General features: G+C 40.9%; 50 protein-coding genes, 1 tRNA gene, 1 other RNA gene and 2 pseudogenes (2 of these 54 only partly in view). 6 read left to right on the top strand and 48 right to left on the bottom strand.

Annotated elements, in window-relative coordinates; translation table 11 throughout:
• The 6 genes and pseudogenes from J9317_RS17420 to J9317_RS21065 form a co-directional block, all read right to left on the bottom strand.
• Positions 1–1,378: the 5' portion of an ATP-dependent nuclease gene (locus J9317_RS17420; RefSeq protein WP_249292225.1), read on the bottom strand. 605 nt of this gene lie to the left of the window's left edge; the window shows 1,378 of its 1,983 coding nt (coding positions 1–1,378); the start codon lies at positions 1,376–1,378; its stop codon lies beyond the left edge, outside the window.
• A gap of 685 nt (positions 1,379–2,063) precedes the next feature.
• Positions 2,064–3,425 carry a TniQ family protein gene (locus tag J9317_RS17425; RefSeq protein ID WP_211560944.1) on the bottom strand — a complete coding sequence of 454 codons (1,362 nt, stop codon included), beginning with the start codon at positions 3,423–3,425 and terminating at the stop codon, positions 2,064–2,066.
• 40 nt (positions 3,426–3,465) lie between these two features.
• Positions 3,466–4,599 carry an ATP-binding protein gene (locus J9317_RS17430; RefSeq protein WP_211560946.1) on the bottom strand — a complete coding sequence of 378 codons (1,134 nt, stop codon included), beginning with the start codon at positions 4,597–4,599 and terminating at the stop codon, positions 3,466–3,468.
• On the bottom strand, positions 4,600–7,242 hold the full coding sequence (locus J9317_RS17435; RefSeq protein ID WP_211560949.1) for a TnsA endonuclease N-terminal domain-containing protein: 2,643 nt from the start codon (positions 7,240–7,242) through the stop codon (positions 4,600–4,602).
• A gap of 72 nt (positions 7,243–7,314) precedes the next feature.
• Complete coding sequence (locus tag J9317_RS17440) at positions 7,315–8,625, bottom strand: TniQ family protein (RefSeq protein WP_211560951.1); 1,311 nt, start codon at positions 8,623–8,625, stop codon at positions 7,315–7,317.
• Between the two features lie 812 nt (positions 8,626–9,437).
• Positions 9,438–9,794 (bottom strand): annotated as a pseudogene (locus tag J9317_RS21065) (YfbU family protein).
• 30 nt (positions 9,795–9,824) lie between these two features.
• On the opposite strand from J9317_RS21065, the gene J9317_RS21070 reads away from it, so the two are divergent.
• Positions 9,825–9,950 carry a M48 metallopeptidase family protein gene (locus tag J9317_RS21070; protein ID WP_431190711.1) on the top strand — a complete coding sequence of 42 codons (126 nt, stop codon included), beginning with the start codon at positions 9,825–9,827 and terminating at the stop codon, positions 9,948–9,950.
• 126 nt (positions 9,951–10,076) lie between these two features.
• On the opposite strand, the gene J9317_RS17460 is transcribed toward J9317_RS21070, so the two are convergent.
• The 8 genes from J9317_RS17460 to J9317_RS21075 form a co-directional block, all read right to left on the bottom strand.
• Positions 10,077–11,204, bottom strand: coding sequence for a nuclease-related domain-containing protein (locus J9317_RS17460; protein ID WP_211560960.1), 1,128 nt, complete (start codon positions 11,202–11,204; stop codon positions 10,077–10,079).
• A gap of 391 nt (positions 11,205–11,595) precedes the next feature.
• Entirely contained in the window at positions 11,596–12,282 is a 687-nt protein-coding gene (locus J9317_RS17465; RefSeq protein WP_211560962.1) for a hypothetical protein, read from the bottom strand.
• A gap of 274 nt (positions 12,283–12,556) precedes the next feature.
• Positions 12,557–13,192 carry a hypothetical protein gene (locus J9317_RS17470; RefSeq protein WP_211560964.1) on the bottom strand — a complete coding sequence of 212 codons (636 nt, stop codon included), beginning with the start codon at positions 13,190–13,192 and terminating at the stop codon, positions 12,557–12,559.
• 181 nt (positions 13,193–13,373) lie between these two features.
• Positions 13,374–13,934 carry a recombinase family protein gene (locus J9317_RS17475; RefSeq protein WP_211560966.1) on the bottom strand — a complete coding sequence of 187 codons (561 nt, stop codon included), beginning with the start codon at positions 13,932–13,934 and terminating at the stop codon, positions 13,374–13,376.
• A gap of 128 nt (positions 13,935–14,062) precedes the next feature.
• Complete coding sequence (locus J9317_RS17480) at positions 14,063–15,337, bottom strand: restriction endonuclease subunit S (RefSeq protein ID WP_211560974.1); 1,275 nt, start codon at positions 15,335–15,337, stop codon at positions 14,063–14,065.
• Positions 15,324–16,982, bottom strand: coding sequence for an HsdM family class I SAM-dependent methyltransferase (locus J9317_RS17485; protein WP_211560981.1), 1,659 nt, complete (start codon positions 16,980–16,982; stop codon positions 15,324–15,326). Before J9317_RS17485 ends, J9317_RS17480 begins: the two co-directional genes overlap by 14 nt.
• 17 nt (positions 16,983–16,999) lie before the next feature.
• Positions 17,000–20,017, bottom strand: a complete 3,018-nt coding sequence (locus tag J9317_RS17490) for a type I restriction endonuclease subunit R (protein WP_211560983.1) — start codon at positions 20,015–20,017, stop codon at positions 17,000–17,002.
• A 72-nt stretch (positions 20,018–20,089) separates the two neighbouring features.
• On the bottom strand, positions 20,090–20,221 hold the full coding sequence (locus J9317_RS21075; RefSeq protein WP_431190694.1) for a helix-turn-helix domain-containing protein: 132 nt from the start codon (positions 20,219–20,221) through the stop codon (positions 20,090–20,092).
• A gap of 694 nt (positions 20,222–20,915) precedes the next feature.
• Between J9317_RS21075 and J9317_RS21080 the strand changes: the two are divergent.
• Both J9317_RS21080 and J9317_RS17495 read left to right on the top strand, forming a co-directional pair.
• Positions 20,916–21,185: pseudogene (locus tag J9317_RS21080) on the top strand (XF1762 family protein); the annotation flags it as partial.
• A 209-nt stretch (positions 21,186–21,394) separates the two neighbouring features.
• A complete protein-coding gene (locus J9317_RS17495; protein WP_211560985.1) occupies positions 21,395–22,408 on the top strand; it encodes a YHYH domain-containing protein in 1,014 nt (337 codons plus the stop codon).
• A 555-nt stretch (positions 22,409–22,963) separates the two neighbouring features.
• On the opposite strand, the gene ssrA is transcribed toward J9317_RS17495, so the two are convergent.
• The 5 genes from ssrA to secG all read right to left on the bottom strand — a co-directional run bounded on the left by ssrA (position 22,964) and on the right by secG (position 27,944).
• Positions 22,964–23,328: a transfer-messenger RNA gene (gene ssrA, locus J9317_RS17500) on the bottom strand.
• Positions 23,329–23,603: 275 nt separating this feature from the next.
• Positions 23,604–24,071 (bottom strand): SsrA-binding protein SmpB, encoded by a 468-nt coding sequence (gene smpB / locus J9317_RS17505; protein ID WP_211560987.1) that lies wholly within the window; start codon positions 24,069–24,071, stop codon positions 23,604–23,606.
• A 90-nt stretch (positions 24,072–24,161) separates the two neighbouring features.
• Positions 24,162–26,465 carry a ribonuclease R gene (rnr, locus tag J9317_RS17510; protein WP_431190712.1) on the bottom strand — a complete coding sequence of 768 codons (2,304 nt, stop codon included), beginning with the start codon at positions 26,463–26,465 and terminating at the stop codon, positions 24,162–24,164.
• 69 nt (positions 26,466–26,534) lie between these two features.
• Complete coding sequence (locus J9317_RS17515) at positions 26,535–27,275, bottom strand: alpha/beta hydrolase (protein ID WP_211560991.1); 741 nt, start codon at positions 27,273–27,275, stop codon at positions 26,535–26,537.
• Positions 27,276–27,710: 435 nt separating this feature from the next.
• On the bottom strand, positions 27,711–27,944 hold the full coding sequence (secG, locus tag J9317_RS17520; protein ID WP_035404534.1) for a preprotein translocase subunit SecG: 234 nt from the start codon (positions 27,942–27,944) through the stop codon (positions 27,711–27,713).
• A 326-nt stretch (positions 27,945–28,270) separates the two neighbouring features.
• Between secG and J9317_RS17525 the strand changes: the two genes are divergently transcribed.
• A complete protein-coding gene (locus tag J9317_RS17525) occupies positions 28,271–29,284 on the top strand; it encodes a S66 family peptidase (RefSeq protein WP_211560993.1) in 1,014 nt (337 codons plus the stop codon).
• Between the two features lie 51 nt (positions 29,285–29,335).
• On the opposite strand, the gene eno is transcribed toward J9317_RS17525, so the two are convergent.
• From eno to rpoN, 8 genes are all read right to left on the bottom strand, one after another.
• Complete coding sequence (gene eno / locus J9317_RS17530; RefSeq protein WP_211560995.1) at positions 29,336–30,631, bottom strand: phosphopyruvate hydratase; 1,296 nt, start codon at positions 30,629–30,631, stop codon at positions 29,336–29,338.
• Between the two features lie 29 nt (positions 30,632–30,660).
• The gene (gene gpmI / locus J9317_RS17535) at positions 30,661–32,190 is read right to left on the bottom strand and encodes a 2,3-bisphosphoglycerate-independent phosphoglycerate mutase (RefSeq protein WP_211560997.1); all 1,530 of its coding nucleotides are present in this window, start codon (positions 32,188–32,190) and stop codon (positions 30,661–30,663) included.
• A complete protein-coding gene (tpiA, locus tag J9317_RS17540) occupies positions 32,183–32,944 on the bottom strand; it encodes a triose-phosphate isomerase (protein WP_211560999.1) in 762 nt (253 codons plus the stop codon). Before tpiA ends, gpmI begins: the two co-directional genes overlap by 8 nt.
• 582 nt (positions 32,945–33,526) lie before the next feature.
• Positions 33,527–34,711 (bottom strand): phosphoglycerate kinase, encoded by a 1,185-nt coding sequence (locus tag J9317_RS17545; RefSeq protein ID WP_211561001.1) that lies wholly within the window; start codon positions 34,709–34,711, stop codon positions 33,527–33,529.
• A gap of 180 nt (positions 34,712–34,891) precedes the next feature.
• Positions 34,892–35,899, bottom strand: coding sequence for a type I glyceraldehyde-3-phosphate dehydrogenase (gap, locus tag J9317_RS17550; protein WP_211561003.1), 1,008 nt, complete (start codon positions 35,897–35,899; stop codon positions 34,892–34,894).
• 51 nt (positions 35,900–35,950) lie between these two features.
• The gene (locus J9317_RS17555) at positions 35,951–36,967 is read right to left on the bottom strand and encodes a sugar-binding transcriptional regulator (protein ID WP_211561005.1); all 1,017 of its coding nucleotides are present in this window, start codon (positions 36,965–36,967) and stop codon (positions 35,951–35,953) included.
• Between the two features lie 120 nt (positions 36,968–37,087).
• Entirely contained in the window at positions 37,088–37,339 is a 252-nt protein-coding gene (locus J9317_RS17560; protein ID WP_211561007.1) for a glutaredoxin family protein, read from the bottom strand.
• On the bottom strand, positions 37,332–38,660 hold the full coding sequence (gene rpoN / locus J9317_RS17565) for an RNA polymerase factor sigma-54 (protein ID WP_211561014.1): 1,329 nt from the start codon (positions 38,658–38,660) through the stop codon (positions 37,332–37,334). The genes J9317_RS17560 and rpoN overlap by 8 nt, the downstream gene beginning before the upstream one ends.
• 73 nt (positions 38,661–38,733) lie before the next feature.
• Between rpoN and yvfG the strand changes: the two genes are divergently transcribed.
• Positions 38,734–38,955, top strand: coding sequence for a protein YvfG (gene yvfG / locus J9317_RS17570; protein WP_211561016.1), 222 nt, complete (start codon positions 38,734–38,736; stop codon positions 38,953–38,955).
• 386 nt (positions 38,956–39,341) lie between these two features.
• Here the strand turns inward: yvfG and J9317_RS17575 are convergent.
• A tRNA-Arg gene (locus J9317_RS17575) sits at positions 39,342–39,420 on the bottom strand.
• Positions 39,421–39,587: 167 nt separating this feature from the next.
• Entirely contained in the window at positions 39,588–39,845 is a 258-nt protein-coding gene (locus J9317_RS17580) for a DUF2164 domain-containing protein (protein ID WP_035404561.1), read from the bottom strand.
• Positions 39,846–40,180: 335 nt separating this feature from the next.
• Between J9317_RS17580 and clpP the strand changes: the two genes are divergently transcribed.
• Positions 40,181–40,783: an ATP-dependent Clp endopeptidase proteolytic subunit ClpP gene (clpP, locus tag J9317_RS17585; RefSeq protein WP_211561018.1), complete on the top strand. Its 603-nt coding sequence runs from the start codon at positions 40,181–40,183 to the stop codon at positions 40,781–40,783.
• Positions 40,784–40,978: 195 nt separating this feature from the next.
• Here clpP and J9317_RS17590 read toward each other — a convergent pair whose 3' ends face one another.
• The 19 genes from J9317_RS17590 to ppaX form a co-directional block, all read right to left on the bottom strand.
• Positions 40,979–42,550 (bottom strand): IS1182 family transposase, encoded by a 1,572-nt coding sequence (locus tag J9317_RS17590; RefSeq protein WP_211561020.1) that lies wholly within the window; start codon positions 42,548–42,550, stop codon positions 40,979–40,981.
• Positions 42,551–42,717: 167 nt separating this feature from the next.
• A complete protein-coding gene (locus tag J9317_RS17595; protein WP_211561022.1) occupies positions 42,718–42,975 on the bottom strand; it encodes an HPr family phosphocarrier protein in 258 nt (85 codons plus the stop codon).
• 84 nt (positions 42,976–43,059) lie between these two features.
• Positions 43,060–44,010 (bottom strand): DNA-binding protein WhiA, encoded by a 951-nt coding sequence (whiA, locus tag J9317_RS17600; protein ID WP_211561038.1) that lies wholly within the window; start codon positions 44,008–44,010, stop codon positions 43,060–43,062.
• A gap of 39 nt (positions 44,011–44,049) precedes the next feature.
• On the bottom strand, positions 44,050–45,009 hold the full coding sequence (locus J9317_RS17605; protein ID WP_211562482.1) for a gluconeogenesis factor YvcK family protein: 960 nt from the start codon (positions 45,007–45,009) through the stop codon (positions 44,050–44,052).
• Entirely contained in the window at positions 45,006–45,926 is a 921-nt protein-coding gene (gene rapZ, locus J9317_RS17610) for an RNase adapter RapZ (RefSeq protein ID WP_211561040.1), read from the bottom strand. The genes J9317_RS17605 and rapZ overlap by 4 nt, the downstream gene beginning before the upstream one ends.
• 46 nt (positions 45,927–45,972) lie before the next feature.
• Complete coding sequence (locus tag J9317_RS17615) at positions 45,973–46,431, bottom strand: 8-oxo-dGTP diphosphatase (protein WP_211561042.1); 459 nt, start codon at positions 46,429–46,431, stop codon at positions 45,973–45,975.
• Positions 46,432–46,889: 458 nt separating this feature from the next.
• Entirely contained in the window at positions 46,890–47,840 is a 951-nt protein-coding gene (gene trxB / locus J9317_RS17620) for a thioredoxin-disulfide reductase (protein ID WP_211561045.1), read from the bottom strand.
• Positions 47,841–48,126: 286 nt separating this feature from the next.
• On the bottom strand, positions 48,127–49,563 hold the full coding sequence (locus J9317_RS17625; protein WP_211561047.1) for a tetratricopeptide repeat protein: 1,437 nt from the start codon (positions 49,561–49,563) through the stop codon (positions 48,127–48,129).
• A 188-nt stretch (positions 49,564–49,751) separates the two neighbouring features.
• Positions 49,752–50,363, bottom strand: coding sequence for a bifunctional phosphoribosyl-AMP cyclohydrolase/phosphoribosyl-ATP diphosphatase HisIE (hisIE, locus tag J9317_RS17630; protein WP_211561049.1), 612 nt, complete (start codon positions 50,361–50,363; stop codon positions 49,752–49,754).
• Complete coding sequence (gene hisF / locus J9317_RS17635; RefSeq protein ID WP_211561051.1) at positions 50,360–51,118, bottom strand: imidazole glycerol phosphate synthase subunit HisF; 759 nt, start codon at positions 51,116–51,118, stop codon at positions 50,360–50,362. Before hisF ends, hisIE begins: the two co-directional genes overlap by 4 nt.
• On the bottom strand, positions 51,115–51,846 hold the full coding sequence (gene hisA, locus J9317_RS17640) for a 1-(5-phosphoribosyl)-5-[(5-phosphoribosylamino)methylideneamino]imidazole-4-carboxamide isomerase (protein WP_211561052.1): 732 nt from the start codon (positions 51,844–51,846) through the stop codon (positions 51,115–51,117). Before hisA ends, hisF begins: the two co-directional genes overlap by 4 nt.
• Complete coding sequence (gene hisH, locus J9317_RS17645) at positions 51,843–52,475, bottom strand: imidazole glycerol phosphate synthase subunit HisH (protein ID WP_211561053.1); 633 nt, start codon at positions 52,473–52,475, stop codon at positions 51,843–51,845. The genes hisA and hisH overlap by 4 nt, the downstream gene beginning before the upstream one ends.
• A complete protein-coding gene (gene hisB / locus J9317_RS17650; protein WP_211561054.1) occupies positions 52,476–53,063 on the bottom strand; it encodes an imidazoleglycerol-phosphate dehydratase HisB in 588 nt (195 codons plus the stop codon).
• Between the two features lie 3 nt (positions 53,064–53,066).
• Positions 53,067–54,290: a histidinol dehydrogenase gene (gene hisD, locus J9317_RS17655; RefSeq protein ID WP_347880566.1), complete on the bottom strand. Its 1,224-nt coding sequence runs from the start codon at positions 54,288–54,290 to the stop codon at positions 53,067–53,069.
• Complete coding sequence (gene hisG / locus J9317_RS17660; protein ID WP_211561060.1) at positions 54,280–54,912, bottom strand: ATP phosphoribosyltransferase; 633 nt, start codon at positions 54,910–54,912, stop codon at positions 54,280–54,282. The genes hisD and hisG overlap by 11 nt, the downstream gene beginning before the upstream one ends.
• A complete protein-coding gene (locus J9317_RS17665; protein ID WP_211561062.1) occupies positions 54,905–56,077 on the bottom strand; it encodes an ATP phosphoribosyltransferase regulatory subunit in 1,173 nt (390 codons plus the stop codon). The genes hisG and J9317_RS17665 overlap by 8 nt, the downstream gene beginning before the upstream one ends.
• Before the next feature lie 215 nt (positions 56,078–56,292).
• Positions 56,293–56,643 carry a hypothetical protein gene (locus J9317_RS17670; protein ID WP_211561064.1) on the bottom strand — a complete coding sequence of 117 codons (351 nt, stop codon included), beginning with the start codon at positions 56,641–56,643 and terminating at the stop codon, positions 56,293–56,295.
• Between the two features lie 59 nt (positions 56,644–56,702).
• Complete coding sequence (locus tag J9317_RS17675) at positions 56,703–57,233, bottom strand: acyltransferase (RefSeq protein ID WP_211561066.1); 531 nt, start codon at positions 57,231–57,233, stop codon at positions 56,703–56,705.
• Positions 57,230–57,671 carry the 3' portion of a pyrophosphatase PpaX gene (gene ppaX / locus J9317_RS17680; RefSeq protein ID WP_211561068.1) on the bottom strand. Its footprint extends 206 nt past the window's final position, so only the last 442 of its 648 coding nucleotides appear in the window; the start codon falls outside the window, past its right edge; it ends in the stop codon at positions 57,230–57,232. The genes J9317_RS17675 and ppaX overlap by 4 nt, the downstream gene beginning before the upstream one ends.

Consider the following 57,671-nt stretch of genomic DNA (forward strand, 5'->3'; position numbering starts at 1 on the left):
TAATAGCAGGTAAGTCCATATCTTCCAACCATAAGTCAGATCTAGAAAACAATTTTATATATCGCTCAAAAGAAGTTCCTTGAACATTAACAAGCGATATTCCATGTTTATGCAATGGATATCCTATCAAGTTCGCAATTGCCGGTAATAAAAGCATCTCAGAATCACCTTCAACAAATATTACTCCTTTGGCGAAAAACAAATTGCTCTTTGTTGAATCTAGGAATCTTTCAATAAACCCATAATCTGCTTTGTCCAACTTTGTATAAATTTCATCCAAAGGATAAGCTGTTTTATCATGCATTAAAATAACAAATTTAGGATCAATGGATGCTACAAGATTGGGACTATGTGATGTTAAGATGAATTGGTTTCGATTATTTCGCCTATCAAGCTCTTCTTCCAAATACTTAATAAGTCTTATTTGTGCTTGGGTATGCAGGTGTGCCTCTATCTCTTCAATTAAAGTAATATTTGGACCAATGAGTAGTTGATCTTCCTCCAAATTATTCAATAGAAGTAACTCCGCAGCAATAAAAAGTAAATTCAAGTTACCCAAACCCAAATTGATATCCTCATTTTCAAGACTTAATTTTCTTAAAATAGAGGTTAAGTCAGTCCTTGATACAGTAAATCTTGATTTTGATTTACTTTTATCATGGATATCATAGAAATCACTTAGTAAAGTTTCTATATCACCAACTAAAGAGTGGCTATCAGCATACTCTTCCCTAAAATATGATTCAATTTGATTGTTGGCTTCTTTCATAACAGTTACTAACTGATGTTCATTGCTATCCTTAGAAGAGTCAACATTATTAAATGCAGGATGGGCTTTCAATATATAGGCTAGTCTTGAACGAATTCCTGGTTTCAATTCTGTTTGAGCATCACGCATTGGTTTTAAGTATGTTGTTTTAAGTAGATTTTTAGCTGAAGCGTCTAGTCTATACTCGAAATTTTTATCTCCCGCTTGAACTTTTCTATCGATATATTCCTTTCCATTTTCGTTTTTCCTTCTATCTGCGCTAAGACAAACTCTCAATTGGTAATGTTTATCTTCATCGAAAGATAACCATTCAAGAAACGTTCCTGCTTCTCGGTCAGATAAGTCAGTAAAAATACCTTCTATATAAAAAGAATCACTGTACATATCCTTGTCGTAACAATAAAAGTCCTCTTGGTTAATTTTTTCAAAGTCATCACTTACGCTTCCTAGTAAGTATCTAATCGCATCAGTTATCGCTGTCTTACCAGCATCATTTTCGCCTACTAATACATTAAAATTTGAATTAAAAAACACTGTGATTCCTGGGTTACCATCCTCTTTCATGCCAAACTGCCTGAAATTTGTAAGACTTATACTCTTTAAATACATATTTAACAACCCCCCATAATATTTTGCAACTGTAATTGTCGTACGCATTCAGCGCTAATTATTTCTATTTATTTCCAATCTACCATATTCCTGGACTTCCGAATAGCTTATAAACAAGAATTTCCATAAAAAAATACACCTTTTAAGTATAGGTGTAGAAAGGAGGTGCAGGTGTTGAAATGCTCTAATCTAACTCTTTAATTTTATCAGGATACCAGTTCCTATTTATCGATATTACTAATTCTTCAAAAAGCTGCAAACGGTAACTTTTTAGCTCCTCTTCTTTAAAAACTAATTCATTGTTTATTCGAGGAATTGATGGATAGTGTCCTTCTTTATTCAATTTAATAATTAGTGCCCTTAATTTTTTCTTATTCCTATCTAGGTCATTTTACTTACTTACAATTAAGCTCCTTTGTCTGAGTCCGCTAATTAATAGTGGAAAAGTCTTGTTATCGACAATATTCTTATATTTCTTGTATCTTCGCCACTGTTATAAATTAGATATTAACACACTTGTTCGCGCCTCATTATAAGTAACTACAACCATAGAACTAATAGCCTTGATATAAGGACAGCGAAGTATAGTTGTAGTAATGATATCAGTATTAATGATATCAGTATTAATGAAATCAGTTAGAACTTTCATAAAAACAAAATTTCTACGTTTAGTTAACTAATAATACTAATTTTTTTTCATCTTAATCCCAAGTTCCTTCAAAGAATTTTCCCACACATCCCTATACTCCTTTTCAAATCCCGTTATAACAAAAGGAAGTTCTCTCATAACTTTTTTCAAGCCCGGATATTGGTTAGAACTATGCATTTCATTTACAATTTTTCTAATCAGTTCAAATCTCTCCACCTTTATTCTGTCCCTATTTTTCTTTCTTATTGACACATTTAATTCTTTCATTTCTAGGTAGATCTCTGGAAAATACTTTTCAACAGAAACATAACTAATTCCTAAAACTTTTTTTAACTGCCTAAACACTATCAGTTCATTACTTTTTTTACACGATTCAAAAAAGTGTTTCACTTTGTTTTTCATTTTTAAAATCTCACTTGCAGCCTTCTTTTTCCCTATTTTATTTAAACTCGTTAAGCTAAATTCTTCTATTTCACCTACAATATTTTGAGTTAATAAATCTCCTATAGTAGTGTTACTTGCTAAAGAAAGTTTAAGTATAGTTTCTAGTTTAATATGTGAATGCGAATTTTTTATAAATCCCGTAAATGATTTCCTGGAAATCCCCACTCTATCTTTAATTGTTTTTTCTTTCGGTGCAGGAAGCATATCATAGATTTTCCTGCAATTATTTATCAGACAGTCATTAGCTACTAGACTAACTTCAGTTGGTACAACTAACATCTCTCCAATCAAACTTTCTGCCACATGTTTTTTCTGATTTTTAACTTCCCTATTTATTACTTGACCTAGCCATAGATTACAACATTGACAATATCCTATAGTAGATTTAAACTTGATAAATTTTTGAAACGAATTACAAAATGGACATGTATGATGCAACTCTGTTTTATGAATAGTACAACAATTAACATGACAAATATTCCAAATTAACATTTCGTAAATATTGCTATTATTTATTCTCATATCCTCAAGACAATAACCACACCAGTACTTGTTTTGTTTTATAGAACCTTTAGTATCTAACCATACACCATGGGGAACAAGTGTTAAATGTTTGAGGTCACTTCTACTGGTAAGATTATTTAAAATATCTATATTCATTGAAGCTGTTTGAGTATTCCCTAATAAACATGCGCCATCGTGAAAATTTTGGACATAATTTTGAGCGTAAATCCCAGAGTAATAGAGTTTTTTCTTCAATATAGGCAACAATATACCCTTTATAAAGTCTCCTGTTGTTATACAATGTGCGCTAGAAATTCTCATAAGGTAGCTAGTTAAACCTTCCACGAATGGGGTGCCTATTCCTATTGGTTCTAAGTTATACAATGTAGATCTATTAGAAGTGCTCGTATTATACACATGGTCGTTATACAAAGGGTCTACCTCTATCACTCTTCACTAACCTCCTCTTTAAGATTTATTCAAAGTTCAGTTAGTTACTTTCATCAATTCCAATTTTATCTCTTTTTGGATTCCTTTTCCCAACAGTTATTTTTTTTGTTTTTTCCCCTTTGTCGTTCTCATTGAGGCCTACATTGTATTTATGACCTTCTTTTTGAGACATACCTAATAGGTTTTGCAGTACTTCAATTTTCCCTTCATTGTCTTTAAACTCGTTTTCCCCATTAATAGCTTCTTCAGCAATTTTGTAGGCTTTTGATGGTGCGGGGGCATACTTCTCAATGATGTCTAGGTTTATACCATTTCCACTTTCTTTTATGGCCTCTAAAAAACATTTATCTATCCATTCTTTTAAAATCCCGACACAACCAACCGATCTTTCATAGAAAAATTCCCAATGATTCAATAGACAACCTTCTTTTTCCTCGAATGGTAATAACGATTGGAAAGTATATACTATACCCTTAAATGCCATGAGATCTTTTTCAATTTTAATATCATATCTAGGGAAATGAATTTCAGATATCCTCCTACTCAGCTGTCCATTCATATCAAAAAATGCATTTAACTCATACGTCCCAAATAAAACAAATATGGAACCGGTAATATTCGCCATGGATTTTATAAAATCCATTTGATCTTGTATTCGCCTTCCGCTTCCCATTTTTAATAAATGTTGAGCTTCATCTAACAATATTACTTTTGTTTTTCTATATCTAATTGCATTTTCTAGTGACTTCCTAAGTTCTGGAGAGGTTGTGGGTTTATAATTAGATATCTTACCTCTATAAGAATTACTTTGATCAACTTTATTACCAATTAAAGGCTCATTAAATTCTATTAGTATTCTTTGATAAAAGTCTTTCCAGTTGAACTTACCGTTATCAGGAGAAGGTAATTCTAGCGATACTACCGGGATCATTCCCCGATCTACTTTCATGTTATCATTACTCAAAAATAATAATTGGCTTTTAACCTTTGCATAAAGTGTAGACTTTCCTACTCCAGTGGGTCCAAATACGATGAATACTTTTCCTTCTTTTGAAGTCTCAATCTTTTCCATTAAATCAGTGTATACATGATTTAAAATTGGATGATTGATGTTTCGGATGATAAATTGTTCTTTTATTTTATTTTCGTGGTTAAATTCAATATCATCTTTCATTTAAAACTCCTCAAACAATTCCAGATTTTTAAATACTTCATTATTATTGCTTAAAGTTTCATTAATAGGATATGGAGGATGGGATTTAAACTGGGGTTCAGGTGCCACGTGATCATAATTATTATTTGTTACTTTTTTTAATTCATTAGCTTTTGATTGTAACATCTCAAATTGAATATTATCTTCCATATTATTTATAAAAGCTGCGATTTTACTTGCATTGATTGAATAATTTTTCGAATTATCTTTTTTAATTTTCCTTAATTCAGTTGTAATAAATCTAATCTCTTTTTCTGAGAGGTCTTTAAATATAGAATAGTACTCAGAAATACACTTTACCCATTTTTTATTAACATATGCATATGCAATTCCCATATTAAATGGGTCATATCTTACTTTCACTTTAGTTTTTACTAATTCTGGATTTTTAAATACATCATTCCAATAATAGAGATAGTTTATTTTGACTCCAGTATTTGTGTGAATAACTACTTCTCCGTTTTTTGTAGATGGTAACGTTAAAATTTCAAATAACGGATCATACGGAATATATTCATGATCTCTTTTACCACTTAATTCAATGCCTAATTTAAAAACTTCTGAAGGGGACAAACCTAATGAAGGATGTTCCAATGAATCGTATACTTCGTGGAAGAAATGGTTTAATGCTTTATGTAAATCCGGCAATGTCCATATAGCGAGGTTTTTTGGGTTTACTTTTTTGGTAACCTGCCTTACATTTTTCATGTTTTTTGTGTTTCCTTGAAGATTATGGATTAATGAAGTATTAGTTGTACCGAACATCCTTTCTAAAACTGACCCATACCTAGGTTGTGCAGATGGCCTTCTCTTTATTTCTTTTTCATACATAGCAAGTAATGTTTCAAAATAAACACTATGGAACTCCTTACCATTATCAACTACGATTTGCTGAGGTAATCGGTTATGTATTCTGACACATTCTCTGAAAACCATTAAACATGACCTATAACTGGGCTCTTCAAAAGACAGAAAAAAAGCTAGTACTTTGCGTGAATAAGCATCCGAGAGAAGAGTTAAATATGGTCTTCCTAAATTTTTCCCACTATGGGAATGTACAAGTTCAATATCCAACTCTGTATGGTCTAGATGAGCTATGTTAAAAGGAAAATCTCCATGTCTCGGTGTAGTAAATTCCAACTCCCAATAAAAGGATTTTTCTTGATAGGCAGCCTTATCTCCCTTTCTTTTTCTTATTTGCTGAACTCTAGGACGTAATTTTATATATTTACAAAACGTTTGTAAACTAGGAGCTAATAGGCCTTTTTCTTCACAAACCAATTTAAACTCCCCCCATACTACCGACCTATTTTTCTCAGTACTTGTTTCATACCTGTTTTCTATGAAGTCTTCCATTAATTCTTTAACTTGACTAGATAATCTCTCTGTTCTATTACCCTTATTTTTGTCATTTGGAAGTAAACCTACATATCCATTCCCCACTAACTTTTCTGCTTTTCTATATTTAGAAACCCAATCTCGGACTAGTCTTTTGCTTGGCTTTTCTTTCTCTTTGAATGTTCCATTAATATATTCCCTAACGTAAACTAACCTGTAATTAGCCACTTGATAATCAGATTCACTAGCAGCTATAATAATTTCCATTAAGTCGCTTTCTATCTCTTTAGATCTCTGGTCACTTGATATTCGACCTTTTTGGATTTGTTTTTTAATCAAATCCTTCGGAAGTTCATTATATTTACCATCCTCTGTCATTAGCATTATAGTCGATTTGCCAACATTAATAATTTTCCAATTTATTGAATCCCAAATAATACTGTTTCCTACTTCGAGAGAGATTTTATTGACTTTAGGCAAGTCATTTTTACAGTCGATGATATTTTTATGCATTGTAGCATGCTCTTTATCTAAATAAACAAAAACTTTATTCGCTTCAGGTAAAACTTCTTCATTTAAATTTACATAAATAGACTGTTTAATGATTGATGTATAGATACTGTCAGCATTTATCTGTCCTTTTAATGTTTTAATTAATTCATTTAAGGAAATACCAGGCTCATTAGTAACTATTTCTCTTATTAGTAGTACATCATCTCCAGGTACACAAAGAAAATCAATTTTTCGTAAGTAACTATCTAAGAATGTATAATTTCTATGGAGTTTCCAATTGATCTTTTCACTTGTACATACAGTAAAATTAAGACCAAACTGTTTAGCAAATTCTTCTCCAGGAGGGCACCGCCAAACCCCCTTTTCATCTTTAATATATTTCCACGGCTGTTTAGAAGAAAGGTATTGCAAGTCCCCTTCATTTTTCCATTCTTCCCACCCTGCACTACTTTTTCGAATTACAAAGAAATCTGGAGTGTACAAGACCCCTCTTCTCTTCCCACTATTGTCTACGAAATTAAGTTTTATTTGATTTGGTTGATCATAGTATTCAAGCACTTCTGTATCGTTTTCCATCATTAATATAGCAGGACCTTCAACCTTACCGCTCTCCCATTGAATGTAGACTCCCATTTTTTTGCTTGGATATTTTCCAGTAAGACTAACATTTCCACCTCCCACATTTCGGGAAGGCTGCATAAGCCTAATGTTGTTATTAATAAAATCTTGAGTTTTTTTTTCAATATTATTCATCTCACACCACATCTTAAATGAGGACATTTCCAAATTTATCACCATCCTTTCTACGCTATTTATTCTAATTCATTATTTCTGAATATTCAAACATTTTAAGTAAATCTTTCTTTCAAATTCTCCTCGTAAAAGTTGATTAGAATTCAGAAATAGCTCTATATTTCTTCTTGTAATAGGCACTTCTTTTTGAACAAGTTCAACAATTACTTCTTTGATTACCTTTTCTAGTCGTATACGATTGGCTTGCTTTTTTTGATTTATATGTGAACTATATCTTGCAGAAATTTGTTTGCATATAAATGGCATTTTATTATAAAGTAACCTCTTATTTATCCCTATTTTTTTTGATGACTCTTCCATAGAGATGGGTTGTTCTAACTCTAAGTACGCTTCTAAGATTATTTCAAGCTGACTGTAATTAAGCTCTCTCCTTTTCAAAGTAACATCTTGCGGATTCTTCACCTTCGGAACCACTGATAAATTTCCGCTATAAAAAAAATCTTTAAATGAGATTCCAAAGAGGTAGCATAATTCAAGTAGTTTGAGTAGTTGAGGGATAGACTTTCCTGTTTTCCATTCATGGATAGTAACCTTTGGAAAACCCAAATCCTTTTGTCTGTATCCCTTTTTTATATATTCATCAATCAAAGAAACTAGCTTTTCTTTAATAACTTCTCTTTTTAAAACGGGATAAGTATGAGCACCACTAATAAACCCCCCTAAACTTTCAGTATAAAAAGATTCCTCTTCTTTCTTATTTCTTTTAAAACCAGGGTATGAATCAATTTGTGTTAAATTGTTCTTGCAATATGGACAAAATCCGTTAACTAAACTCCTATGTAGTATTGGAATTTCTTTACTGCAGCTAGGACATTTATTAACTAAATATATATTGTGTTCTGTGCAACAAGATACTGGTTCTAAATACCATAGAAGTGGATAATAGAAAGTATGGTACTTATTTTGAAAGTCATTTAAACAAAATGGACACCAATATAAGTTTTTATTAAACAACCCTTTATTAGAAATTACGCCCCTCCATTTATAAAGAGTCGAATCAATTAAGTCACTATTGGAAGTTAATTTTTCTAATACTTTTACCATATTATAGGCATTTGAATTAACTCCATTTAAACTGTGAGCATTGTCAAAAAATCGATTTCCGCCAAATTTTATACTTCTATTAATATAGTCCTTGTTAAGTGCTGGAGCTAAAATGCAATTAAATAATTTACCAAAACTTAAACAATGAGCCTCAGCCATCCTAACTAAATAGCTAGTTAGACTTTCCGAATATTTAGAACCCTTACCAATTAGTTCTAAATTGTAAAGTGAGGTCCGACTTTTTTGATTACCTATATTATCTATTGAGTTTATATTCATTTTAAAACCTCATTAAATTACCTTTTATGATTATTATGTCCAAATCCTTAAGAATTATGTCTATATTTAAATTATCAATAGAAAGTTGCCGTCTTAATTTGTTTATATACAATATATAAAAAATTTATAACAGTCTTTTTACTCTTAAATAAAATTTTGTACTTCTTCTATTATCCATTACGGATCATTTCACCAATGTTTTACAGGCCAATACTATTGTTTACGCAAAGGAGGCAGGGCTTCTTTACGTTAAATAAAGTAGTTTTTCTTTCAAATTATAATAATGGTTTTAGGTAGGAGTGATGAACACAGCCCTCAATGGCTTGAACGGGCGCCTTCAGCAAGCTCTTCGTGGCGGCATTGTCCTTCCTGCTTTGTCGCTCGGATTGTAACTACAGAAGTGGGAGCAAATTTTATTAAGAGCGGTGGCTAGTTACATGTGTTTTCAACTCAATTGGCTTACAGACTTCTAATCGCTGAGCTTAGAAGAAGCGGGAGGATGCTACATGATCTTAAGCAATGTCTATTCTTGCCTTGAAAAAAATCATCAGAATAAAAAATTAATGATGCCATGTCCAGTTCATGGGCAAATAGAGTGTTTATCGGAAGATTATTAAGGTGCAGTGTATGACGAACTTAATCATGTTTTACAAAAGTTGAACTTAAATGCTATGAGTGTTTGAAAGAAAAAGGGTTACAAGCACAAAGTGTGGAGATACGTGAAAGATACATTTTTGTTATGGTAATATCTATAATCTCTCACTGATTATTCCTCCAAAATAAAAAAGCATCCGAAGACGCTTTAAATTTCATTAAAGTACTGGGTGTCTAGTTAATAATTTTTTTAATTCTTCAAAAGACATTTCATATTTATTCTCGAAAGAATTCCAAGTCTTCAACATCTCCAAGTATTTAGGAATCATTCGCCTATGACTATTGAAATCTCTAAATTCTGTACTTTCCTTAAGTTCCTGGAATCTACCTAAATCCTTTATTTAATACCTTGTATAAACTAAGTAAGTTGTTTCATTATTCCCATCAAAACCTGGGAATTCGACTTTTGTATAACTCAAATTCCCTTTGTCCTCTAAACTTTCAAATTTAAATAAAATTTGACAATACATATCTAAAACATCTAATAAGACATTGATTATGACGATCAGAAACAGCGCTGGGGGAGCTGCACACCGGCAGGATCCATTTTCTTTAACTGGCTCATTTTCTTAGCCCCTGTCTCTATGATTGAGTACGTGTTGGCGAATGAACTCACCCATTTGATACATATGTATCATTCAAAGTATTCTGGGAGTCGATGGCCATGTTGAGGCCCGGTTATGAAAATCGAGAAGATTGGCTACGCACGAATGGGGCTACGCTTAACGTTTAAAGGTAGCAAAGTTTGCTGATTTTCTGCTTCTCATGCTTATATTGGAAATTTATTGGAATTTCTATTACTTTACATTATGAATAACAATTTCATTTTTTCCTTTGTAAGAATCAAATTCACCAGTAAATACATAAGTATTACCTTTATTTATATAAGGGGTTTCTATTCCTTTAAAAATCACCCCATCAATTGTCCGTTCTCCATCTGTAAGAATTAAAAACTTGGTTCCACTGTTTTTATCGTATGAAAACTGGTTTACTGTAGCTTCTAACTTTATACGGTCACCTATCTCTGCATTATCTTTTATAGCTTTAAGAGAAGAGTATGATGCATTATTGCTTTCTCCTTTTACCCATTTACTGAAAAAAAATATTCCCGTTGCCAAAATAAGAACAACCGATATAAGTAATCCATACGTAACGGATTTCTTTAACTTCCTTATTGGTTTCTCTTGATTCTGAAACTTCTTATACTCATTTTGAACTCGCATGCTCTTTATATTCTCTTCTATAGAATCTAACTTCTTATCAAAAAACTCTAAAACTTCATCGATCTTTATTTCGTTTGTAATCGAAATATTATCAATTACTTCGTGAAGAACATCTTTTGAGAATATTATAGAATTACTGTTTAACGGATATTTTACCGCTTTCTCAAGTATAGTATTTATTTCATTGTTTATTTGATCTAAAAAAATGTGGTGTTTAAAATAATTCTCCTTATTCGATTTTTCCCATCCAATCATTTTCCCTTCAATTTCCTTCTTAGTAAAGCCGAAGTGAAGGACGGTAAAGCCAATCATTTTATACGGATCTGATAGCGTCGGAATTTTCAAGGATTTTATGTATCCATTAAATTCATCTATATGTTTCTTCACTTGATTTAAGGGATTTTGCTGGGTGTTTATGATTTTAAGTGCTCCGTTAGAATAGACCTCACGAATGTTCTGTATGCTCCAATTCTTTACCTCTACTAATCTAAATCCATATTTCGGAGAAATGATTAAAAAATCAGGATCATACTTTCCAATGGATGGATGAGCTATGACAAATGTATCGTCAGGCAAATATTGAGAAAGTAAATTTCCTACTTTTAGTTCTCCTTCTAATCCTTTTATATCACGTCTTCTATTGTTACCCCTTGATTCTTCTAAAGCTTTTTCTAGTGGTTCCTTTCCTATAAACACTGCCATTTCTTATTCTCTCCTTATAATCAGGAATAATTATCTTCACGCCTCAAGTATTTTCCAGTGAAATTATACCATGCCTTATAGTCTATCAAATGAAGTAAATGCAAATTTAGCTGACCTAAACAAAAAAAACCAGAAATCATAACAGATTTCTGGTTGAGTTCTATCTATTTTAATTAATACGAGTTGTAAAATGCAACATAAAAAACCCTAGAACTGTTGATATTACTCAACTTCTAGGGTTTTTATATTTAAACTTGCTTTGTTGAAAAGTGTATTATCCCTCAACAACTTGGGGGAGGTTTTGGGGAATAAATTTAAAAATTTAAGTGGACAGACGCTAAAAATAATAAAGAGCCATTCATTAAATCAAGGTTGATTATTTATTCATATCTTAATCTGAAAGCAATCCTGTTAAGAAAGTAACACCGCCACGAACAATCATATTCCTTATTTCTTCTCCTGTTAGGCATAGCCAGTAGCTTTCCATTTTATTTTCAATTAATTGCGGGTCATCTCCAATTACATATGTGGAGTTCTTGAAGGCTTCCTTAAAATTAGGCTTTAACGCATACCCCATATAATCATCTTCTCTAAACACACACATCCAATAAATCCCTTCATGAGCAACCATATTACGAATACCATTAAAGAGATCTGCTATATTAATTATATTAAGTGGTTGTCCATCCATTGCGTGGATCCCCGTTTTTAGCCTATCCTGGTCTTCTGAGTTAATGTAGTTAGAAAAAAAATCCCTAATAATTTTGAATTTATCAGTGATTGCTTTTTGATTAGTTGCCTTGTAGAGCGCTTCGATGGTCATAATCCAATACTGAACTTGAATACCGTCTAGTTTCGTGGATTGATTCAGTTTAAAAACATTGTCTGCCATTGATATTCCTCGTACTAGTTGATGCATAGCTCGTTTACTAACCAAGTCATGATGTTCACATAAGTAGATAAATTCCTCAGCCTCTTTCATGGTTTTAAAAAAGGGTTTAAAGAATGAAATATATACCGAGAAATTACACTTGAATGATTCAGCACTTAATCGTTTTCTTATGTCTTCGGGAATCATTTTTATCTCCTTTCAAAAAAGAATATCCATAGGTTCCTTTTGCCACAAACATTTCAAGAATTGTCTTACTTAAAGAGGATTCGTACAAATGCTCCATCTCCTTTCCAAATTGCTCGATTTAGCTGATGAACTTGTAGCGAATTCTACTTCGGATAAGCACCTAATAAAAGGCCGGGTACTGGAGATGTGGGTGTTTATCGAAGGTTAAATTATTAATTACATATAGGAAACACTCGACTATATAAGCCCTGGCCAAATTGGCGCAGGGCTGTTTTCACTTTACATATCTAAGTATTTCAACGGCTGCCTTAAAACGTTTATCTGGGTCGCTGGAGTGTAAAGCTTCATCCAAAACCTCCAGGGCTTTGTTTATAATGTCTTCCGGCACCTCACGCGGTATTAGCTGAGAAGGATGTTTTAGATCTGACTGAGAATATATTAGGGCTTCTAATTCCGCATCTTCTAACGGATATTTAAAGCGCGTCACTGTACCTCGGTGCCGGAGCAGTTCTTGAAGCTTAGAATTCAATTCATCGAACTTCACAACCGTGAGCGGCTTAAATTTCCGTTGGTGACACATTCCATCCTCGTTGTTATCGAATTCCTCAACGTACTCATATGCGCCAACTTCTACAATATGAACGTTATCTAGGTGACCATGGAATAGAGCGACAGCGCCCTCTTGCATGGTATCAACAAAAGCCCAAATGTTACCCAAGTCAACGCTGATAGTTCGCGGATTATCGTAGGTGTGGCCATAAGCTTTCTGTAGACGTATCCGGATTTCTTCTTTGGATACTCCTGCTAGGTTTCCTATGCGAGGCCACCCTATAGCGATGAAATTCCCTTGAATAAACTCATTTAACCTTACTGTACCATGGGGACGGGTTTTGATTTGAAAGATGTTCAATTCTAATCCTCCTTTTGCCTCACGCAACGTGACGCTTATTTAATTTTATAATACAACACTGTTTTATCGCTGTCAATCCCTGAGGTACGCTGACGCACATGCTATATACCGGTTTTTTAGCAAATAATAATGTTAAAACCCGGAAATTTGGTTAGGATGCACAGCAAAAAAAGAAGCTACCCTACTGGTCAGCCCCTATTTTACGCTTCGCTCTTATCATGGTACTCTTAGAAATTCCCGTAAGATCCTGTACCTGTTTATACGAATACTCCCCCAACAAAGATAGAGCGTGGTCTATTTGCTTCCTCGTATACTTTGCGGGTCTACCTTCGCGGAAGTCCTCACGCTGCCGAGCTATCGCCTTTCCCTCTTGAGTTCTCTCTACAATCAAGTCCCGTTCGAACTCCGCCAACCCCGACATGATTGTAAAAATAAGGCGTCCGGTAGGCGTGTTCTCAATCAGCCCCATATTTAATACATGTACCTTTACGTCGCGATGAAATAGGTCCTTGACGATCGTTAGTGCCTCAGAAGTAGACCTAGCGAAACGGTCCAGCTTTGATACCACAAGAGTATCGCCTCCCTTTAACTTGGACAGCAGCTCTTGAAACTGCGGACGATTCACCTTGGTTCCCGTGAACTTCTCCGAATATATTTTCTCACAGCTTTCAGATTTTAGCGTGTTCAATTGCATCTGCAAATCTTGGCCGACTGTCGATACCCTCGCATATCCATATTTCACAAAACCGCTCCCTTTTATCACTTTTTGACACTAAGTTATGACAGCGGCATATACCTTGATATTATTACAACAGGAAAATAGTATAAATACTCTCAAGTTTTTACACTATAAAACCTCTAACCATATGGCTAAAGGCTTGGCACCAAACAAGAATTTAATGTAACTTGCCCGTTCATGAGCATTGGCAAGAGCCATTCACGAAAATTAGTTAGCTCATCTATCTCTTTTGCAATTGAAGTGATTTTATTATAAATAGGCTCTACTAAGTCATAATATTTTTCTAATGTCTGTTCATCCGGTACAACAAATATTGTCTCATCAACGACTGTCTTGTTTATGTGAGGCTGTTGTGCGCCTGTACGTAAACTCATATAACGATTGACTTGAGACAACATGAATGGATATAAAAATGCTGTTTTAAATTTTGAAGTGGGTATTATAGCGACTACAGATTGATTAAAGCAAGCATCTATTTCCAATATAGAAGGACGTATATATCGGGTTATAGATAACAGGACCGCCCCAGCTTTAACAAACGAAGTAGTAGAATTATTTATTCCAGACTCTGTAATTGATTTCTCAGATTTTATTATCGGTGATGTGGCGATTTCTCCAGAACTAAGCCAAGGAATATTACCATTCCAATATTTAGAAACTTTTGTGTCAGGTGTTCCGCCTAGCAAAGTAATAAATTCGTTACTAATTAAAGAATCTTCCCAATCTTTTGGTATCTCACGTTTCAGCCGACTATTCCATACCATTTCTCCACCAGATGAGTGATAAGGTTTACCTTCAACATTAGGAAAATCAAATTGTACAAACCAATAATCATATATAGTTTTAGCCATCTGTTCCAACTCAGCAATAATCCTTTTATTAAGGCGGATTTTTTTCTCCATGCTATATAATAAATCTCCAATACGTACCTGCTCGTCATAATCAGGCAAATACAAGTTTAAAAAAGAAAAAATGTCCTCATTGAAGCTTGCCCTAGTTGTAATAAAGGCATTATTAGTTACCGTTTTTCTAAACAAGTAGCTACGCAAATAAAACGCAAGGTACTTGTAATATACTATCCCTTCTGTTTTAGGGCGCAAACGCTTTGTAAATCCACTGTATGTGGCCGTGGGATAATCTTTTAGGGCTACACAACTCATTGCAAGTTCATTAATCGTTTCACTGGTGCGGGTAACTAGAATATCCCCTTCCTTTATGGAATAGGTATTTTGTTCTTTTTCCGTTGTATTCATTAAATCCGGTAAAACATCTGGTAAAAAATAATTATTGAAAACTGTACTAAACGAAACAAAAGGGCTTCCATGTCCAGCTTGTTCTTTTTTAGTACTAATTCCTGAACTCATATCATATAAATCAGAGAATGCATATTTTTTAATATTTTTCATAAAGCAAACCTTCTAATCCCTTTTTAATCTCGACTTCCAACTCCCGACCTTCAGCAAACAAACTCTCCAGCCTTTTTGTAAAACCAGACATTTTTTCTGTAAATTCCTCATGTTTCATTTCTACGTATTCAATTTTCACATCAAAATATTGTCCTGCAGAAAAAGACAACTTCTTTGACTCAATATCCAGATAATCCACTACTACACAGAAATCATCTACTGGTTTAGCAGAGTTGAATGTGTCGATAATGTCATTTATCTCTTCAGGTCTTAGGACTGTTTTTTGATTTTTACCATCCCCTTTGACTTTTCTTCCCTTTTTCGAAGCATCCATTAAAACAACCTTGCCATCGTTGTTCTCTTTGTCAATGAAGAGAATAGAAACATTTGTGCTTGTTGTTGCAAAGATGTTGGAAGGCATGGAAATTACACCACGCAGCATTCTTTCTTTCACAAGATGTTCACGGATTTTCTTTTGAATACCGGTTCCAGCGGTTAAAAAACCAGTCGGTACAACAATTGCCGCTTTGCCCTTTTCATCAAGAGAATATATTATGTGTTGTAAAAACATTAGATATATCGCCATGCCGCTCTTGTCTTTATTGGGTACATTTGGTACACCTACCCAAAATCGTTCTTTATATTTTTCTCCTGTAAGTGTGTCTCTATTGTCGCTGAAATCCATATTAAATGGAGGATTTGAAACAATGTAATTATATTTCATAAGTCCGTTTTTCTGACGGTTCAGATGGCGTGGATATAGTAGTGTATCGTCATGTACTACATTACCGAGTGAATGAACAAGGTTATTTAATATTAGATTCAGGCGTAGGAATTCATTGGATTTTTGAGAAATATCCTGGGTGTAAATGGTACAGTTATCTTCCCCGATTTCATGCGCAAGCGAAAGAACCAAAGTTCCAGTACCAGCAGCCGGATCGTAAACAGTCACATTCTGTGCGCCATCCGGTACCATGATACGGGCAATTATGTTGGCTATGACATGAGGTGTGTAATATTCTGCGTACTTACCAAAATCTTTATTGTAGTCCTTTATAAGGTATTCAAACACAACGGCAAAGAAATCATATTTCTGTGCAAATGCTTCCTCAAAACTAAAGCCAACTATTTTGTCAATCAAGGCGCGGCAGAAGTCGGATTTTTTATTGATTTCAATTATATACTGCGAGGGGGAGTCAAACAGACGGATCTTCTCCTCTCCACCAGTTTTAACCGAAAATACCCCAATATTAGAATTAGCAATATCGATGAGAGTATCATCGAACAATTCATAAAATTGATAAGGCTTACCATCAGATCTCTTCATCTCATCATCATACTTTCGGTTAAAAAGGTATGAAATGAAATGTTCCTTCTTTAACCGGGCAATAGTAGGTGGTAGGCTGGCAAGCAGCATCATGTAATCCATATCCCGCATTTGGCTTAAATGCTGTTCAAGTTCACCAATGGTAGTAAAACTATTTAGCTGTGTATCTGCCAGTTTTACCTCGTACAAAAATTTGTCATTTAAAAACTTGTACAAAAAAACTTCTGTAATTATCTTATATTCACTACTGGCATTACCAAGGCCATAGTTTGCACAAACAGTCTTAAGGTCATCAATCATTTTTTTGGTTTTTGCCATTATATCCTGAGTGTTTATCAAGCTGTCCAGTTCCTCTCAATAAAATATTCCTGTGCGATGCAGTTATCAATAAATGTTATCTGTTCCAGATTGACCGACACATTCTGCTCTTTGCAAGCATTAATGATAAACGGCTGTAATGACAGAATGAAAAAAGGTTCGTTGTCTAATAAGTTCTGATTATGGGCAATCTTTTCATCTGCTTTTTCTTTTATTTTCATAAGGATTTTATGTGTTACCATATCATTAGCTAAGCTTGATGAAGACGCCATTACTCGCTTGTGGGTGCGCATATACTTGTTATCGCCGTTGTATTTTGCACTGAGCATACGGTCAGCGTGGTTTTTACGCTCTGCACGTTTTCGTAAGCCATCTAGTTTAGCAGTAAGTTCTTTCATCTCATCGGCGGTAAGTTCCTCGATGTTTTTCTTTTTAAATACACGCTTTAATTCATCCAGCAGATCGATATATTCTGGATCTTTAGGGTCAAGGCTACGTTCTACGATTTCCTTTCGAGTCTTTTCTAGAGAGTCACGAAAAGTATCAGCAATAACCAGTTCTTCATCCTTTATTTTTCGGAACTGGAAATCAATCTGATCCATAGCGGTATTCAGTACTGAGGACACATCATCGACACTTTCAAGCTGCTGTTTAAAGTTAATGGTTGCAATACGATTATTAACCTCTGCTAGAAGCTTCAATGCTTTTTCAACGTCGAAACGGATGTAAAGATCATCAAATCCATACAGCTTTATAAGATTATTAAGTAGTTTATAATTTTCCAGTGCACGGCGTAAATTCAATAATTGCTCTTTATCATCAATCTGGTTAATCTGATTAATAAATTCTACAACGTTATTTGTGTTATACAGGAAAAGTTGATTCTTAACATCTTCAAGGTCAGTTTCGATTTCTTCCCGGCTCTTAAAGATGTCGCTGTAATTTTGTACCTCATCACCTAGCTCGGCTTCCAGTTCCTCAAAATAGGCTTTATTGGTCTTATCAAACTCATTCTTAATATTTGCAAAATCAACAACGAATCCATATTGGAAGTCTTTATACGGACGATTTACACGAGTAAGCGTCTGCAGGAGATTATGAGCCTTAATCATGCGGCACAGATATTGCTTTTTTAGACGAGGAGCGTCAAAACCAGTCAATAGCATATTGTAAACTACAAGAATATCGATTTTTGCTTTTTTGAAATCGTCCTGAATATCTCGGCGGTCTTGCTTTGTGCCTTCATCATGCAACACCAAAGCATAGGAAAATTCCGTCTGCTTTTGCAGTTCCTCAGTAACAGCACGAGCTTGTTCTGATGAATCACACACTACCATAGCACCAATGGTATCATCCCCAAGCGAAATACGACTATTATGAAAATCCTTTAAAATGTATTCCACCATGGCGGATACGAACTTTGGATGCGCGTACATATCCTTTTTTGATATAGACCCCTTCATAACTTCTAGTTCTTTCAAGGTGTCCTGCATCATTGTACGGTATGTGGTTTCGATTTCCTCACGTATCAATTTGAGGGTGTAACCGTCTGCAATGGATTGGTTATAGTAGTATTTGTGTATATAATTTCCAAAAATATTTTTTGTGTTGAATCCGTCTCCAATTAGTGGAGTACCAGTGAGAGCAATCATTACCGCATTACGGTCTGAGGCCATTAAATTGGCGAGGAAGGAACCTTGCGGATTGTAACTGCGGTGTGCTTCATCCATGAAATAAACTCGCTGAATATTTACATTGTAATCAGCTGACTGTACAACCGTGTCATTGGAGAATTTCTGGATATTAACCAGATTAATAGTGATTTTGCCGGATTTGTTGCTTTCTCCGACAGCACTAATATTATTTTTGAATTCTTCTTTGGAATCAACTATTTCAACAAGGAGTCCACGGGCTTCGAACTCATTCTTGGCCTGTGTTGCAAGGTCAAGGCGGTCAACGATAAAGTAGAACTTCGCAATCTGGTTATTCCGCTGATAATAGTCCTTTAAAAATTTCACATTGGAATAAGCCAGTGCAGTTTTGCCGCTTCCCTGCGTATGCCAAATTACTCCTTTTTTCACACCTTTCGCAAGGCTATCACGAATTGCAAAAGTAGCGAAAATCTGCGGATAACGCATGATGTGCTTCTCTATGTGTTTGATGCCATTTTTGTCTGTAGTTTCTTTATAGCATATGCCGTACTTCATAAAGAACAGAAGTCGTTCCCTACTATAAAGGGATGTAATAATTCTGTTTGTAGGTGAATCTGGGTTCATAGAGGATTGATATTCTGGTGTACCCTTGATTGCAATCAGATTGGTATCCTTCAAAATAAAATCCTCAACACCTTTATCAAGCGGCTGTATGCCTCTGTGCAGTTCTTCAGACCGCTGTTCACGAAATTTACTGAAGAACATCTTTCCATAATTACTAGATGCATAGAAAGCACCCTGTATCGGAGCAATGACTGTATCGTCGTATTCATTATTATTTGAAAACACAGTGAACTGTGTCAGATTTACAAATCTTCTATATATCGGATTGGCAAACCGGCGTGTCATTCGATCGCGTTCTACTAGTATGCCTTCTCGGTTATTCTGCCGTTTAACTTCTACAAAAGAAAGCGGCATACCGTTGAGAAGAACAATAATATCGGGGCGGAAATTACCGTCATTGTTTACATAAGGCAGTTCCGTCACAATCGTGTAATTATTTTTATCAGCTTCTGTGAAATCAATTAGACGAATCCCATCAAAGCCATCTTGGAGAATCGAGAAAAAGGCTCTTCCATGGTCATCATTACTCAGCTTAACTTTGAGCTCCTCAACAATCTTTCTAACATCGGAAATAGTATAGTCTGTGTTATTTATCTGATTTATAGCATTACGAAATAAGTCAAAGAAAATATTTGTATCAGCGTCATAGGCAACACCACTGTCTTTGCCTTTGAGAGACATGTAGGAATAACCCATTCTTGTAAAATGCGCAAGAGCAGGTATTTTTACTCTTGAATCTTCCGGTCTTCCCATAGCCATTCCTCCAAAGTGATTTATGCGTTTTCATCTCTCACATATTCCATGATGTCCCCGAAGTCAACATTGACGGTTTTACATATTTCCCCAAAAAGCAAGTGATACGTCCTCATCCCGGCGAAGATATGTCATAGTATTAGGGGCAATGTCCGCTGCTTTCCTTAAATTCGCCTTCCTCATTTTCTTGTATATCAATAATTTCCACATTCTTTGATACAGCCCTTTTCAAACCTTCCATCACACTAACTGAATATAAATTCCTAATTTAATATTGTAGCACAATGTTTTTTTTTTCACTAGATTGTATGCAAATTGTTGCGAAGGACTGGTAGTACCTTGAAACGGTTCTTCATATCAACATTTTTATGCAGCATAATTCCCGCCCAAAACCGGTTCATATCCATTATATCAGCAATAAACTGTATATCTAATTGTTCATTTCTCTCAAAAAGTAGTCCATCATCTCAATAAAGATTTACAAATCTTAAGAATTATTAACAATTATTAGAAATTATAAGATGACAATAGTTCAATATCCCCCTTCTATATACTCATTCTGCTGGACTGCTTTCTATGTTTTTATGTAACAAATACTGGGTATATTAGAACCTACAGAAACTAATGTTTATTGCGGTGTAAAGTCTAATTACCTTATCATCTTGAGGACAAAACTCTTTAAAATGAACAAATCGGTTAGTATATAAACTTCGATGCATTGATGCACATATCAGATCGATAGAGTTTTTAATTGTAAAACAAAAAAGAATTTAAAACTTTGTTTCATAGGCATCACACTGCACCTGCCGGGCATAAGCTATCTATTGCTATCACGGATGGAGATATAGTGGTAGGGGTTGTGATGGCTGGCCGTCCTGTATCCCACTATTAAGATGATGGATTTACACTTGATATAACCAGGTGTTGCGTAAAAGAGGCATATAAAAACGGAGTTAGCAAACTGTGCTCTGCAGCCTGTACAGCTGCTAAAGGTCTTGGATATAATCGAGTGATTACTTATACCCTCGCTGAAGAGAGTGGATCCTCGATGAAGGCTTCCAACTTTGAAATAGTCAGAACTACCAAAGGGGGCTCTTGGAATTCTAATTCCAGAAAAAGAGTAGATAAGCATACTACCGGCCCTAAGTATCTATGGGTGAGAAATATCAGCTAATTACCTACGAAAGAGGAGAATTCTAAAGTAGAGAAAACATGATACGAGAAATATATATAAAACGTCTAAAACCCTTATTTTGGGGATTAGACGTTTTTTTACTTCAAGGTGCCAGACATACACGCACATGTGTATAAATGTGAATATTCGCCGATATAAAAGATGATAAGTTTGACTGTAATGAACTGAAGTAAAGCTGGAGGAAAAGTATGAAATTTAGAGCGCATATATTGATTTTATTTAGCTTATTTTTAATATCCTATAGTTCAACTGACGTAAGTGCTCACAGTGGTAGGACTAACTCTTCTGGATGTCATAATAATCGTTCTACCGGTGGGTATCATTGCCATGGTGGCTACGGAGATACAACTTCAAATGGAAGAAGTACAGTAGAGTCTTATAAAGATAGTGACCTTAACGGGGTAAATGATTCTTATCAGGACCTACAGGAAATTGGTATTAATATAGAGAACATGGGCTTTAAAGATGGAGAGCAAGATGCTGAATATGGTTCCTTCCAAGAAAATCCAAAAACTCCCGGAGAATTAAGCAATGCAGAATATGGATGGTACAAAGAGGGGTACAAAAAAGGGTACAAAACTAAAATAGATGGTATAGCGTATGAACAAGGATACCAAAAAGGACTTGGTTTTAAGAGTACAATCACACCTGAGAAATTTGCCATTACATCAAAGGCGAAAGCCAAATTTAACAGTGGATATTTAAAAGGGCAGACAGAAAAATGGATATATACTGCTAAACTAGCAGCATCTGAATCTAAGCCGCTATCCTTACCAAAAGACCTGCCAAAAGATGTAACCAATTTGGCTAAAGACGCATACGAAAAAAGTCTTTCAAATATAAAGAAAGAAGAAGAAGCTTATCAAGAAGGGTTATCTTCTGCTCGAAAAGAGGAAGATTACTCAGTTCCCACCAAATACGAAGGGCTTTCAGCTCTCTATTATCAAAAAGGGTATTACACTATCTTTAATCAACTAATAAATATTAAGAATACAGCTCTAAAAGAAGGGTGGTCAGGGGAAAAATATAAAGTACCAAGTGCAGCAGAAGAATATAATTTACAATACATCTATCAAAAATATTATGAAGAGGGTAAAAGAAAAAAGATTATAGATAAAATTTACAAAGTTGGAATGATATTTTTAATTTTAGCATGCATTCTTTTTATTGTTTTCATCACTTACAAAATCAGGAAAAAATAAAGCAGAAAAATGCTTTAAAGTAATATATTATGCAAAACAAAAGCCATGTAGTTTACGCTACATGGCTCCCCGTACGATAGCTTCTCACACTCAACACCAAAAACTAAATAAAGAGAAGATTAACATCTTCAAAGAAATAGTATCAAATTCCCAAAAAATATCAATTTAGTCCTGGAAATAGAAAAACCATACATAGAACTTCTATGTATAAACTTTGATCTTATATTAGAGACTATTTTAAAAGTGCATTTTATAGCGTACTTTTAGGCACACTTATATACCTAAACTTTATCTAAACAAAAAGCATGATTGGTTAATTGACCAATCATGCTTTTTCCTAATTATTAAAATTTAAGTATATTTTTTCCGAAGTTTTTTGAATCATAAAAATGCCTACTCAGCAATATTATGATTCAAGTCTCAGAACCGTTTCTAGAATCGAGAAATGGTATTTAAAGCATATAAATGTCACTGTTTTTTTAAAGCATAATCATGTAAAAAGACCTTTTTACGATTTAAGGTACACTATGTATTTTTACCACCAAAATATGTATTTGGTGGAGACGGTGGGAGTCGAACCCACGTCCAGAAATATCGGCACTTAAGCGTCTACGAGCGTAGCTGGGATATTCGCATTTCGCTGCGCCGTATGCCTACCAGCAGGCGTCAGGGCAGCTAGTCTGATTGTTCTCTTCCTTCTCCCTCAGACGGCGAGATCCGGCGTAGCCCACTTAGAGTGAGTCCCTTACCCTACCACATGGGCGATGGAGGGAGGAACCGCTATAAACTGTTGTTACGCAGCTACAGCGAGGTTGTTGTTAGTTTTGCCAGTTATTATTGGCGTTGGCGTTATTAACGAGCTCGCCGACTCGGCTCGCAACCTAAGCTCGAACTACCCCTGTCGAATCCGTAACGTCCCCATATAAGAGTAAAAGCGATTAAGCTTTCATCCCAATAGGAATACGGGAAAGTCTGTTCAGGTCCTGGTTGAAGTCTGGCCGTCACAGAACAGGTGATAAGATAAGCTGTTGCTTATTCAGTTATCATCAGTACATGTTCTATTATAACAAATATCCTGCATAAAGCAATTGTAAAATAATGTTTATCTTCTGCTTCTGCGGAAGACGAATACGGCGCTCAGGATTAGCACAGCCGCTATTCCAAAGTATACGATGGACACAAAATCACACTCTCATTAGTCTTTTTGGCGGTCGCGGAAGGCACGCTCGATATCTCGTTTTGCTTCTTTCTTTTTCAAATCTTCCCGCTTATCATATTTCTTTTTCCCTTTTCCGAGTCCGACTAAAACCTTTGCGAAACCATTTTTCAAATAAATTTTCAATGGAACGAGCGCATAGCCGTCTTCTTTTGTAAGGCCAATCAGTTTGCTGATCTCGCTTTTATGGAGCAGCAGCTTCCTCGTTCTAAGCGGATCATGATTGTAGCGGTTCCCCTGCTCATACGGACTAACGTGCATGTTGTGGACATACAGCTCGCCTGCTTGAATTCTGGCAAAGGAATCTTTTAAATTGACTCTTCCTGCACGGATGGCTTTAATTTCTGTTCCCTGAAGCACAATACCGGCTTCGTATGTTTCTTCTATAAAATAATCGTGGTTGGCTTTTTTGTTCTGCGCCAGCACTTTTCCTGTTCCTTTTGGCATGTGAAACCCCTCTCAAGCATCAATATTCTCTCTATTTTACCACGGCTGAAATCAAGCGGGAAGGGCGATGCCCGGCACCGCCCCTACCCGTTATCGCTTCTTTTTCTTCCGTTTTGCCTTTGGCGCATTATCAAACGTCTTTTTCTTTTTCTTCTTAGGTCCGCGGGTTGACCAGCCATCTTCTGCTGATCCGCTTCTTTCACGGGGGCCGGAGCCTCTTTCTCTTTCTTTCGTTGTTTTCTTGCGCCCCTGACCGGCACTGATGGACTTGGGAGCATCCTTGACCGGACGTCTTCTGGTTCCCTTCATGCCGACAATTTCGAAGTCAATGGCACGCTCATCCTTATTCACATTGACTACACGAACGGTTATTTCATCCCCGATGCGGTAAACGTTAGCTGTACGTTCCCCAATCATTGCATAGGTGCGTTCATCATAGCGGTAATAATCATCGGTCATATAGCTGACATGAACAAGTCCTTCAATTGTGTTCGGCAGCTCAATGAACATTCCGAAGTTTGTTACGGAACTGATAATTCCATCGTACTCTTCGCCGATTTTATCCAGCATGTATTCCGATTTTTTCAGGTCATCGGTTTCACGCTCAGCTTCTACAGCCCTGCGTTCCATATTGGAAGCCTGCTCAGCAATAACCGGGAGCTTTTCCGCCCATTTTTGCTTCGTATCTTCTCCTGTTTTGCCCTCAATTAGATAAGTACGAATTAAACGGTGAACAATTAAATCCGGGTAACGGCGAATCGGTGAAGTGAAATGAGTATAGAACTCGGTTGACAATCCGAAGTGGCCAAGGCTCTCAGGATCATACTTTGCCTGTTTCATTGATCGAAGCATAACGGTAGAAACAACCATCTCTTCCGGCTGTCCTTTCACTTCTTCAAGAATCTGCTGAAGGGCGCGCGGATGAATTTCGTTTCCAGTTCCCTTCACGCTGTAACCGAAATTCGTGATGAATTCCAGGAAGCGCTGCAGCTTGCCTTCATTGGGATCCTCATGAATACGGTATATGAACGGGACTTTCATCCAGTGGAAGTGCTCTGCTACTGTTTCATTGGCAAGAAGCATAAACTCTTCAATCAGACGTTCAGCAACACCGCGTTCGCGAAGCTCGACATCGTAAGGCTTTCCTTCCTTATCTACGAGAACTTTTGCCTCTTTAAAATCAAAATCAATGGCGCCGCGGTTCATACGCTTTGTTCTTAAAACTTGAGCAAGCTCTGCCATTTTTTCGAACATCGGCACAAGCGGTTCATACTTTCCTCGAACCTTTTCGTCCCCTTCAAGAATGCTGTTTACGTCGCTGTATGTCATTCGTTCCGTCGTCTTAATTACACTTTGGAAAATTTCATGATGAACGACGTCACCGTTTTCATCCACTTCCATATCACATGAAAGAGTGAGCCGGTCTACTTTTGGATTTAAGGAGCACAGACCGTTGGAAAGTCTATGAGGAATCATTGGGATAACCCGATCGACTAAGTAAACACTCGTTCCGCGATCCAGCGCCTCAACATCGATTGGTGAATTCTCTGTAACATAATGGCTGACATCTGCAATATGAACACCCAATTTGTAGTGGCCGTTTTCAAGCTTCGTCACAGTTACCGCATCATCCAAATCTTTTGCATCTGCACCATCTATCGTAACGATGGTTTCGTTTCTAAGGTCACGGCGGCCTTTGTAGTCCGCTTCATCAATTTCATCAGGAACATCATTCGCCTGCTTGAGAACATCCGGCGAGAAGCCTCCTGGAAGTCCGTGCTTATGAATGACGGAAAGAATATCAACCCCGGGGTCATTTTTGTGCCCGAGAATTTGAATAACCTCCCCTTCAGCACTCATCCGGCCCTCTGGATACGTAGTGATCTTTACGACTACCTTATGGCCCTCTACAGCTCCGTTTGAAGCATCTTTTGGAATGAAAATATCATTGGCGATCTTTTTATCATCGGCAATCACAAAGCCGAAATTCCTGCTCTCCGTATAAGTCCCTACGACCTCTTTCATGCCGCGGTCTAAAATCCGGATGATCGTACCTTCTTTTCTGGCGCCTGATGAACTTGAGCTCACACGCACAAGCACCGTGTCGCCGTGCATAGCATTGCCAAGTTCATTTGGCGGGATAAATATGTCATCATCTGCCGGGTCTTCAGTTACAGCAAAGGCAAAGCCCTTGGCATGACCGGACAATTTCGCCTTCACTAAGTTCATCTTTTCAGGCAGGCCATAACGATTGCTCCGCGTGCGGACAACAAGGCCCTGCTCTTCCATATGTACAAGAGCTTTGACAAAATCTCTGAAAACATCCGCTTCCCCTACTCCAAATGCATCCTCCAGCTCCTGGATTGTAAGCGGCTTGTATGCTTCATCCCGCATAAATGACAGCAGGCGGTCAACGTGTTTCTGTATATCCTGGTTCAACTAAATCCCTCCTTTGTTTGTGGCTTACCAGTCCAGCTTTTCCAGAAACTCATATACATCCTGGTGGACCTGATCTTTTTCTTTATCAAGGGTAATAACGTGTCCGGAATTTTCATACCACTTTAGCTGCTTTACATCCGATTCCACTTCATCATGAATAATGTTTGCACTATCTGTATTAATCATGTGATCATGGCGTGCCTGAACAACGAAGGCCGGCGAGTAAATCATATCGACGTTCTTGCGGACATCGGCTATCAGCTCCTGCAAGCCTTTTAAGGTGCCCATAGGAGTTTTCTCGAACTCTTTCATCTCTTCCTCTATTTGATCAGGCTTTTTCTCTTCGAATTTTTTATAGTTGCGTGCATACTCCAAAACACCCTGATACATGACTTCCTCACTCTTTATGTACATAGGTGCACACATGGTCACGATACCCTTTACTGGTACAGTGTAACCCAGTTTCAAGGAAAATACCCCGCCCAGCGATAAACCTCCGACCGCAATTTGTTCATAGCCCTTTTCCTTAAGGAATTCATACCCTTCCATAACGTCCTTCCACCAGTCTTCCGGTCCTGTATGAACCAGCTCTTCCGGCGGCACGCCATGGCCCTTATATTGAGGAGCATGGCACGTATAGCCCCGCTCATTCAAGTATCTTCCAAGCATTCTGACATCTGCCGTATTTCCTGTAAACCCATGCAGAAGCAAGACTGCTTTTTCTCCGCCTTCAAAGAAAAAAGGCTTAGGCATCACTTTTCTCATAGCTAAATCTCCTTCTTTACTCGTTGTCTATTTCATGCTAAGACCCTATATGTATTCTCCCTTAACTCCCTCTTTTCTATTTAAACAAACGTTTGGGGAAAAGAAAAGCGCAGGGCGTTCTCGAGGAGGATGTTCTGCAGAGTGCTCTATGTTTTCAGGGGTGAAGTCTTATTGCTGATGGATCAATTTGAATATGCCGCTGCCGAAAAAGAGCTTACATTTAAAAAAGGTCCAGATTTTACTTGTATGAAGTTCTGAAAGCTGGTTCCAGCGATATTTCGGCGATTTCTTCATTATATCGGCGAAAACAAGGGGGAAATCGATTTTTCGGGAGATTTCGACAGTTATTTTGCAGGAGGTCACACTTTGATTGCGGGGAACGGCAAGCTGGCGGGAAAATTAAAAAGAGGCCTGCACTCAGACCTCTTCCGCATCTTATAGGTTAAAGTAGGAAATTGCAATGGTAAGAACAAAGAAAACTACAGATAAAACCACAGTAATCCGGTGAAGAATCAAGTCAAGACCGCGGGCTTTTTGCTTTCCGAAAAGCTGCTCCGCTCCGCCTGAGATTGCTCCGGATAAACCAGTGCTTTTACTGGATTGCAATAATACTACTGTAATAAGTGCAAGGCATGTAATAATCAACAGAACAATTAACAAGGTATGCATGTACTACACCTCCTGAAACGCGTTTGCATTGGTTTAAATGTACCATATGGAGGGGGTTAAAACAATAGTGCTTACCTGCTTGCGGCAATTTTTTCTAAAACCCAAGTGCTTACGGTTAAATGCTTGCGTGCAGTAATCATTTACCGGTAAATCTGTGTCCATTACGGGCGTTCGTTTGTCGATTACGGGCAAAAACGTGTCGATTACGGGCGTTCGTTTGTCGATTACGGGCAAAAACGTGTCGATTACGGGCAGTACGACCAAATGCGACAACATTTTCCTGTCCCAATCCAGTAAAATAGCAATAACCAAGGAGGCAGATGCCAATGATACGATATCCTCATTTAACAAAAGCAGCTGCCATAGGGGTAACCGCTCCCTCATCCGGAGTACCTGAGGAGCTGCATGACTTAGTCAGACTTGCTTCAAGCCGCTTGGAAAAGAAAGGCTTCAGCATTGTGTTAGGGGAAACGGTTTGGACTCAGGATAAGGCAAAATCAGCACCAGCCAAAGTAAGGGCAGCTGAATTCATGGAAATGATGCAAAGCGATCAGATTGGCTTGATTATTCCTCCATGGGGCGGAGAGCTCCTTATTGAAGTATTGGAATATATAGATTTCAGCAAAATAGCGCCAAAATGGATATTAGGTTATTCCGATTTAAGTGTCCTGCTGCTTGCTATTACCCTGAAAACAGGGATTGCTACTGCTCATGGAACGAATCTGATCGACTTACGAGGGGAATATTCAGATGAAACGACCGCTAAGTGGGAGTCTGTCCTGGCAGCTAATACAGGGGAAGCGATTCTTCAGCATTCTTCTTCCAGCTATCAAAAAGAATGGAATCATTCGAACCCCTCTCCTTGTGTCTTCCATTTGAGTGAAAGGACTGAGTGGAAAACGGTTTCCAAAACTCATGAAAAAATTCAAGGCAGACTGCTTGGCGGCTGCATTGATGTGATCCGGCACTTAATAGGTACACCTTATGGAGACTTAGCCAGTTTCCAAAAGTATATCAGCAATGAACCGATTCTCTGGTATTTGGAGAATTGTGAGCTTTCCACGACGGACTTGCGAAGATCGCTTCTTCAAATGAAACTGGCCGGGTGGTTTCAAAACTGTTCAGGCATTATGTTCGGGAGAAGCGCAGCTAATGAGCCGGTGGATGGCTATACAGCAGAGGATATATATCAGGAGATTTCTGAAGAGCTGCAAATACCTGTCATATATGATATCGACTGCGGGCATGTCCCTCCGCAAATTACGTTTATAAATGGGGCATATGCTGAAGTTGAAGCAAGCAATGGCAAAGGATGGATCAAACAGATGTTCAAACCATAAAAAAAGCCCCCTATCAGTAGATAGAGGGCTTTCTCATTTTATTCACAAACCTTATTTCTTAAGGTTGTAGAAAGAGCTGATTCCGTCATAAACTGCAAGACCGCCAAGCTCGTCTTCGATGCGAAGAAGCTGGTTGTATTTTGCGATACGGTCAGTACGGCTCATAGAACCTGTTTTGATTTGGCCAGCGTTTGTTGCAACAGCGATGTCAGCGATTGTAGCATCTTCTGTTTCACCTGAACGGTGGGATACAACAGCTGTGTAGCCAGCGCGTTTTGCCATTTCGATAGCTTCGAATGTTTCTGTAAGCGTACCGATTTGGTTAACTTTGATCAGGATGGAGTTTCCTACACCTTGCTCGATTCCTTGAGCCAATTTTTTCGTGTTTGTTACGAATAGATCGTCTCCAACCAATTGTACTTTTCCGCCTATGCGGTCAGTAAGAAGTTTGTGTCCATCCCAGTCGTTTTCGTCAAGTCCGTCTTCAATCGAAAGGATTGGGAATTCGTTAACAAGCTGCTCGTAGAAATCAACCATTTCAGCTGACGACAATCCGTTGCGGCCTTCGCCTGCAAGATCGTATTTGCCAGTTTCTTTGTTGTAGAACTCAGAAGAAGCAACGTCCATGCCAAGCATGATGTCTTTGCCAGCTTCGTAGCCAGCTTTCGTGATTGCTTCAACGATTACTTCAAGTGCTTCACGGTTAGAACCAAGGTTAGGAGCGAATCCGCCTTCGTCACCAACAGCTGTGTTAAGGCCTTTTGCTTTAAGAACAGATTTAAGAGCGTGGAATACTTCTGCTCCCATACGGATTGCTTCTTTGAACGTAGGTGCTCCAATAGGAAGGATCATGAACTCCTGGAAGTCTACGTTGTTATCAGCATGAGATCCGCCGTTGATGATGTTCATCATTGGAGTTGGAAGCTGTTTCGCGTTGAATCCGCCAAGGTAACGGTAAAGCGGAAGACCAACGAAGTCAGCAGCTGCATGAGCAACAGCCATGGATACACCAAGGATTGCGTTAGCGCCCAATTTACCTTTGTTTTCTGTTCCATCAAGCTCGATCATGATTGTATCGATTCCAACTTGATCTGTTACGTCAAGACCAATGATTTCTTCAGCGATTACGTTGTTTACGTTCTCAACTGCTTGAAGAACTCCTTTTCCAAGGTAACGGTCTTTGTCACCATCACGAAGTTCTACTGCTTCGTGTTCACCTGTAGAAGCACCGCTTGGTACTAGAGCGCGTCCGAAAGCGCCTGATTCAGTGTAAACTTCTACTTCAACAGTTGGGTTACCGCGGGAGTCAAGGACTTCACGTGCATATACATCAACAATAGCTGGCATTTAATTTCTCTCCTTTGAGTTGAAAGATTTTATTTGATTAAAGATTTACCTGTCATTTCGTTTGGCTGATCCACTTCAAGCAGGTCAAGCATCGTTGGAGCAAGATCTCCAAGGATTCCGCCTTCGCGCAGCTCCAAACCTTGTTTCGTTACGATAACAGGAACAGGATTTGTCGTATGAGCTGTATGCGGCTCGCCGTTTTCTGCAATCAGGATGTCAGCATTTCCGTGGTCTGCTGTGATAATTGCGGTGCCGCCTTTTTCAAGGATTGCATCGACTACTTTACCAAGGCATTCATCAACGGCTTCAATTGCTTTAATTGTAGGTTCCACTTTACCTGAATGGCCGACCATATCAGGGTTGGCAAAGTTCAGAATGATTGCATCCTGCTTATCGCCATGAATCTCTTCAAGCAAAGCATCTGCTACTTCGTACGCACTCATCTCAGGCTTCAGGTCATATGTTGCAACCTTCGGCGAATCGATGAGAATTCGCTTTTCTCCCTCGAACTCCTTTTCACGTCCGCCGCTCATAAAGAACGTAACGTGCGGATATTTCTCGGTTTCTGCGATGCGAAGCTGTCTTAGGTTGTTTTGAGCAAGAACTTCCCCAATTGTATTATCCAAGTTTACTGGCTTGAATGCTACAAATCCTTTAACGGTCTCACTGAAGCGAGTCAGGCTGACAAAGTGAAGATTCTTAGGCGCTTTTTCACCGCGGTTGAATTCTCTGAAATCAGCGTTCGTAAAGGTATTAGAGATTTGAATTGCACGGTCAGGACGGAAGTTGTAAAAAATGACACTGTCGTTTTCCTGAATCATTCCAACCGGTGAACCGTCTTCCTTCGTCATGACAGAAGGGATGACGAACTCATCGTGAATTCCGTTTTCATACGAGTCTTTTACAAGCTCCAGCGGATCACGGTAATCAGGGCCTTCGCCGTAAACCATTGCACGGTACGCTTTTTCTACACGGTCCCAGCGTTTGTCGCGGTCCATGGAATAATAGCGTCCAGAAATAGTGGCAAGTTCGCCGCCGTACTCTTCAAGTTTTTCCTGAAGGGCTTTAATATACTTTTCAGCTGTTTGAGGGCCGACGTCTCGTCCATCAAGGAAGCCGTGAACGTATACTTTTTCAACACCTTCAGATTTTGCAAGCTTAAGAAGAGCAAACAAGTGTTCAATATGGCTGTGCACTCCGCCGTCTGATAGCAGACCGGCAAGGTGAAGAGCCGTGCCATTTTTCTTGGCACTGTCCATTGCATCAAGGAAGGTTTGGTTCTTTTCGAACTCGCCTTCACGGATTGCCACGTTTACACGAGTTAAGCTTTGGTACACAATTCTTCCCGCTCCGATATTCAAGTGTCCTACTTCAGAGTTCCCCATTTGGCCTTCCGGAAGACCTACTGCTTCACCGCTTGCCGTAAGAGTTGAATGCGGGTATTGCTCCCAGTACCGGTCGAAGTTCGGTTTCTTCGCTTGCGCAACAGCGTTTCCTTCTGTTTCGCTGCGAAGGCCGAAACCGTCCAGGATAATTAAAGCTACGGGCTTCTTACTCATTCTTTCCACCCTCTAGCAATTGAAGGAAAGATTGTGCTTCAAGGCTTGCTCCGCCGACTAATGCGCCGTCAATATCGGATTGAGCCATGTATTCTTTAATGTTAGCAGGCTTTACGCTTCCGCCGTATTGAATGCGGACTGCATCTGCTGCGTCTTGTGAAAATTGTTCTGCTACCACTTTGCGGATGTAGGCACATACTTCGTTTGCATCTTCTGCGGATGAAGATTTGCCCGTTCCGATTGCCCAGATTGGCTCATAAGCGATAACCGTTTGTTTAACTTGCTCTTCAGAAAGACCTGCAAGAGCCGCTTTTACTTGGTTCCCAACTAATTCATTTGTTTTTCCGGATTCGCGCTCTTCAAGCGTTTCTCCGCAGCAAACGATTGGAGTCAAACCATGGCTTAATGCAGCAAGCGTCTTTTTATTAACTGTTTCATCTGTTTCTGCAAACATTTCGCGGCGCTCAGAGTGTCCAAGAATGACATACTCTACACCAAGATCTTTAAGTGCAACAGGGCTTACTTCTCCAGTAAAAGCACCATTGTCTTCGAAGTGCATGTTTTGCGCACCGATTTTCAATTCCGTTCCTTTTGCGATCTCAACAAGACGATCTAGGAATAGAGCCGGTGAACATACTACTGCATCTACTTGTTCAGATGAAGGAACAAGGCTTTTTACTTCTTCAGCAAAGCTTTTCGCTTCTGCCATTGTTTTGTTCATTTTCCAGTTACCTGCAATGATTAGTTTTCTCATAGCTAAGACGTCCTTTCATGTTAAAAGGTCTTAAGGCTGCGCACACAGCCTTCTTGCTTTTTTGCTTCGTTAAAACTTGGCTGTTGATTTCTGCTGCAGGCGTTCGCTTTCCGCGGGGCGGGCGGTGAGCCTCCTCCTGGCTTCGCCACTGCGGGGTCTCACCTGTCCCGCTGCTCCCGCAGGAGTCTCACGCCTTCCGCTCCAATCAACAGGTGTTCAAAATCAAAACCATGATCTAACAAAGCCTACTTTTAAAAAGTTGCTGAAGGTTTTAGAGGCCTGCAGGATGAAGGTCAGTTCTGTGTTGCGGCAGGACGCCGCGCTTTTAGCAGAACTTCCTTAATCCAAGGCGCTTCCGCTTTTCAACATCGGTAATTTTTTATACCGGGTATACGTTGTCTAGCTCCAGCGCCTAGGCCCTCGAGGTCATAAGCCACTCAACCTACGGAAGGAAAGATCGCCTTCCTTCGGCTGATTGCCTTATGCTTGTCGGAGGCCTGCAGGATGAAGGTCAGTTCTGTGTTGCGGCAGGACGCCGCGCTTTTAGCAGAACTTCCTTAATCCAAGGCGCTTCCGCTTTTCTTATTTATCGTTAAGTGCCACTACTCCAGGAAGTTCTTTGCCTTCCATGAATTCAAGGGAAGCACCGCCGCCTGTTGAGATGTGGTCCATTTTGTCAGCCAGACCGAACTTCTCAACTGCTGCAGCAGAGTCTCCTCCTCCAATGACCGAATATGTATCGTTAGCTTCTGCAAGAGCCTCGGCCACTGCTTTCGTACCGTGGGAGAATGGTTCAAGCTCGAATACTCCAAGCGGTCCGTTCCAGATCACAAGCTTTGATTTTTTGATAACGTCAGCATAGATCTCACGGGATTTAGGACCGCAATCAAGACCTTCCCAATCTTCAGGGATGTTATCGATCGCAACCACTTGTGTGTTGGCATCTTTAGAGAAATCATCTCCAACAACGATGTCAACAGGCATGTAGAAGTTTACGCCATTTGCTTTTGCTTTTTCCATAAAGGATTTAGCCAAATCCACTTTATCTTCTTCAAGAAGGGATTTTCCTACACCGTGTCCAAGAGCTTTGATGAATGTGTAAGCCAAGCCGCCGCCAATGATCAGGTTGTCCACTTTGTCAAGAAGGTGATCAATAACACCGATTTTGTCTTTTACTTTTGCTCCGCCGATGATGGCAGTGAAAGGGCGTTCCGGATTGGAAAGTGCTTTGCCAAGTACGTCCAGTTCTTTTTCCATAAGGAAACCGGAAACAGCCGGCAGGTGCTCAGCGATTCCTGCAGTAGAAGCATGTGCACGGTGTGCAGCTCCGAATGCATCATTTACATAAACATCAGCAAGCTCTGCAAATGCTTTTGCCAATTCTGCATCGTTTTTCTCTTCTCCAGGGTAGAAACGCACGTTTTCAAGTAGAAGGACATCGCCGTTATTCAGCTTTGCAATTTCTTCTTTAACGCTGTCTCCATGTGCTTCGTCTGTTTTCACTACATTTTTGCCAAGAAGCTCTTGAAGACGCTCTGCAACCGCATTTAGACGAAGTTCTTCCACAACCTGGCCTTTGGGACGTCCAAGATGGCTTGCAAGCAAAACTTTTGCACCCTGCTCAACCATGTACTGGATGGTCGGAAGAGCCGCACGGATACGCGTATCATCTGTCACTTTGCCTTCTTCCATCGGTACATTGAAGTCAACACGGCAGAATACGACCTTACCTTGAATCTCGATGTCTTTTAAAGATTTTTTGTTCATTTCAAAGGCCTCCTTCTTACGGATAAGGTGAAGCTTCCATCACAGCGGTTTACTTTCCGCTGTTTCGGAATAAAACCATAGAAAAAGGGAGGGGGAATTGCTGTAGATCCCCTTCCCCTTTTCCGATTTCATTATATCGTTTCTTCTTCGGTTCGTCCAAACGTAACCGAATCGGGTTTATTAAAGTCCTTTAGAAGCGATGTAGTCAACTAGGTCAACTACGCGGTTAGAGTATCCGCTCTCGTTGTCATACCAAGAGATAACTTTAACCATGCTGCCTTCCATAACCATTGTGGAAAGAGCGTCAACAGTTGAAGAGTTGATGTTTCCGTTGTAATCTCCGGATACTAGAGGCTCTTCGCTGTAGCCAAGAATTCCTTTAAGATCGCCTTCAGCTGCTTCTTTAAGAGCTGCGTTTACTTCGTCAGCTGTTACATCTTTATCAAGCTCAGCAACTAGGTCAACTAGAGAAACGTTTGGAGTTGGAACACGCATTGCTCCGCCGTTTAGTTTGCCTTTAAGTTCAGGAAGAACAAGGGAAACAGCTTTAGCAGCACCAGTTGTAGTCGGGATGATGTTTTCAGCAGCTGCACGCGCACGACGGTAGTCTTTGTGCGGAAGATCAAGGATCTGCTGATCATTTGTGTAAGAGTGAACGGTTGTCATCATACCGCGTTTGATACCGAACTTGTCGTTCAATACTTTCGCGAATGGTGCAAGGCAGTTCGTTGTGCAAGATGCGTTAGAAATAACATCGTGAGAAGCAGCATCGTATTTATCATGGTTAACACCCATAACGATTGTGATGTCCTCATCTGTTGCAGGTGCAGAGATGATTACTTTTTTAGCGCCGGCTTCGATATGTTTCGCAGCGTCAGCACGTTTTGTGAAGAAACCAGTTGATTCAACAACTACTTCTACTCCCATTTTTCCCCAAGAAAGTTTAGCAGGATCGCGCTCTGCAGTTACCTGGATTGTTTTTCCGTCCACGATCAGGTTGTTGCCGTCTACAGATACTTCTGCGTCAAGCTTGCCGTGTACAGAGTCATATTTTAGTAGGTGAGCAAGCATGTTAGCGTCTGTTAGATCGTTTACTGCTACTACCTCTACGTTTGAATTTTTCAAAGCTGCGCGGAAAACGTTACGTCCAATACGTCCGAAACCGTTAATACCAATTTTAGTTGCCATGAATGTTTCCTCCTTTTAAAGTGAGAAATTATTTTTTATATTTAGGGACTGTTAATCCCTTAATAACTCTTTCGCTGCGCCCTCATCAGTCACAAGGATTGAATCGAGCGATTGTTTCATGTAGGCGTGGATTGCTTTTGCTTTTGATGAACCGCCGGCAACGGCAATAACATTTTTCAGGTTCGCCAGGTCATCAAGCTGAATTCCTACTGTATGAACCTTGTGAACGACTTTGCCTGTTTCATCAAAGTAATAGCCGAATGCTTCTGCCACAGCTTTGCCATGTTCAATTTTCTCCATGTCAAAAGCAGCAGTTCTCCGCCGTTCTGCCATTGTCATAGCATCTCCTATTCCATGTACCACCATACTAGAAGACTTGATGATTTTCAAAAGTTCTTTAATAGAAGGTTCTTCTATCAAGGACTGCCAGGCTTCAGCGCTTAGCTGGTCAGGTACATGAAGCAGACGATAATTCCCCATTGCGCGCTCCGCCATCTTCGCACAAATCGTATTCGCCTGATTTTCCACGTTTTCGCCCAGGCCCCCTCTTGCAGGAACAAAAAGCAAATCACGATTTGAATCAGGTGTCATCATTTCTGCCACAGCAGCAAGGGTGGTGCCTCCGGTAACCGCGACGGTATTATCTCCGGAAAGGTGTTCTTTTATGCAGGTCACACAAGCACGGCCCATCTCTTTCTTAACCCAGGACGACTGATCGCTGTCACCTGAGACAATAATGACCCGTTTCAGATTCAGCTTCTCTCTTAGTTTATTTTCCATAAGAGTCAGACCTAAAACATCTTTCATCATTTCTTCAAGGGCTTTCAAGAGATTCGTTCCGTCTTCAGTCAGCGTCATTCCGGAAGTTTCGATGGAGATCAGATTTCGGTCTTTTAAGAACTGAACCTCTGCGCGTAAAATTCGTTCACTGATGCCAAGGCTGATGGAAAGGCTTCTGCGTCCAATTGGCTGCATAAGTCGTATGTATTGCAAGATCTGATACCTTTTTTGCATCAGCTTGAGCAGATCGGGAACTAGTTTCTTTTGTACCTCTATCATTTCTCTCATCTACGCAATCCTTTCAAACGAGTCATCGGGACTTTTTGGGTCCCTATGAGACATATTATGTCCCGCTTGCTGCAAAAAAAATCTCCCTGCTACAAATTCATTTTAACAGGGAGAAGAAGGTTATTCAATCCTAACGTGCTCATGTATCCGCTTACTTAAAAAATCTTTTTTTACCCGGCCGTATGCAAGCTCTTTTCCGGCATATTCGATGACGGGAATCATTAAACCATACTTTTCTACTAATGCATCGTCACAATGGATATCTACGATTTTAAAGGTCAAATCCATCTCACGGGATAATTCTTCTACGAGCTGAATGGCTTCCTTGCACAAATGACAATTTTCTCTGGAGTACACCGTAAGGTTAATCATTGCTCGCCTCCGTGTAGCGCCTTCTTATAGAAGAAGCAGGAATTTTCAGCTGGTCTCTGTATTTTGCAATCGTCCGTCTCGAAAGCTTTAAATCATGCCGCTCGAGCATGACGGCAGCAATCATCTGATCAGACAGCGGTGAAGTCTTGTCTTCGTTATTTATCAATCGCATCAGCATCTCTTTCGCGGCGGCTGCAGACTGGTCTGATTCTGTTATTGATCCGATTTTGTTGGTAAGAAAGAATTTCATTTCCAGAGTACCGTACGGTGTCTGAACATACTTTCCTTTTAAAGCCCGGCTAACGGTCGATTCGTGAATGCCGCACGCCTCCGCTAAATCATTTAGAGTCAGCGGTTTGAGCAGCTCCGTTTTTCCTGTTTGAAAGAAGGCTTGCTGAACAGACAAAATTTCTTTCATTACTTTTACCATTGTTTCTTTCCTTTGGTCAAGCGTTTTGAGTAGCCACATGCCCTGCTGCTGTTTCGCAGAAAGATACTTTTTCAGCTCTTCCTGCCCGGATTGGTTTTTCAAAGCCTCATATTCTGAGCTGATGCTGATTTCAGGCAAAGCTGCTTCATTGCACCCCGCTTCAAACCCTTCTCCTGCCCGCTCGATAACGAGATCCGGAATGATATAAGAAGCGTGGGTTCCTTCATAGGTGCTGCCGGGTTTAGGATGAAGCGTTTGGATATAATCATAGGTGTCTTGTATTTCTTGTATTTTATAGCCGGATATTCTGGCAAGCTCTTTCCAGGAATGATCAGCAAAGAGCTTAAAATAACGGCTTATAATGTCCATTGCCGACTTGGGTTTCCTTTGATGGCGGCTTATCTGGAGGATAAGGCATTCCTGAAGATTTCTCGCCCCTACCCCTGCCGGATCCAGGCTCTGGAGGATACGGAGACATTCTTCTTCTTCTGCAGCCGAAAAACCATGGCACCGGATTCCCGCATTCTCATCCAAGTAACCGTTTTCATCAACCTGTTCTGCAAACATTCTCGTTCCTTTTACGATCCGGTTTGTCTCGCCAATCATTCTCAGCTGGTCAAACAGATATTCTGCCAGACTGCGGGATTGAGAACCAATCAAATCAATTTGACTGTAATCCCCGCTTGCCCCTTGAGATCTTCTTCTATGGTAAAATACATTAGGATTTACTTGTTCATTTATTTCGATTAAAGGGTTATCCAGAGCCAGCTCCTGGACATATTGCTCTAACTCCATTGCATTGTATTGAAGAAGGGTGATCGCTTGCTTCAGCTCTTGTGATAAATGAAGCTTCAGCGACTGCTCCTGCGATAATCCTGTTTTCATGTTCATATCCATCCCCCCTTCCTTCATTTTACATGAAGTAAAGAACGTTTAGGAGAAAAATCAGAAAGGAGAATCTTTCATGAGCGAACTTTTTTCGATTCCTTATTTTGAACAGAATTTCCGCCAGCATGTGGAGCTGAACAATGGGAAAATGAACAAAACCGATGCAATGAACAGCTATTACCGTTCTGTCGTATCGACGCTTGTCCAGGACCAGCTAACGAAAAATGCAGAAGTGCTTAAGCGGATTCAGCATCTTGATGAGGCTTATAACACAGTAAAGAGCGAACAAAAAAAGTAGAAAACTTTCCCTCTTCACATTTCCAAAAAAATTTGATATGATCCTCTAATCAGCAGTAGATTCTGCTGCTGCACACACGTCCATTCCAGGCCAGTGCCACGTGCACTGGAGTGTACATATGATCTTGTTCTCCAAGGAATAGACAATGAACGCTTAAATTTTAATGAATAAACGCCCATCCGATTCCGGAGCGGGCGTTTTTTAGTGCTATGACAAGGTTTACTGCTCAGGTTGTGAATGGATGGCATGAGATTCCGCAAGGCTGAAGATGCTCACTGCCCGCCTAAAGAAAAACCGAGGAACCTGGATCCTATTCCATAGCAGCGATAACCGCCTATAACAAAAAGCCCCCCAGCGATAGCCAGGAGGACTGTGAATGATATGTATGGCGCGCTCGAAGGGATTCGAACCCCCGACAGACGTGGTACCGGAAACCACCGCTCTATCCAACTGAGCTACGAGCGCCTTTAGTGTCAGCAAGGAATATTATATGACACTAAAGCTGATTAATCAAGCTTTTTATCGCACATTAACGGGCAGTACTATTTTCCGCCTCAAGACTTGCTAAAATACGGATAAGAATTATCGGATAAACTGCCCCTAGCCATGCGTAGGCTCATGGAAGTTTTACTTTAAGAATCGAGCTTCCGTTTACGTAAAGGTTTTTCAAGGGAATAGTACTCTTCCTCTAAATCAAGCAGCTTTTCATTCAATAAAGACCTTGCATCCTCTACACCCTGATTGTAGAAATAGGGACCCAATTCATTCCCGATATATTCAAGAAAGATCTCTGCCGCTAAATCCCCAATTTCTTCATCCCATTCTTTGTATAAATAGTCCTGCAATTTTGACACCATATCTGCCTTTGCTTCTTTTTTAATTTTAATCATCCGTCCCAGCCCTTTCCTGTCCGAATTCGGCAATCCGTTTTGTTGAATCCTATCTTACCATTCTAAGATTCTTTTGGGGAATTTGAGCCCTTCCAAAAACATATTCAGGCAGGCTCCGTGCCTATTAAGAAAATGCAATCACCGATCCGCAGTTTGTTGCTTTTAATTGAAGCAATCGCCTGTTTAAATAATGTTTTATCGGGTATCATGAATACAGTCAGCATAGACTGATAAAAGCACCTGTAATCCGGTTGTTTTTGTTTGACCTTTATTGACCATAATTGTATGATGAGAGTACATAATGAAATTACATATTAAACAAGGGAGGCTATACTGTGAATTTAATTCCTACAGTAATTGAGCAAACGAACCGCGGAGAGCGTGCATACGATATTTATTCCCGCTTGCTGAAAGACCGAATCATCATGCTTGGGAGCGGAATTGACGACAACGTAGCAAATGCTGTTGTTGCTCAGCTCTTGTTTCTTGAAGCAGAAGATCCTGAGAAGGATATTTCCATTTACATCAATAGCCCAGGCGGATCCATTACAGCTGGTATGGCTATTTATGACACGATGCAATTCATTAAGCCGGATGTCAACACGATTTGTATCGGAATGGCTGCATCCATGGGAGCATTCTTGCTTGCAGCAGGAACAAAAGGAAAGCGTTATGCCCTGCCAAACAGTGAGGTTATGATTCATCAGCCGCTTGGAGGAGCTCAAGGTCAAGCAACTGAAATCGAAATTGCTGCGAAGCGCATTCTATTCCTTCGTGAAAAACTGAACCAGATTCTGGCTGAGCGTACTGGACAGCCGATTGAAGTCATTGGACGCGATACAGACCGCGACAACTTTATGACAGCAGACAGAGCGCTTGAGTATGGTTTGATCGATAAGGTAATGACACGCAACCTGCTTGCCGATAAAGATAAATAATATGGAACAAAAGCGCAGGCGATAGACGGAGATACACCTAGTAATACTTATCCACATTGAGTCATTTCTTAATTTCCTAAACAGAGAAAAGAGTCTGGGACAAAACTAACCAGAAATAATGAATAAAGGGTTCCGATCAGATGTTTTTCTGATCGGAACCCTTTTTTGTGATGAAATCCACACTTCTCTGGACTTTTATGTGTTCATGGCGGTGTACTTTTTCAAGTTCACCGCCATGAAGGCAAAACCTAATTCGTTTTCTACCTTGTCTTTGCCCCTTACGGACATTCGGTTGAAACGCAAATTAGCCTTCAGATATCCAAAAACTGGTTCTACGTCAATTTTTCGTTGAGCGTAGATGGAACCCGTTTTTTCATCCGAAAGCTGCTGCTTGATCTGATTTTTCTGTTGCTCCCACTTCTCGTTGTAATAGACCTTGCGGTTATTCCCATCCTTCGCTTTTGTACATTGAGCGCGTAGAGGGCAATCGGAACAGTCCTCGCATTCATATACTTTGATCTCTCGCTTAAAGCCGGTGCGATCGGTGCGATGGGATAAATAGCGGAACGTCAATCGTTTCCCTTTTGGACATGTGAACGAATCGTCTTCTTCCTTGTACGCCCAATTGGCGGCGTGAAACTCGTTCTTCTTGAAACTCTTTTTGTTCTCTTTACGATAGGTATTATAGGTAATGAGCGGTGTACGTTTCCGATTCTCTAAGACATCCGCGTAGTTTTCTTCGCTTCCATACCCCGCATCCGCGACGATATACTCCGGGAGTTTGAAGAAGTGCTTCTCAATATGATTTAAAAATGGAATGAATGTGCGTGTATCCGTTGGGTTTGGAAATAAATCGTAAGCGAGCGTAAATTGACCTTGAGTCGCAATCTGAACATTATAACCGGGTTTGAGTTGTCCATTTTTCATGTAATCATCTTTCATTCGCATGAACGTCGCATCCGGATCGGTTTTTGAGTAACTGTTACGTTCCTTAAAGATTTTCATATCGTTTTCATATTTTTGTTTGCGCGTCACAAAATCTGTAAACATCTTATGAAGCTTCTTTGGTTCTTTGCGCATGGAACGAAGTTCTTTCCGTGCTTTCCCATCTTTACTTGCATCTATTTTTTGATTCAGTTCCTCCACTTTTTCTTCCAGTTGTTTCACGATTAAAGAGAGTTCTTCCGCCTTGAGTTCTTCCTCATGATCCCGGTCAATGGCCGGGATAATATCCTTTTCCAACAGTTCATCATAGATTTGGCTGGACTTCTCCACCAAGCTGTCACTGTACCTCTCCACCGATTTCCGCCAGACAAATGTAAACTTATTGGCGTTGGCTTCAATTTTGGTTCCATCAATAAAAATCGCCTCGGCATCAATTAGCTTTTTTTGAACCAGCTGACATCGAAATTGGACAAATCCTTGACGAAGAAGGTGTTTCACTTCCGGATGGACCCGGAACCGGTTAATGGTTCGATAACACGGGACATACCCTTGAGAAAGCCACATCATCCGAACGCTGTCTGTAAGGAGTCCCTCAATTTTTCTGCCAGAAAAAACAGATTGGGTATAGGCGCATAAGATAATTTTCATCATCATTCTCGGATGATAAGCTGGACACCCGGTCTCGCGTACGAAACTAGAAAAGGCTTCGTCGGGAATCTGTTCAACCATATGATGAACGGTGTAGGCAATATCTTTTTTATCGAGTTTCATTTCTAAATCCAGGGGCAAAACAACCTGGTCCATGTTATACTGTTTATACATAAGGGCACCTCCGATAGTTATTGTGTGGTAACTTTAATTTTATCAGAAGGTGTCCTTATATTCTTCATTAAAAATGAATGCAAAAAATAGAAAGAGAGGCCGTCTCAAACTTATTTGCGATGGCCTCTCTTATTTACTGGGTTTTGTCCCAGACTCTTTTTTAATGATTAAGCTTCCTGATGAACATATTCCGTCAAAGCTTCAAGAGCCTCCTGCTCATCATGCCCCTCTGCAATCAGCGTGATGGTGGAACCTGTACCAATGGCCAGGCTCATCAGCCCCATAATACTTTTAGCGTTTACCTTTTTGCCCTCTTTTTCAAGAAAAATATCCGAGCCATAACGGTTGGCTTCTTGGACGAACAAGGCTGCAGGACGGGCTTGCAGGCCATTTTTCAGGCGTACTTCCACTTGTTTCTCTACCATATGAATCCCCTCTCCCTTGCATCATAATTATGTTAAATGCCCTTGCTATTACGGCTTGAGCAAAAATGCACTAGATCCCCAAGTTTATTTCATGGAAACCGGTTTCCCGGCTCTGAGCTGATCCGCTATTTGATCAAGCTTGCGCAAACGATGATTGATTCCGGATTTGCTGATGGTTCCGCTGGAAACCATTTCACCCAATTCCTTTAATGTCACATCCTGATAGTCTACGCGAAGCCTTGCGATTTCCCTCAGCTTTTCCGGAAGCATATCGAGTCCGATTTTGCTGTCGATGTATTCGATATTCTCGACCTGTCTTAATGCCGCACCGATTGTCTTGTTCAGGTTAGCGGTTTCACAATTCACAAGGCGGTTAACGGAGTTTCTCATGTCTCTGACAATCCGGATATCCTCGAATTTAAGGAGTGCAGTATGAGCCCCGATAATATTCAGGAACTCTGCAATTTTCTCCGCTTCTTTCATATAGGCGATGTAGCCTTTTTTCCGTTCAAGCGACTTGCTGTTTAACTGAAATGTATTCATCAGCTCGCTCAAAGAATCGCTGTGTTCCTTGTAAAGCGAGAAAATTTCCAGGTGATAGGAGGAGGTCTCCGGATTGTTTACAGACCCTCCTGCTAAGAAGGCGCCTCTCATATAGGAGCGCTTGCAGCATTTTTTTTGGATCAGATCGGGTGAAATTTCTCTCACAAATGTGAATGATTCTCCGAGTATCTTAAGATCCTCAAGGATTTCTCTAGCTTGAGCGGTTAATCGCACAATGTAAACATTGTTCTTTTTCAGACGCATTTTTTTCCTGACAAGCAGTTCAACGGTAGCGTCATATTGCCGTTTTAATAAAATGTATATCCTGCGGGCGATTGCCGCATTTTCTGTCTGAATATCCAGAACCAATTTTCTGTTTGAGAAGGAGAGGGAGCCATTCATCCTAATGAGAGCGGAAAGCTCTGCTTTAAGGCAGCAGCCCTTTATTTCAACCTGCGTCAGTTCTTTTTTGGTTTCGGATGCAAAAGACATATTCTGCACCTCCATTTTCCATTGCGCATGCTCTTTTTTCTAGATGGATTTCTGTAAAATTCCGTAAAGCAGCTTAGCCACTTTGTTCGTATCGTGCCTGATCACGTCCCGGTCATCTGTAATCAGATGATCGTGGACAATCGAAAGCCCGAGCTTCTCCAGTTCCTCCAGATCGGCATGCACAGGCTGTGCCAGTTCTGCAGCATAGCGCTGTTTTATCGTGTCGGGAATCGTGTCGGCATTGACAAGAATCGTATCGATAAATGCACAATTCATGTGATCATAAAGAGCTTTTATATGATCGCTCGCCTTGTACCCAAGCGTTTCGCCGGGCTGGGTCATAACGTTGCATATATAGACCTTCTTTGCCTTTGCCTTGCACACTTCCTGTCCTATTTTTGGAACAAGCAAGTTTGGCAGGATGCTTGTATATAAGCTTCCTGGTCCAAGTATGATTAAATCAGCTTCCTGAATCACATCAATGGTTTCAGGCAAAGGATCAATATTTTCGGGAGTAAGAAATACCCGTTTTATTTTTTTTGCTGATTCAGGGATTTTAGATTCTCCTGAAACGACGGAACGGTCTTCCATTTCAGCATGCAGCATGACACTGCTGTTTGCCGCAGGAAGAACCTTTCCTCTTACATTGAGCACCTTGCTCATTTCTTTAATTGCATGGGTGAAGTCACCCGTTATGTTTGTCATAGCTGCGAGAATCAAATTGCCAAGAGAATGGCCTGTCAAACTGTCCCCTTTATTAAAGCGATGCTGAAAAAGCTCTTCTACAAGAGGCTCAACATCAGATAGGGCAGCGAGAACATTTCGAATATCCCCAGGAGGAGGAATCTTCAGTTCGTCACGGAGGCGCCCAGAGCTTCCTCCGTCATCAGCTACTGTCACAATCGCCGTTATATCAACCGGATAGGATTTAAGCCCCCGGAGCAGAACAGATAGCCCGGTTCCTCCGCCAATGATGACGATTTTAGGCAGCACGTCTATTTCTTGCTTCTTCTTTCAATATCGCGGTGGGACACATGGGCCTTGTAATCCTTTTTATAATAACCCGCGATGTGTTCTGCTAATGTTACTGAGCGATGCTGGCCTCCTGTACAGCCGATCGCAATGACAAGCTGGCTTTTCCCTTCCCTTTTGTAATACGGGAGCATAAACGTCAGCAAATCAAGCACTTTTTCCAGAAACTTGTTGGTTTCATTCCACTTCAGCACGTAAGATGATACTTCTTCTTCCAGACCTGTTTTCAGTCTCATATGCTCGATATAGTGCGGATTCGGAAGAAAGCGGACATCGAATACGAGATCCGCATCAATTGGAATCCCGTACTTAAAACCGAACGACATGATATTTACCGTGAAGGTCTGCTCCTCTGCTGCGGAAAATTGCTTTAAAATCTTTTCCCGGAGCTGGCGCGGCTTCAGCTCTGAAGTATCATAAATGATTTGAGCCCGTCCTTTAAGCTCCTCTAAAAGCTCTCTCTCAATCTGAATCCCTTCGAGAGGAAGTCCGGTAGAAGCCAGAGGATGGGACCGTCTTGTTTCCTTATAGCGCGTAACAAGGGTAGAATCCTTTGCATCCAGGAACAGGATTTGCGGAGTAATCCAAGCTGATTCTCCAATTTCATCAAGGGCCTGAAGCAGGCTGTCAAAAAACTCACGGCCTCTTAAGTCCATCACTAGAGCCACTTTGTTCATCTTTGAACCTGATTCTTTCATCAGTTCAAGGAATTTAGGAAGAAGAGTCGGCGGGAGATTGTCTACACAAAAAAAGCCTAGATCCTCAAAGCTTTGAATGGCAACGGTCTTGCCTGCCCCGGACATTCCGGTAATAATGACCATCTGAATGTCTGAGTGGGTTTGGGTGTTTTCTTCCTGTCCAATGTTCTGGCTTGTCAGTTCCATCCGGAATTTCCTCCTCCCCTTCTTTTGAAAACCAAAGGGTATTTTTTTACTGGGGATCGAGCCTGTAGCTCAATAGTTCAAAATCCTTTGTATACGTAAACGTGCCATAAATGACACCTGATCCCTTCATCATAAAATCCAGAATGTGATGGTCACCGGGAGCCATCGGCAAATCGGCAATTGTGTCTGCATCATGCCAGGCAATCAGCCCTTCTTCCGATTCGTTCACATGTTCACCGCTGTAGTCCTCTGCAAAAAAAGTGAACATCATCCATTCTGAAACAATTTCATTTCCTTCCTTGATTAAGAAAGTGAAGATTCCTTTAATCTCAGGATTTTTTAAATATATGCCTGTTTCTTCCCGATATTCACGGATGACGGAATCTTTTAAGGACTCACCTTGCTCCATTTTCCCTCCAGGAGCTACCCACCATCCTCTTCTCGGTTTCTGAAGAAGAAGGACTTTGCTGTCTTTTTTTAAAACACAATTTGTAACACGCTGCAACGTCTTTCACCTCGTTGTGCAAAAGCCAGATTTCATTCACTTAATTATACTATTTATACACTGCACTCACAATGAACGAACATTTTAAATTAAAGCTCTGTTAAACTTGGCTGTTGATTGCAGCTAGCAGGCGCTCGCTTATCCTTGAGCGGGCGGTGAGCCTCCTCCTCGCTTCGCAACTGCGGGGTCTCACGTGTCCCGCTGCTCTTAGCTCGGAGTCTCGCGCCTTCCACTCCAATCAACAGGTGTTAAAAATCAACACCAGGCTTTAACAGACCCTAAATTAAAAGCAAGCGGAGCGGCCTGAAGCAGACCCTATATTTTCACACAAAAAAAGGAGCGCAGGAAAGGGCACCTGCGCTCTAAACTTATTTATAAAAGGGGGTCAATTACTACTCATATGTTACCCCATGTTTATTTCACTTGTGTTACAGGAGAGTTAAAACCTAATTACGGTTTTACTTTACCGCTTTAAGCTTTTCCTGCAGCTCTTCTACATAATGCTGGGCACTTTGTGCGGCAATGCTTCCATCGCCTGTTGCCGTAACGATTTGACGGAGTGTTTTCTCACGGATATCCCCCGCAGCAAAGATGCCCGGAACTTTTGTTTCCATACGTTCGTTTGTTTCGATGTAGCCATTTTCATTTGTAATCCGAAGATTTTCAAACGGTTTCGATAGAGGAACCATTCCAATATAAATAAATGCTCCATCCGCCTTAAACGGCTGTTCTTCGCCGGTTTGTGTATTTACCAATGTTACACTGCCGACTTTTCCGCCATCTTCGTGAATTTCTTTAACCGTATGGTTCCAGATAAACTCGATTTTATCATTGTCAAACGCACGCTGCTGAAGAATTTTTTGAGCTCTCAATTCCTCGCGGCGGTGAACGATCGTCACTTTGGATGCAAAGCGGGTTAGATACACCCCTTCTTCGACTGCGGAATCCCCTCCGCCTACAACGACAAGCTCTTTGTTTTTGAAGAATGCGCCATCACAGACTGCGCAATAAGAAACGCCCCGTCCGCCTAATTCTTTTTCGCCTGGTACGTTCAGCTTTTTGTATTCAGCTCCGGTCCCGATAATAACGGAACGTGCTTTATACTCTTTGCTTCCAGCGCGGACAATTTTGTACTCTTCGCCGTCCTCAATCCCTTTGATGTCTCCGTAAGCGTACTCGGCACCGAACTTTTTCGCATGGTCGAACATTTTTGTAGAAAGCTCAGGTCCAAGAATGTGATCAAATCCGGGATAGTTTTCTACATCCTCTGTATTCGCCATTTGTCCACCCGGTATTCCGCGCTCAATCATAAGCGTAGAAAGGTTTGCACGGGATGTATAAACAGCTGCAGTCAGTCCAGCGGGACCAGCACCAGCAATAATGACATCATAAACTTTTTCTTCTGTCATGACTTTTTCCACTCCTTACAAAAAATCCGATTCGGATGATTAGTTCGTATTATTATTCCTTAGTATCATCCTATTAAATATTAAAAAAACACGCTATATTTTTGCTCACAAAACTGGAATGTGATCCGTTCAGTACATTTTATGAAAAGGACCTGCCATTTGCCAGAAAACAGAGGGCGTTCTTAAGCCTCCCCCGGGTCTCACCTGTTGACATGCTCCCACAGATGTCCCGCACCTTCCGCTCCAAAAAGCACCGCATTTGCTGCTGATGCTTTTCACGGAATGATTATAGGTTTTTCACAAGCCGTTCATATTTGGTCAGAGTCGAAACGGTGACACCGAATGCAGAGGCCACCTCTTTTTTTGTAACCCGTTCCCCGCTTTTTTCTTTGAGAACGTAATAAAAGGCTGCTGACCAGGCATTTGCATTCTTTAGACTGAGCTTGGCTGAATTAACCTTAAGCATGGTATCAAAGAATGAAAGGAACGTTTTTTCCTCCACTGAATGAAGCTGTTTTTCGAGCGCTTCGGCGGCATAATATAAATAGGCGCCGCTTCCTTTTTGGTGAGAATCAGGAGAGAGAATGTGCTTTAAAAATTCCTGTTCAATATCAGATTGAGGTTTTAAAGCATGATGATGCCTTATTTCTTCAAGCTGATTCGATTTTGAAGCAATATAAACAAGTGTCAGACGCTCATTTAGCGTCATGTCCTTTAACGACGATTGATTCTCCCATGGCTCAGATCCAGCTTTAGAGGGATTCTCGCGGATGACGCGATCCCAGGCCGATTTCGCCAGATCCTCCTGTCCAAGATGCCAGGCCGAGTAAGACAGCCAGTAAAAGAAGGTATCATCCCCTTCAAATCCCTGGCGCTGCAGGGAACGAAGCCACTTAAACGCCAGCTCGTATTTACCGATCAGCGCAAAGGTCGCACCAAGTTTATAGCGGTGTTCAATCATAATCGGATGAACAACGGCCAGCTGCTCAGTCAGTGCAAGCACTTCCTTATCCTTGCGCTCGTAGTAGTAGAACACAAGCAGATTGCAAAATGCATGCAAGTTGCCTTCGTTAAGCTCAAGGACAAGTTCCAAATAGTATTTTGCTTTTTCAACGTTTCCCGAGTAAAAATAAGCAAGGGATAAATTGTTGTAAGCAGACCAGAATTCCGGAAATTCCTCGATGATTTCATGCAAAAGAGAGATCGCTTCATCGAGTTTCCCGTTCTCAAGAAGAGATCTTGCCGTTTCCTGTTTAATAATCAATTCATCTGAATCTTCGAATGAAGGATCTTCGTCTTCCCCTTCAATCATCAGTAATTCAAGCAATTCTTCGTTATCTTCTATAAAATCTCCATCAGGAGCTTCGGTTGAATAGGCTGTCGCACATTTATAAGCCTGATGAAATAATCCAAGATGTGCGTAATTGTTGGCCATGAAATAATGACACTCAGTCTGGGACGGGTCCACTTTTTCAATAATGGATGTCAAAATTTCATTGGATTCCTGGTAATTTCCCATTTCCGTATAAATCATTGCAAGCTGGGATAAAAAATTGGAGTTATCAGGCTCGAGCGCTGCCGCCCGCTTAAGAAGCTTGCTCGCTCTCTCCAGATTCCGCTCCACCCGATAAGCCTTCAATGCTCTACGGTAATAGTAGGCGCCGTTCTGGAAAAATGGAACAACCTGCGCTTTTTGCTGTCGATCAAATAGTTGTTTTCCCACGGAAATCCTCCATTTCATACATTTAACCGTACGTTAGTATACCATAGTTTAACCCGTACACAACAGGGCGGAAAACAGTTCCCCCACAAAAAAGCAGAATTCCCTTTTCCTGGTAGATAGAATACAGATATGGAACGCTCATTCCAAAATAAAACCCGGCTTCAAAAGCCGGGCAGCATGTAAACCTGCTATTTTCTTTCCTCGAGCGCCTTCAATACTTCGCTGAAAGGAAGCTTTTGCTCCCTTAGCAGAACAAGCAGGTGGAAAATCAAGTCGGCCGCTTCCCACTTCAGTTCATCGTGACTTCTGTTTTTCGCAGCAATAATGACTTCTGATGCCTCTTCTCCGACTTTCTTTAGGATCTTGTCGACACCTTCTGTGAGAAGGTATGTTGTGTAAGAATCCTCCGGCCGCTCCGTATCCCGCTCGGCTATAATCCGTTCCAGGTCACTTAAAATAGCAAATGGATTGTCCGGTGTCTTGGATTCCTCCCCTTTTTCAAAGCAGGAATAGGATCCGGTATGGCACGCCGGTCCTTTTGGTTCGACCAGCACAAGCAGGGCATCTTTATCACAGTCATAACGGAGCCCGGTAACGGATTGAGTGTTGCCGGAGGTTGCACCTTTATGCCACAGTTCATTCCGGGAACGGCTGAAGAACCAGGTCTCTCCGCTATCAATCGTTTTTTGCAGCGATTCTTCATTCATATATGCAAGAGTCAAAACCTCTTTGCTGACTGCATCCTGAACGATGGCAGGAACAAGTCCTTTTTCGTCGAATCGAATATTATCAGTGTTCATCGCATATTCACTCCTCTGCCTTTTAGCTGGCTTTTGACTTCCTTAACAGATGTCTCTTTATAATGGAAGATGGATGCCGCCAGAGCCGCATCTGCTTTGCCTTCCGTAAATGCATCATAAAAGTGATCGGCATTCCCGGCACCTCCCGAAGCGATGACCGGTACAGATACGGCTTCACTGATTCTTCGCGTAAGTTCAAGATCGAAACCCGTCTTTGCTCCATCCTGATCCATGCTTGTGAGCAGGATTTCACCAGTGCCGCGCTTAACAGCTTCCTTCGCCCAAGCGACAGCTTCCCATTTTGTCGGCTTTCGGCCGCCATGTGTGTATACTCGAAAACTCCCAAGCTCTTCATCGTATTTCGCATCAATCGCAGTCACAATGCACTGTGAACCGAAATAGAGGGCTCCTTCTGAAATGAGATGGGGGGTCAATAGCGCAGCGGTATTAACCGATACTTTGTCTGCACCCGCCCGAAGAATGGCTTTCATATCTTCCAGACTGTTGATGCCCCCGCCCACTGTGAATGGAATTGCAAGCTGGGCAGCGGTTTGCTCCACCACTTCGATCATGGTTTTCCGGCCTTCATGGGAGGCAGAAATGTCAAGAAAAACAAGTTCGTCCGCTCCCTCTTCGTCATAGAACTTAGCCAGTTCGACCGGGTCTCCAGCATCTCTCAGCTCCACAAACTGCACTCCCTTTACGACTCTTCCATCCTTTACATCAAGACAGGGTATAATCCGTTTTGTTATCATCGTCCTGTCACCTCTTGAAGAGCCTCTTTAAGTGAAAAGCGGTTCGTATAAAGTGCTTTTCCGATAATCGCTCCTGAAATTCCATCTTCGCGGGATAACGCTTGAAGGTCATTTATTGAGCTGACTCCGCCTGAAGCAATAACCGTTTTGCCGGTCACACTTGCAATTTCAGCCGTCGATTGAACATTTGGTCCGGACAGCATTCCGTCTGTTGCGATATCCGTGAAAATAAACGTTTCCGCACCATGGTCTGCAAGTTCTTTTCCAAGATCAGCCGCTTTTATCTGGGATGTATTCAGCCATCCCTCTGTTGAAACAAATCCGTCTTTCGCATCGAGCCCTATAGCAATTTTCCCGCTGTACTTAGAAAGCATCCCCTTTACAAATGCAGGATCAGATATAGCCGAACTTCCCAAGATCACCCGATCAACACCTTGACCAAGATACCGTTCAACGTCGCTCTCTGTTCGGATTCCGCCTCCGATTTGCACCTTCACGTTCAATTCCCGGGCAACCTGCAGAACGTGCTTGCTGTTAACCGGTTTGCCGCTTTTCGCTCCATCGAGGTCCACCATATGAATCCACTCTGCACCCTCTTCAGCAAAAATTTTAGCCATATCAAAGGGAGAATCTCCATAGACCGTCTCCTGATTGTAATCTCCTTGTACAAGACGCACACATTTGCCGTCTCTCATGTCGATCGCCGGATACAAAATGAACGGCTTCATGCATTTGCCCCCTCTTTCACTTTTTCTGCAAACCTCTTCAAAATGGCGAGACCCGCTGTACTGCTTTTCTCCGGATGGAACTGCGTACCGTACACATTTCCGCTTCCCACAACCGCAGGAACTTCCACTCCATAACTCGCGCTTGCCAATACCGTTTGCGGACGGTCTGCTCTAACATAGAAGGAATGAACAAAGTAAGCATGCTGCCCGTCAAGCCCGGTAAGCAGGAAGGATTCATTCTGTACATTCAATTCATTCCAGCCCATGTGCGGAACCTTTTGTCTTCCGTCTGGAATCTTAGTTGGAAGCTTGCCGACTTTTCCTTTCAGCAGCCCAAGTCCTTTTGTGCGTCCATTTTCTTCGCTTTCGTCAAACAGCAGCTGCATCCCGAGACAGATGCCGAGGATCGGTTTTCCTTTTGCTGCCTCTGCTTTAATAAAATCAGCCAGACTGTCTGCGTGAAGATTCTGCATCGCATCCTTAAACGCCCCGACACCAGGCAATATGTATCCGTCTGCTTCTACCAGGTCTTCGCGGATTCCGGAGACAAAATACGGAATTTCCATACGTTCCAGCGCCTTTTTGACGCTAAAGATATTTCCCATTCCATAATCAATAATTCCGATCATTTACAGCATTCCTTTCGTCGATGGCACCCCTTTAATGCGGGGGTCAATCGTTGACGCTTCATCAAGTGCACGGGCAAGTGCTTTAAAGACAGCTTCAATTATGTGATGTGTATTATGCCCATAATGAATAATCACATGAAGGTTCATTCGTGCCTCGAGGGCGAGCTTCCAAAGAAATTCGTGAACCAGCTCAGTATCAAATGTGCCGACCTTCGAGCTCGGGAGACTGCCCTTCATTTCAAAATGCGGACGGTTGCTGAGGTCGACGACCACCTGAGCTAGGGCTTCGTCCATCGGAATAATGGCCGAACCGTAGCGCTTGATTCCTTTTTTGTCGCCCAGCGCCTCGCGGAATACCTGTCCAAGACAAATCCCAATGTCCTCTGTCGTATGGTGGTCATCCACATCAACGTCACCCGTCGCTTGAACCGACAGGTCAAACTGGCCGTGCTTCGCGAATAGATCGAGCATATGTGTCATAAATGGAACGCCTGTCTCAAGATTAGACTGGCCTTCGCCATCAATATTCAGTTCCAGGCTAATTTGCGTTTCATTTGTATTTCGTTCAACGGAAGATCTTCTCGGCATTTGTTATTCCCCCTGTTTCAATCGTTCTTCTATGGCACGCGCGTGGGCCTCGAGTCCTTCATAGCGAGCGAACTCTGCGATTTTTTCTGCATTCTTCTCAAATGCTTCCTTGCTGTAATAAATGACGCTGGACTTTTTCGTGAAATCATCCACATTTAGAGGACTCGAGAATCTGGCGGTACCGCTTGTGGGAAGTACATGGTTCGGTCCGGCAAAATAGTCGCCCACTGGCTCTGAGCTGTATCTTCCCATAAAAATCGCTCCTGCATGGCGAATGGAGCCAAGCCATTCAAAAGGATCCTTTACTAAAAGCTCCAAATGCTCAGGCGCAAGCTCGTTAACTAAACGAATTGCTTCTTCTTTCGTTTGGGCAACAAGAAATTCTCCATTTTGATCAATAGACGCTTTCGCTATGTCTTTTCGCGGCAAATCCTCAAGCTGTCTTTCCACTTCCTGCTTTACTTCTACTGCAAATGCTTGAGAAGTCGTAATCAGAATGCATTTTGAAAGAGGATCATGTTCAGCTTGTGAGAGAAGATCAGCTGCCGCCTCATTCGCTCTAGCCGTCTCATCGGCGACAACGGCAATTTCACTTGGTCCTGCAATCATGTCAATATCGACGTCACCAAAAACCTCACGTTTCGCTGTCGCTACATAAATATTTCCCGGCCCCACGATTTTATCAACCGGTTTTATGGTTTCCGTTCCATATGCAAGAGCAGCTATTGCCTGTGCGCCGCCTGCTTTATAGATTTCCGTTACACCCAGCTCATTTGCTGCTACAAGAACTCCTGCAGGAATAACCCCTTCCTTAGACGGAGGGGAAACCATCGCGATTCTCTCTACACCTGCAACCTGGGCCGGAATGACGTTCATCAGGACAGAGGATGGATAGGCAGCCGTCCCGCCAGGCACATAAACGCCAGCAGAGTCGAGCGGTGTTACTTTTTGCCCTAATACCGTCCCATCAGGATTTGTCATGAACCAGGAATCACGCTTTTGCTTGCTGTGAAAAAGCCTGATGTTTTCAATCGCTTCGCGTATAACAGCAAGCAAAGAATCATCTATATTGCGATACGCCTCTTGAATCTCTGATTCCGTAACCTTAAATGAATCGATACGCACTCCGTCAAATTTTTCTGTATAAAACCTCAGCGCTTCATCGCCCTGTTTCTTAACCGCTTCAATAATGTCTTTAACCATGCACTGCCCCTCCTTACCTGTTATTTACAGCTTTGGAAAGCCGCTCCGCCAGTTCGTCAATTTGAAGATCCTTCATCCGGTAGCTGACTGGATTCACAATCAGCCGGGAGGTCACTTCCGTTATGTGTTGATATTCAACGAGGCCATTCTCCTTAAGTGTCCGGCCCGTCGATACGATATCCACGATTCGGTCAGCAAGCCCGATCATAGGGGCAAGCTCAATGGATCCGTTTAATTTTATGATCTCGACTTGCTCTCCCTGCTCTCTGAAATAACCGGAGGCAATGTTTGGATACTTCGTTGCAATTCTTGGTGCTACATCACTCATCGGATGATCCGGCAAACCGGCCACCGCTAAATAACAGCGGCTAATCTGCAAATCCAGAACTTCGTATACATCCCGTTCTTCTTCAAGCAGAACATCTTTTCCTGCAATCCCTACATCTGCAACGCCATGCTCCACATATGTAGAAACATCCATCGGTTTTGCCAGGAAGAAACGGAGATTTTCTTCGGGTATATCCAAAATCAGCTTTCGGCTGTCATCAAATTCAGGCGGAAGTTTATAGCCCGCCTCCCTTAACAGCTCAGCTGCCTCCTCAAAAATTCTGCCTTTAGGCATCGCAATCGTCAGCACATCATTCATTAGAAGCACCTCTTTTCGAACCAATAAAATAAGCAACCTCTTCAAATTGCTTCGTAAAGGAATCAACATCCTGCACACCGGAGAGGTTTTGGAGAACTGTCATTTTACCGTCTTTTTTCAAAGCTCCGGCATATTCAATAGCCTCTTTCATGCGCTCTTGAGAAAACAGGACACAGTGCTTCGGCTCTTCTTTTTCCAGTACATCTAATGCTTCTAAAAGCTGCCCAAGCTGCAAACCAAACCCTGTCGCAGCTGCGGGACGGTCAAACTTTTCCATCAGGCGGTTGTATCTTCCGCCATTTCCGAGCGGAAATCCGACCTTATCAGTGTAAACCTCAAATAGAATCCCTGTATAGTAGCTCATATGGCTGACAATATTTAAATCAAGCTTTACATACTCAGAAACTCCGAATTCCTCCAGCATGCTCCAAAGCTTCTGCAGCTCATCTATGGCCTGTCTGCAGTCATTGGATTCACAAATGGAAAGACCCTGCAGCATTTTCCCCGCATCCCCTCTCAGCGCCAGAAAATCAAGAAGCCGCTGTTTATCAATGGAGGACAAAGCAAGAGATTTCACATGCTCGCGGTACCCGACATAATTTTTCTCATAAAGGAACCGTCTTAATTTATCCGCCCTCTCCTGATTCCCGAGGATTTCTTTGAAAAGAGCATCCGCAAAACCAATATGCCCAATTGCAACCCTGAAGTTTGAGAGCCCGGACGCCTTAAGAGCGGAAATCATCAGAGAAATTGCCTCCGCGTCTGCACTAATGGACTCATCACCAATCAATTCCACACCAATCTGCTCAAACTCTGCCGGACGGCCGCCTTCCCTTTGCTGTGCTCTAAAAACATTCGCCTGATAAGAAAGCCTGAGCGGCGAATTTCCAGCCAGTCTTGAAGCCGCAACCCTTGCAATTGGAGCCGTCATATCCGGACGAAGCACAAGCGTTTTTCCCTGCTGATCTAATAATTTAAAAAGCTGCTGATCCAAAATCGCTGATTGCACACCAACTGTCTCATAATATTCAAGCGTAGGAGTTTCAATAAAATCATACCCCCAGCCGCTGATTTCCTTCATGATCTTATCCCTTACCGCTCTCTTCGTTTTATAAAGAGCTGGCAGTGTATCCCTCATGCCAAGAGGCTTCTCAAACATAAACATAGAATCGGCACCCCCAATTAGTACGAAATGTTCAAAATCCTTTAGTTCGCTAATATGTTACCATACTAACAAAATAAAGTTAGACGTTCAAGGAAAAAATCGCTTCTGATTGTATGCTTCCCTCTTTTGATGGAGAATCAACCTTGTAATATGGAACTGGGTCGATGGTGGGTTGTTGGCTGGGACTTGGCATGGCACATTTTTCAATGATAATTTTAGGATTTGGTGAGGTTATTTTGTTGCCAGGAATGGCTGCTTTTCAACGGTGATGCCTGGCATTGCTGATTTTCACGATTTTGCCTGGCATTCTTGCCTGGCATTGATGGTTTCCCCGGTGATGCCTGGCATTTTAGCCTGGCATTGCTGCTTTCCCCGGTAATGCCTGGCATTCTTGCCTGGCATTGCTCCTTTTCACGATGTTGCCTGGCATTCTTCCCTGGCATTGCTGCTTTCCCCGGTAATGCCTGGCATTCTTGCCTGGCATTGATGGTTTCCCAGGTGATGCCTGGCATTCTTCCCTGGCATTGCTCTTTTTCCCGATGTTGCCTGGCATTCTTCCCTGGCATTACTCCTTTTCACGATAATGCCTGGAACCGCACCACCAATAAAAACCCGCAAAACAGAATCAGTCTTTCTGTTCAGCGGGTTCGATCGTCGCTCTTTTTTCCATTTCTTCTTTTGTATAAATGATCTGCATGGGGTTGCCGCCTGCGAAGGCTCCGGCTGGTACATCTTTGTGCACAAGGGTTCCGGCGGAGACGATTGCTCCGTCTCCGATTGTTACACCCGGCAATATGGTGCTGTTGGCACCAATCATCACCTCATCCCCGATGATCACATCACCAAGACGGTATTCTTTAATGAGGTATTCGTGTGCCAGGATGGTGGTATTGTATCCAATTACGGAATTGCGGCCGACTTGAATTTTTTCCGGAAACATGACATCCAGCATGACCATGAGCGCAAACGAGGTTTGCTCACCTGTCTTTACTCCAAGGAATGTCCGGTACATCCAGTTTTTCATGCCGAGAAACGGGGTGTACCTTGCAAGCTGAATGATGATGAAATTTCTGGCGACCTTCCAGAAGGGCACCGTTTTATAGATGTGCCAAAGGGAGTTCGCACCGGAAACAGGATAGCGCGTCGTTTGTCTCAAGCTTTTTCCACTCCAGCGATGGGGAGCAAATCACTCATTTGCTCCAGCATAAAGTCGGGTTTGTATGCTGAAAGATATTCTCTTCCTTTTATCGTCCAGGCTACGCCCGCGGTTAAGGTCCCTGCGTTTTGACCGGCTTCAATATCATGATGATTATCTCCTACCATGATTGCTTCATCAGGCTTTGAGCCAAGCAGTTCCAGCGCCTTCAAGACAGGCTCAGGATGCGGCTTGGCGTGTTCAACGTCATCCAGGGTAACAACGACATCAAAGAACTGGTCAAGCTTTGTTAATTTCAGCCCCATGTTTACGGTGTCTCTGATTTTCGTCGTGACAATGCCCAGCTTAAACCCATCATGATGAAGCTTCTGAACGGTCTCAAAAACTGTCGCAAATTCTGTAACTAAAGCATCGTGCTGCTTATGGTTGAAGGCCCGG

Source organism: Metabacillus flavus (genome assembly GCF_018283675.1).
In the GTDB taxonomy this organism is placed as follows: Bacteria; Bacillota; Bacilli; order Bacillales; family Bacillaceae; genus Metabacillus_B; species Metabacillus_B flavus.

Coding starts and splice junctions, on each gene's coding strand:
- J9317_RS17430 (WP_211560946.1), bottom strand. CDS start 4,599: ATGAAAGATGATATTGAATTTAACCACGAAAATAAAATAAAAGAACAA.
- J9317_RS17435 (WP_211560949.1), bottom strand. CDS start 7,242: ATGAATAATATTGAAAAAAAAACTCAAGATTTTATTAATAACAACATT.
- J9317_RS17440 (WP_211560951.1), bottom strand. CDS start 8,625: ATGAATATAAACTCAATAGATAATATAGGTAATCAAAAAAGTCGGACC.
- J9317_RS17460 (WP_211560960.1), bottom strand. CDS start 11,204: ATGGCAGTGTTTATAGGAAAGGAACCACTAGAAAAAGCTTTAGAAGAA.
- J9317_RS17465 (WP_211560962.1), bottom strand. CDS start 12,282: ATGATTCCCGAAGACATAAGAAAACGATTAAGTGCTGAATCATTCAAG.
- J9317_RS17480 (WP_211560974.1), bottom strand. CDS start 15,337: ATGAAAAATATTAAAAAATATGCATTCTCTGATTTATATGATATGAGT.
- J9317_RS17485 (WP_211560981.1), bottom strand. CDS start 16,982: ATGGCAAAAACCAAAAAAATGATTGATGACCTTAAGACTGTTTGTGCA.
- J9317_RS17490 (WP_211560983.1), bottom strand. CDS start 20,017: ATGGCTATGGGAAGACCGGAAGATTCAAGAGTAAAAATACCTGCTCTT.
- J9317_RS21075 (WP_431190694.1), bottom strand. CDS start 20,221: ATGTGGAAATTATTGATATACAAGAAAATGAGGAAGGCGAATTTAAGG.
- J9317_RS17495 (WP_211560985.1), top strand. CDS start 21,395: ATGAAATTTAGAGCGCATATATTGATTTTATTTAGCTTATTTTTAATA.
- smpB (WP_211560987.1), bottom strand. CDS start 24,071: ATGCCAAAAGGAACAGGAAAAGTGCTGGCGCAGAACAAAAAAGCCAAC.
- rnr (WP_431190712.1), bottom strand. CDS start 26,465: ATGCGGGATGAAGCATACAAGCCGCTTACAATCCAGGAGCTGGAGGAT.
- J9317_RS17515 (WP_211560991.1), bottom strand. CDS start 27,275: ATGAGAAAAGTGATGCCTAAGCCTTTTTTCTTTGAAGGCGGAGAAAAA.
- secG (WP_035404534.1), bottom strand. CDS start 27,944: ATGCATACCTTGTTAATTGTTCTGTTGATTATTACATGCCTTGCACTT.
- J9317_RS17525 (WP_211560993.1), top strand. CDS start 28,271: ATGATACGATATCCTCATTTAACAAAAGCAGCTGCCATAGGGGTAACC.
- eno (WP_211560995.1), bottom strand. CDS start 30,631: ATGCCAGCTATTGTTGATGTATATGCACGTGAAGTCCTTGACTCCCGC.
- gpmI (WP_211560997.1), bottom strand. CDS start 32,190: ATGAGTAAGAAGCCCGTAGCTTTAATTATCCTGGACGGTTTCGGCCTT.
- tpiA (WP_211560999.1), bottom strand. CDS start 32,944: ATGAGAAAACTAATCATTGCAGGTAACTGGAAAATGAACAAAACAATG.
- J9317_RS17545 (WP_211561001.1), bottom strand. CDS start 34,711: ATGAACAAAAAATCTTTAAAAGACATCGAGATTCAAGGTAAGGTCGTA.
- gap (WP_211561003.1), bottom strand. CDS start 35,899: ATGGCAACTAAAATTGGTATTAACGGTTTCGGACGTATTGGACGTAAC.
- J9317_RS17555 (WP_211561005.1), bottom strand. CDS start 36,967: ATGAGAGAAATGATAGAGGTACAAAAGAAACTAGTTCCCGATCTGCTC.
- J9317_RS17560 (WP_211561007.1), bottom strand. CDS start 37,339: ATGATTAACCTTACGGTGTACTCCAGAGAAAATTGTCATTTGTGCAAG.
- rpoN (WP_211561014.1), bottom strand. CDS start 38,660: ATGAACATGAAAACAGGATTATCGCAGGAGCAGTCGCTGAAGCTTCAT.
- yvfG (WP_211561016.1), top strand. CDS start 38,734: ATGAGCGAACTTTTTTCGATTCCTTATTTTGAACAGAATTTCCGCCAG.
- J9317_RS17580 (WP_035404561.1), bottom strand. CDS start 39,845: ATGATTAAAATTAAAAAAGAAGCAAAGGCAGATATGGTGTCAAAATTG.
- J9317_RS17590 (WP_211561020.1), bottom strand. CDS start 42,550: ATGTATAAACAGTATAACATGGACCAGGTTGTTTTGCCCCTGGATTTA.
- J9317_RS17595 (WP_211561022.1), bottom strand. CDS start 42,975: ATGGTAGAGAAACAAGTGGAAGTACGCCTGAAAAATGGCCTGCAAGCC.
- whiA (WP_211561038.1), bottom strand. CDS start 44,010: ATGTCTTTTGCATCCGAAACCAAAAAAGAACTGACGCAGGTTGAAATA.
- rapZ (WP_211561040.1), bottom strand. CDS start 45,926: ATGGAACTGACAAGCCAGAACATTGGACAGGAAGAAAACACCCAAACC.
- trxB (WP_211561045.1), bottom strand. CDS start 47,840: ATGACAGAAGAAAAAGTTTATGATGTCATTATTGCTGGTGCTGGTCCC.
- hisIE (WP_211561049.1), bottom strand. CDS start 50,363: ATGAACACTGATAATATTCGATTCGACGAAAAAGGACTTGTTCCTGCC.
- hisF (WP_211561051.1), bottom strand. CDS start 51,118: ATGATAACAAAACGGATTATACCCTGTCTTGATGTAAAGGATGGAAGA.
- hisA (WP_211561052.1), bottom strand. CDS start 51,846: ATGAAGCCGTTCATTTTGTATCCGGCGATCGACATGAGAGACGGCAAA.
- hisH (WP_211561053.1), bottom strand. CDS start 52,475: ATGATCGGAATTATTGATTATGGAATGGGAAATATCTTTAGCGTCAAA.
- hisB (WP_211561054.1), bottom strand. CDS start 53,063: ATGCCGAGAAGATCTTCCGTTGAACGAAATACAAATGAAACGCAAATT.
- hisG (WP_211561060.1), bottom strand. CDS start 54,912: ATGAATGATGTGCTGACGATTGCGATGCCTAAAGGCAGAATTTTTGAG.
- J9317_RS17665 (WP_211561062.1), bottom strand. CDS start 56,077: ATGTTTATGTTTGAGAAGCCTCTTGGCATGAGGGATACACTGCCAGCT.
- J9317_RS17670 (WP_211561064.1), bottom strand. CDS start 56,643: ATGCCAGGGAAGAATGCCAGGCAACATCGGGAAAAAGAGCAATGCCAG.